A 55,804-nucleotide genomic window follows, 5' to 3' on the forward strand; every position below is an offset into this window, starting at 1 on the left:
GGCCTGCCGCCAGCGTTCAATCTGAGCCATGATCAAACTCTTCAGTTCGATTAAGTCTTTAAAGTGCCTTCGCACTTAAAGCATGCTCAGCTCGAAACAAATTCAACTAGGTTGACTTGTTCAAAGCCGATATCTTTTAGACACCTACTTCGAACAGGTCCCACACGTTTGCTTGCCTGATTGTTAAAGAGCGTTTGGAAGCGCTTGGCTTCCCGACCGGGGCGTTTGCCGCTTGGCTGTGCCCGCCGTCGTTGTGGGTGCGCATTCTAGGGATTTGCGGAGAACCGTCAACACTTTTTTTCCAATGGATTCATCAAACGGTCAGAACTTGATCATAGCGCCCAAAAAAGCGGCTTTCCGGGCGCAAACCGCTCATTTTCCAGGCAAAAACCGTCCTCGCAACCGGTAGCCGATGAGGATGGCGGCCACCGTCAAAAACGCCAGGGTCTCCCCGAAGCCGGATTTCTGCACCCAGAACTGATGGATCAGGGCCAACGGCAGCGCCACGAAGATCAAACGGTGCAGTTTCACCCAGCGCTTGCCAAGCCGCCGACGGGACTTGCGGGTGCTGGTCAGCGCCAAGGGCCACAGCAACAGCCAGGCGGCGGCACCGGCGATAATGTAGGGGCGCTTGCTCAACTCGGTGGCCAACCGGCCCGGGTCCCAGCCCAGGATCAGGGTCGCCCATGCAAGAAAGTGCAAGCTGGCGTAGATGAACATCCACAGCCCGAAGGTACGCCGCCAGATCACCAAGGCGGGGATATCGAACACCCGCGCCGCCGGGCGCATGGTCAGGCACACCAGCAACAGCACCAGCGCCCACCAACCCAGCGCATTGACCAGCGCCGCCACCGGGTCCGGGCCGCTGGCGCCGGTGAGTCCTTCGTAGAGCACCCAGGCCAGGGGCAACGCGCCCAGGGGCCAGGCGATCCAGGTCCAGGCCTTGGGATTGTGGGTCCTGCCCGCCGCCATCAGTAGTTCTTTCTCAGGTCCATGCCCTTGTACAGGCCCGCCACCTGGTCATAGCCGTTGAACAGTTCCGTGGGCCGCCAGTTGGGGTTGAACAGGGAGTTGGGCAGGCGCCGCTCCCGGGACTGGGACCAGCGCGGATGGTCCACTTCGGGGTTCACATTGGCGTAGAAACCGTACTCCCTGGGCGCCAGCAGGTTCCAGGTGGTTTCCGGGCGTTTCTCGGTGAACTCGATGCGCACGATCGACTTGATCGACTTAAAGCCGTACTTCCAGGGCACCACCAACCGCATCGGCGCGCCATTCTGATTGGGGAGAGTACGCCCATACAGGCCGATGGCCATCAGCGTCAGGGGATGCATGGCCTCATCCAGGCGCAGTCCTTCCCGGTAGGGGAAGTCTATGCCCGTGAACGGCGAGTCCACACCGGGCATCCGCTTGCGGTCGGCCAGGGTGGTAAAGGCCACGTAGCGAGCCTTGCTGGTGGGCTGGAGAGCCTTGAGCAGCGCCGCCATAGGAATACCCACCCAGGGAATCACCATGGACCAGGCCTCCACGCAGCGCAGCCGGTAGATGCGCTCCTCCACCGGCAACCCCTTAATCAGGTCCTCCAGATCAAAGGTGCCGGTACGCTCGGCGGCGCCGGCGACGGTGACCCGCCAGGGATCGACCTTCATGGCGCCGGCGTGGGCGACCGGGTCGTCCTTGCCGGTGCCGAACTCGTAGAAGTTGTTGTAGTGGGTGACGTCGTCGAAGGGGGTAAGCTTCTCGTCGGTGCGCGGCTCGCCGGCCTTGGCGCCGGCCACCTGCTGGCGTAACCAGGCCGGCCGCGAGCCGTCCTCGGCGGCCGGGTCCACGGTGCGCGCCCAGGACGGGGTGGCGGCGAACAAGCCGGCCAGCCCGCCCAGAATCATCAGCTCACGGCGCTTGAGATAGACGGACTCCGGGGTGATTTCGGAGCTTTTCGGCTCATTTCTGTGGCGTTTTCGAATCAGCACGGCTCGATCTCCTGTTCGGCTACTCCGTTAGAGAGGCGAACCGCGCCTTTGTTACACCGGTTTCTTGCGCAGCCGCCAGAGGTTCAACAACAGCCCGGTGACCACGTACACCACGGCCACGGTCAGCAGCACCAGCGGCGGGTCCAGAAACACGATGGCGAACGCCACGATCACGCCCAGCAACACCTTGAACGGCACCCGCCCGATGTGAAATTCCTTGAACGAGTGGTAACGCACCGAGGACACCATCAGCAGACCCGCGCCGGCCACCGTGAAGGCTACCAGCCAGGAGATGTCGTTTCCGTCAACGCCGCGACTGGCGCCCAGCCACACCAGGGTGGCCACCAGGCCGGCGCCGGTGGGGCTGGGCAGGCCGATGAAGAAACGCTTGTCGGTGGTTTCCGCCTGCACGTTGAAACGAGCCAGACGCAGAGCGGCGCAGGCCAGATAGATAAAGGCCGCCATCCAACCAAACTTGCCGAGCTCGGAGAGCCCCCAGGAGTACGCCACCAGCCCCGGCGCCACACCAAAGGCCACGCAGTCCGAAAGCGAGTCGTATTCCGCTCCGAACTTGCTCTGGGTGTTGGTCAGACGGGCCACGCCGCCGTCCATGCCATCCAGGATGCCGGCAACGATGATGCCCACGGCGGCGGCCTCGAACAGACCGTTCATGGCCGCCACGATGGCGTAGAACCCGGCGAACAGGGCGCCGGTGGTAAACAGGTTGGGCAGCAGATAGACCCCCTTGTGACGGGCGCCGGTGCGTTCCGCCTCTACTACCTCGAAGGTCTCCGTGCCGTGTTCCTTTTGCTCTTGCTGATCGGCCATGGTGCCTCGCCATTGTTGCGGTCCGGCCTAGTCTATCATCGCCACGGGGGATTTTCGGCCATAAAAAAACGCGCCCCGGAGGGCGCGTTTCCGTCGGTCGGAACCACCGGCCGAAGCCGGGGACGGCCTCAGTTCTTGGACTTGTCCACGATCTGGTTGGCCTGGATCCAGGGCATCATGCCACGCAGCTTCTCACCCACCTGCTCGATGGGGTGCTCGGCATTCTGACGACGACGAGCGGTCATGCTCGGGTAGTTGAGGCCGCCCTCGTTGATGAACATTTTCGCGTATTCGCCGGTCTGGATGCGCTTGAGCGCATTGCGCATGGCTTCGCGGGACTGCTCGTTGATGATCTCCTGGCCGGTGGTGTATTCACCATACTCGGCGTTGTTGGAGATTGAGTAGTTCATGTTGGCGATGCCGCCTTCGTACATCAGGTCGACGATCAGCTTCAGCTCATGGAGGCACTCGAAGTAAGCCATCTCCGGCGCGTAACCGGCTTCCACCAGGGTCTCGAAACCGGCTTTAACCAGCTCCACGGTACCGCCACACAGCACCGCCTGCTCACCGAACAGGTCGGTTTCGGTTTCATCCTTGAAGGTGGTTTCGATGATGCCGGTGCGGCCGCCGCCGATGCCACAGGCGTAGGACAGCGCCAGGTCCTTGGCCTGACCGGAGGCGTCCTGGAAGATGGCGATCAGGTCGGGGATGCCGCCACCACGGGTGAACTCGGTGCGCACGGTATGGCCCGGCGCCTTGGGCGCCACCATGATCACGTCCAGGTCCTTGCGCGGCACGATCTGGTTGTAGTGGATGCAGAAGCCGTGAGCAAAGGCCAGGGTGGCGCCCTGCTTCAGGTTGGGCTCGATTTCATTCTGGTAGATGGCGGCCTGGTTCTCGTCCGGGGCCAGTACCATCACCACGTCGGCGGCCTTGACCGCTTCCGGCACGCTTTTCACGGTGAGGCCGGCGCCTTCCGCCTTGGCCGCGGAGGAGGAACCTTCACGCAGTGCCACCACGACGTCGACACCGGATTCCTTCAGGTTGTTGGCGTGGGCGTGGCCCTGGGAACCGTAGCCGATGATGGCCACTTTCTTGCCCTGGATGAGGGAAAGGTCACAATCCTTATCGTAGTAGACTTGCATGGTGTTGCCCCGAATCTTGGTTAAGGTCAGCGAGAAAGGCCTACACCTTAGGCCATGCCTCGCGTTGCGTAAAATGATATATTCGCAACACAGTATGCCGACTGGCGAAACACTCCATGGACACCCGCTCCCTGCGTCTTTTTCTCGCTCTGGCGGAAACCCTGCATTTCGGGCGCGCCGGCGACCGCTGCCACATGAGCCCCTCGGCGGTGAGCCGCACCATCCGGCAACTGGAAAACGAACTGGGCGCCGCCCTCTTCCTGCGTGACAACCGCAGCGTCAGCCTCACCCGGGAGGGCCGCCGCTTCCAGCAATACGCCCGGGAGACCCTGGCCCAGTGGGACGGCCTGCGCCATTCCATGCAGGAGAGCAGCCGGGTGCTGCAGGGGGAACTGAGCCTGTATTGCTCGGTGACCGCCAGCTACAGCTTCCTCTACGACATCCTCAGCCGCTTCCGTAACGACTACCCGGGCATCGAGATCAAGCTGCACACCGGCGACCCGGCCCATGCCATGGACCGGGTGATGACCGGCCGCGAGGACATCGCCATCGGCGCCCGCCCGGACACCCTGCCCCGGGCCGTGGCCTTCCGGCCTATCCTGCGCTCCCCGTTGCTGTTCATTGCTCCCACCGACCAGCCGGAACTGGCCACCGCCCTGGCCGGCCCGGCCCGTGCCGAGGCCTGGCGGGAGGTGCCCATGATCCTCTCCGAGGAAGGGTTGTCCCGCCAGCGCCTGGATCAGTGGTTCCGGACCCTGGGCATCCCGCCACGCATTTATGCCCAGGTGAGCGGTAACGAGGCCATCGTCAGCATGGTGAGCCTGGGCTTCGGGGTCGGCGTGGCGCCGCGCATCGTGCTCGACAACAGCCCCCTGGCGGACCGCACCCGGCCCCTGGACGTGACCCCGGCCCTGGCGGATTACGAGGTGGGCCTGTTCACCCGCGAGAAGCGCCTCGCCGACCCGGTGATCCAGGCGTTCTGGTCGCAGTTGCGGTGACGCTCGCGGCCGCGCGGCAGGGGGCGACATCCGTCGCGATCAACGCCGGTGCCTTCTTCATCGCGACTGAAGCCGCTCCTACAAGGCGAGACATAAAAGAGGCATGAAAAAAGCCGCCCCGGGGGGCGGCTCTTCAGGGTGCCGGGCGAAAAAGGCTCAGAGGCTGAGCACTTTCTCGCCGCGTGAGATGCCGGAGACGCCGGAGCGCACCACTTCCAGCACCTGGGTTTCGCCGATGGCGTTGATGAAGGCTTCCAGCTTGTCCGTGGTGCCGGTGAGCTGGACCGTGTACACGGTGCTGGTCACGTCCACGATCTGGCCGCGGAAAATATCCACGGTGCGCTTCACCTCGGCGCGCTGGGCGCCGGTGGCCTTGACCTTCATGAGCATGATCTCGCGCTCAATATGGGCCCCTTCGGTCAGGTCCACCAGCTTGACCACCTCGATAAGCTTGTTGAGGTGTTTGGTGATCTGCTCGATCTTCTTGTCATCGCCGGTGGTGGTCATGGTCAGGCGCGACAGGGTCTCATCCTCGGTGGGGGCCACCGTGAGGGTTTCGATGTTGTAGCCGCGCTGGGAGAACAGACCCACTACCCGGGACAGGGCCCCCGGCTCGTTTTCCATGAGAATAGAAATAATACGTCGCATCATCAGGTCCGCTCCGTCTTGCTCAGCCACATATCACGCATGGAACCGTCGGCGATGTGCATCGGGTAGACGTGCTCGGTGGGGTCCACGTAGATATCCATGAATACCAGACGGTCCTTCAGCGCGAACGCTTCTTCCATGGCGCCGTCCAGGTCCTCGAATTTTTCCACCTTCATGCCCACGTGGCCGTAGGACTCGGCCAGCTTGACGAAGTCCGGCAGGGATTCCATGTAGGACTGGCTGTGGCGGCCGCCGTACTGCATGTCCTGCCATTGGCGCACCATGCCCAGGGCCTGGTTGTTGATGTTGATGATCTTGATCGGCAGCCCGTACTGCAGGCAGGTGGACAGCTCCTGGATGTTCATCTGGATCGAGCCTTCACCGGTGACACAGGCCACCACCGCTTCCGGGTGGGCGAACTGCACGCCCATGGCCGCCGGCAGACCGAAACCCATGGTGCCCAGACCGCCGGAGTTGATCCACTGGCGTGGCCGGTCGTACAGGTAATACTGGGCGGCGAACATCTGGTGCTGGCCGACGTCGGAGGACACATAGGCCTCGCCGTTGGTGGCCTTGTAGAGCGCCTGAACCACTTGCTGGGGCTTCATCGGGCCCTGCTCGTTGGTCTCGAAGCGCATGCCGTGCACCTTGCGCCAGCCCTCGATTTCCTGCCACCAGCGGTCCACGCTCTTATGGTCCGGCTCACCGCTCTCCTCAAGCATGGTGAGCATTTCCTCCAGCACCTGTTTAACCGGCCCGACGATGGGAATATGCGCCGCCACGTTCTTGGAGATGCTGGCCGGGTCGATGTCGATGTGGATGATCTTGGCGCCCGGGCAGAACTTCTTGGCGTCGTTGGTGACACGGTCGTCCAGGCGCGCGCCGGCGGCCAGGATCACGTCCGCGTTGTGCATCGACATGTTGGCTTCATAGGTGCCATGCATGCCGAGCATGCCCAGGAACTGCTTGTCGGTGCCCGGGAAGGCGCCCAGCCCCATCAGCGTGTTGGTGACCGGGAAGTTAAGCTTGCGGGCCACGGCGGTGAGCGCCTCGCTGGCGTCCCCCTGAACCACGCCGCCGCCAGAATAGATCACTGGCCGCTTGGCCTTGAGCAGCTCGTCCACGGCCTTGCGAATCTGGCCGGAGTGGCCACGGGTGACCGGCGCGTAGGAGCGCATCTTCACCTTCTTGGGGTACTCATAGGGGAAGGTGTTGTGCGGGGCCGTGTGGTCCTTGGGAATATCCACCAGTACCGGGCCGGGACGGCCGGTGCTGGCGATGTAGAACGCCTTCTTGATCATCTCCGGGATCTGACGCGGATCACGGACCATGAAGCTGTGCTTCACGATCGGCCGGGACAGGCCGACCATGTCGGTTTCCTGGAAGGCGTCATCGCCAATCCAGTCGGAACGAACCTGGCCAGACAGCACCACCATGGGAATGGAGTCCATGAAGGCGGTGGCGATACCGGTGATGGCGTTGGTGGCGCCGGGGCCGGAAGTCACCAGCACCACGCCGGGCTTGCCGGTGGAGCGGGCGTAGCCGTCGGCGGCGTGGGTCGCGGCCTGCTCGTGGCGCACCAGAATATGATTGACCTTGTCCTGCTGGAACAGCGCGTCGTAGATGTGCAGTACAGCGCCTCCGGGGTACCCGAAGATGTACTCCACTCCCTCATCCTGCAGTGCGCGGACCACCATTTCCGCGCCGGATAACATTTCCACGTTGATTACCTCGAATCACAAAATAGCATTCACTCCGCCGACCAGCGGCGGAACGGGAGTGTGTTGCAAAACCTGCGGGAAGAGCGCCTTGCTTGGGCGCCCCGGGTCCGCGTGGAGGTGGCCGACGGCGGACACAGGTCAGGGAAGCTCGGAGGGGAGCGCACATCCACGCCCGGATCCTCCAGAGAATCCACCAGCGGGACATACGTGCAGTATTGGCTGCTTTAGGACGACGCGGTAACGCCGCCCCGGGTCCCGGCCACACAAGCACCGGTAAGTGCCTGCGGGTTCCGATCTCCGGAAAGGGCTTAATATTGTCAGAAATGCGGGCGTTTTCAAACCCCTCAAAGCCCCTTTGGTTGCACAATACAGGCCGCCGGGGGCATTCTGATCCGGCCACTGAAGGGGGAAAGCAGACCATGACAAGAGTTCGCCGAGCACTCCTCGCCGGCGCCGTGCTGGCCCTGGCCATGCCGGCCCTGGGTGCCAAGTTCTATAAATGGGTGGATGACGATGGCGTCACCCACTACGACACCAAGCCGCCGGCCGGCCAGACCGCCAGCGAGGAGGTGCGCACCCGCCACTCCGCCAGCTCCGATCAGGATCAGGCGGTCAAGCGCCTCGAGGAGCGCCGGGCCGCCGAGGCCCAGGCCGCGCAACGCCGGGAGGAAGAACGCCGGGTACGGGAGAATCCGGACCAGGTCAGCGAGGAGCGTTGCGCCAGGCATCGCCAGAACCTGGAGGTTCTGCTCAACAAGCCGATCGTGCGGGCCAAGAACCCGGAAACCGGCGAGATGGAAGTGATCGACCAGGCTCGCCGCGAACAAATGCTGGAGGAAGCCCGCGCCGCCATTGAGTTTTGCGAGGCGCGGTCGAAGCGATGAGCGATTATTTGCGCGAGCGCTTCGAGGACGTGGATCTGACACCCGGCCAGGGCCGTATCAGCGCCACGATTTCCATCGGCCTGGGTCTGCTCGCCGTACTGGCCGGTTTCTGCTTCCTCTATCCGGAGCTTTTCACCACCCCGGAATTCCGCGGTTTCTACAATGCGACGGTGCTGCGCGGCGTGCTGTTCGCCGGTATCGCCGTGGCGTTCGTGGCCGGCTTCATCAGCGTGTTCCGGCACGCGGACCGGCGCTACGGGCTGGCCGGGATGGTGCTGGCCTGCATGGCGGCGCTGCTCGGGTCCGGGCGGCTGGATGTGCCGCCGGTGGACGGGCGCAGCCTGTATGCCGGCTTCGATTATTTCATTCTCACCCTGCTGGTGCTGGGGCTGGTGTTCATCCCGCTGGAGCGCATCTACCCCAAGGATCGGGATCAGCGGGTGCTGCGCCGGGGATGGATCACCGACATGAAGTATTTCCTGTTCAGCCACGTGGGCGTGCAGCTGATCAGCTTCTTCACGGTGATTCCGATCCAGGTGTTCCTGCACGACCATGTGCATCGCGGGTTTCAGCAATGGGTAGCGGCGCAGCCGTTATGGCTGCAGTTCCTGGAGTTGCTGGTGGTGGTGGACCTGGCCAGTTACTGGATTCACCGGGCTTTCCATGAGGTGCCCTGGTTGTGGAAATTCCACGCCGTGCACCACTCCAGCGAACGGCTGGACTGGATGGCCTCATCGCGGCTGCATCTGGTGGAGATTGTCGCCAACCGGTTCGCCGGCTATCTGCCGATCTTCGTGCTCGGGTTCGCGCCGTCGGCGGTGTACGCCTATCTGGTGTTCATTTCCTTCCATGCCATCTTTATTCACGCCAATGTACGCTTCCGCTTCCCGGTGGTGCGCTGGCTGATCGCCACGCCGGAGTTTCACCACTGGCACCATTCCTCGGAGGACGAGGCGGTGGACAAGAATTACGCCGCCTTCCTGCCGATCTACGACAAGCTGTTCGGCACTCTGTTCATGCCCGATCGGCTGGCGGCCCGCTACGGCACCCGGGCCAGCACGCAAGTACCGGAAGGCGTGGTGCGGCAGTTTTCATTCCCGTTCCGCCGCGACAAAACGCCCCGCCCCTGATCGCCACTTGTTGTGTAGGAGCGACCGGGCGGCGTTCCTACGAACCGGTCAGGGTGCGATCAATAAAGAAGGGCCGGATAATCCGGCCCTTCTTTTGTCCCCGGGGTGATGACCTCAGCCCTTGGCGAAGGTCAGCTTGTCGTCGGCCACGTCCACCCGGATGGTGTCGCCCTGGCCGAATTCGCCCTTGAGCAACGCCTGGGCCAGCGGGTTTTCCAACTGTGACTGGATCGCCCGTTTCAGCGGCCGCGCGCCGTAAACCGGATCGAAGCCCGCTTCCACCAGCTTGTCCAGGGCTGCCTCGGAAAGCTCCAGACCCATTTCCCGCTCGGCCAGCCTTTTCCTCAAGTAGTCGAGCTGGATGGCGGCGATGCCCTTGAGCTGCCCCTGGCCAAGCGGATGGAACACCACCGTCTCGTCCACCCGGTTGATGAACTCCGGACGGAAATGGGTGCCGACCACCTCCATGACCGCGTCCTTCATGGCCTGGTAGTCATTGTCTCCGGCCAGGCGCTGGATCAGATCCGAGCCCAGGTTGGAGGTCATCACCACCACCGTGTTGCGGAAGTCCACGGTGCGGCCCTGGCCATCGGTGAGACGGCCGTCCTCCAGCACCTGCAGCAGCACGTTGAACACGTCCGGATGGGCTTTCTCCACCTCATCGAGCAGCAGCACGGAGTACGGTTTGCGGCGTACCGCCTCGGTCAGATAACCGCCCTCCTCGTAGCCGACGTAGCCCGGGGGCGCGCCGATCAACCGGGCCACGGAGTGCTTCTCCATGAACTCGGACATGTCGATGCGCACCATGGCCTCCTCGGTGTCGAACAGGAAGCCGGCCAGCGCCTTGCACAGCTCGGTCTTGCCCACGCCGGTGGGGCCCAGGAACAGGAAGCTGCCGTTGGGCCGATTGGGGTCGGCGAGGCCGGCGCGGGAGCGGCGCACGGCATTGGCCACCGCGGTCACCGCCTCGTCCTGGCCGATTACCCGCTGGTGCAGGGCCTCTTCCATGCGCAGCAGCTTGTCGCGCTCGCCTTCCAGCATCTTGGACACTGGAATACCGGTCCACTTGGAGACCACCTCGGCCACTTCCTCGTCGCTGACCTTGTTGCGCAGCAGCTTGGTTTCCACCGGGCCGGCCGCTTCCTCGCGCTCCTGAGCCTGCTTGACCTTCTGCTCCAGATCCGGGATCACCCCGTACTGCAACTCGGACATGCGGTTCAGATCGCCGGCGCGGCGCGCCTGCTCCATGTCCACCCGGGCCTGCTCCAGTTCCGCCTTGTACTGCTGGGCGCCCTGCAGGGCGGCCTTCTCGGCGTTCCAGATTTCCTCCAGATCAGCGTATTCCTTCTCCAGCTCGGCAATGTCTTCCTCGAGCTTGTCGAGCCGCTTCTTACTGGCTTCGTCGGATTCCTTGCGCAGCGCCTCGCGCTCCATCTTGAGCTGAATCAGACGCCGGTCCAGACGATCCATTTCCTCGGGCTTGGAGTCGATCTCCATGCGAATACGGCTGGCGGCCTCGTCGATCAGGTCGATGGCCTTGTCCGGCAATTGCCGGTCGGTGATGTAACGGTGGCTCAGCTTGGCGGCGGCGATAATGGCGCCGTCGGTGATGTCCACGCCATGATGCACCTCGTAGCGCTCCTTCAGGCCGCGCAGGATGGCGATGGTGTCCTCCACCGTGGGCTCGTCCACCAGCACTTTCTGGAAGCGCCGCTCCAGAGCCGCGTCCTTCTCGATATGCTGCCGGTATTCGTCCAGGGTGGTGGCGCCCACGCAGTGCAGCTCACCCCGGGCCAGGGCCGGCTTGAGCATATTGCCGGCGTCCATGGCGCCGTCCGCCTTGCCGGCGCCGACCATGGTATGCAGCTCATCGATAAACAGGATGATGCGGCCTTCCTGCTTGGACAGCTCATTGAGCACCGCCTTCAGTCGCTCCTCGAATTCACCCCGGTACTTGGCGCCGGCGATCAGAGCCGCCATGTCCAGCGACAGCACGCGCTTGTCCTTGAGGCCTTCCGGCACCTCGCCATTGACGATGCGCTGGGCCAGCCCCTCGACGATGGCGGTCTTGCCGACGCCCGGCTCGCCGATCAGCACCGGGTTGTTCTTGGTGCGCCGCTGCAGCACCTGGATGGTCCGGCGGATCTCGTCGTCACGACCGATCACCGGGTCCAGCTTGCCGCTTTCCGCTCGCTCGGTGAGGTCGGTGGTGTATTTTTTCAGCGCTTCCATCTTGTCCTCGGCATTGGGGTCGTTGACCGCCTCGCCGCCACGGACCTCCTGGATTTTTTCCGCCAGCACCTGTTTCCTGACGCCGGCGTTCTTCATCAATTTTCCGATCTCGCCGCCATCATCACAGGCCGCCAGCAGCACCGCCTCCGTGGAGATGTACTGATCTCCACGCTGCTGGGCCTCGCGGTCGGCCAGATTGAACAGCCTGGCCAGGTTCTGCGACAGCTGCACGTCGCCGGTGAACTGGCCCACGGTGGGCAGCTTGTCCAGGGCCATCTTCAAGGCGGTGACCACATCCGCCGGGTTGGCGCCGGCCTTTTCCAGCAACGGCGCGGCCACCCCGCCCTGCTGCTGCATCAACGCCAAAAGCAGGTGCACCGGCTCGATGGCATTGTGGCTCTGGCCCACGGCCAGGGACTGGGCTTCGCCAATCGCTTCCTGAAGTCGGGAAGTCAGTTTGTCCATTCTCATGAAACGTCTCTCCTTTCGCGCGCCATGGCGGCCCCGTCAGCGGCGACCGGCGCATGGCCGTCTGTTCAAAAACTGAACTTAAAATGCGGTCTTACGTGAAGGTTTCAAGAGGCGGGACAGCGGATATTGATCGACGTCAAGAGCGATCAGGCCGGCGCCAGCCAGATCAGGCTGGCGAAGCGACCGGTCTGCCCTTCGGCGCGATAGGAATAGAAATGATCCGGGTCGGAGGCGGTGCAATGCTCCCCGCCCGACACGTCCTCCACGCCGGCGGCGTTGAGAGCCAGGGTGGCGGCATAGGCCAGGGAAAAGCGCCAGTGCCCGGGCTGGCTGTCGCGGCGGAACGCGCCCCAGTACTCGGCACCCAGGTCGATAAAGGCGCGGTGCACGTCCTCGCCCACCTGATAGGCCTGCTCGGAGATCGCCGGCCCCAGCCAGGCCGAAAGCGGCTCGCCGTCCGGCGCCAGGGTGGCCACGGCACGGCCCAGGATGCCGGCGTGCAAACCGCGCCATCCGGCGTGCACCGCCGCCACGGCGCCGCCATCGGCACGCGCCAGCAGCACCGGCAGGCAGTCGGCGGTGAGTACCACGCAGGGCCAGCCGGCTTCACTGGTCCAGACGCCGTCGGCGCGCACATCCGTCTCGCCGGCACGAATCACCCGATCACCGTGGACCTGCTGTAACCAGGCCGGAGGATGGTCGGTGCCCAGCAACTTGTGCACATGGCGGCGGGCTTGCTCCACCCGATCCGCCTCGTCACCACAGTTCATGCCCAGGTTGAAGCCGTGCCAGGGCGGCGGCGAATGGCGGCCAAGACGCGTGGTCACCACGGCGCGAACGCGGGGGTGAGGATGCCATTCCGGGCGCAGCCACTGATTGATGTCAGGCAGCGTCATGGTGCCTCCCGGTCCGCCTCCAGGGCCTGGATCAATGCCTGGTAGTCCGCCGGCAACGGGGACTCGAATTCCATGTATTCGCCGCTCGCCGGGTGCACCAGCCCCAGTTTGCGGGCATGCAGGGCCTGGCGTGGGAAGCGCCGCAGGGCCTCGCGCAGCTCCTCACTGGCGCCGGCGGGCAGCTTGAGACGGCCACCGTAAAGCGGGTCGCCCACCAGCGGGTAGCGGCGGTACGCCAGATGCACGCGGATCTGGTGGGTGCGGCCGGTTTCCAGGCGCACCTGCACCCGGGTGTGCGCCCGGTAGCGGTCCAGCACCCGGTAGTGGGTCACCGCGTTCTTGCCGCCGTGCTCCAGCACCGCCTGGCGTTTCCGGTCCACCGGATGGCGCCCCATGGGCGCGTCCACGGTGCCGCCGCCGGTCATCACTCCCACGGCCACCGCCTCGTATTCCCGGTACAGGCTCTTGTCCTGGAGCTGGGCCACCAGGCCGGTGTGCGCTTCCACGGAACGGGCCACTACCATCAGACCGGTGGTATCCCGGTCCAGGCGGTGGACGATGCCCGCCCTGGGCAGGCTGGAAAGGCGCTCATCCAGGTGCAGGAGTCCGTTGAGCAGGGTGCCGTCTGCATGACCCGCGGCCGGGTGCACCACCAGCCCGGCGGGCTTGTCGATGACGATCAGGTCCTCGTCCTGGTAGACCACCGGCAGTTCGATGGCCTGGGGCTGGTCGTCGATCTCCGGTTCCAGCTCCACCGCCAGGGTCAGGGCCTCGCCGCCAAGCAGCTTGTCCTTGGGCCGCGCGACGCGTCCGTCGACGGTAAGCGCGCCTTCCTTGATCCAGTTTTGCAGCCGCGATCGGGAGAAGCCGTCGAACAGTTCGGCGGCGGCCTGATCCAGCCTTGACCCGGCGTACTGATCGCCCACCTCCTCGGTGCGCTGAATTTTCTCGCCGCCAAGATGTCCCATAGTCCGACCTGTGATTACAATAGGCGCTCCATTGTACCCCGTCGTACCGAGGAAAAAATGCCGAGACTGATTTGGCCCCTGCTGGCCGCCCTGCTGCTGAGCGCCTGCGCCAGCAAGCCGGAGGAAAGCCCGGAACGCACCGAGGCGGCCCAATACCGCGAGGCCCAGGACGCCATGGACTCCAACAACTACCTGACGGCCATCGACCGGCTCAAGGAACTGGAGGCCCGCTTCCCCTATGGCCGCTACGCGGAGCAGGCCCAGCTGGACCTGATTTACGCCCACTTCCGCTCCCAGGAATACCCGGAAACCGTGGTCGCCGCCCAGCGCTTCATGCGCAGCTATCCGGCCCATCCGCGCCTGGATTACGCGCTGTACATGCGCGGGCTGGCCAATTTCTACATGGAACGGGGCTTCTTCGATTCCTTCATGAGCACCGACAAGTCCTCCCGGGACCTGGGCTCCGCCCGGGACGCCTTCGAGGATTTCGAGCGGCTGGTGACGCGCTTCCCGGACAGCGAATACGCCCCGGATGCCCGTTCACGCATGGTGTTCATCCGCAATGAGATGGCCCGCCACGAGCTTCACGCCGCCCGTTACTATGCCCGACGCGGCGCCTACATCGCCGCCATCAACCGGGCCCAGTACGTGGTGCAGCACTATCAGCGCACGCCGATGGTGCCGGAAGCCCTGGCGATCATGGTGGAAGGCTATGAGCGGCTGGACCGGCCGGAGTTGGCCGACAAAAGCCGCCGCGCCCTGGCCGAGAGCTGGCCGGACAGTGAGTACCTGGACGATGACGGCCAGGTCAATCTGGCCTGGTGGCCCAGCGAGCACAAGGGTCTGCTGAGCCTGCTGACCTTCGATCTGCTCTGAACCCTTTCGCGGCTAAAGCCGCCCCTACGGCGCGCGGCTGAAGCCGCTCCTACGTCGAATCCACCGGCCGTAGGAGCGACCGGGTGGCGTTCCGCTTCAGTCGCGATGCCTCAATCCCCGGGCCGCCAGCCGTTGGTGATCGGGTAACGCCGGTCCTTGCCGAACGCCCGACGACTGACCCGGGGCCCCACCGCCGCCTGCCGGCGCTTGTACTCGTTGCGGTCGGTGAGCTTCACCACCCGGTACACGGTGTCCCGGTCGAAGCCGTCGCGGATCACCGCCTCGGCGCTCATGTCCTGCTCCACGTAGCGCTCCAGAATGGCATCCAGCTCGTCGTAACCGGGCAGTGAGTCGGCGTCCACCTGGTCCGGCGCCAGTTCCGCCGACGGCGGCCGGGTGATCACCCGTTCGGGGATAATCTCGGTGCCCGCCTGCTGATTGCGCCAGCGGGCAATACGGTAGACCGAGGTCTTGAACACATCCTTGAGCACTGAAAAGCCGCCGGCCATGTCGCCGTAAAGGGTGGCGTAACCCACCGCCATCTCGCTCTTGTTGCCGGTGGTGAGCACCACCGAGCCATTCTTGTTCGACAACGCCATCAACAGCACACCCCGGCAGCGGGCCTGCAGGTTCTCTTCGGCGGTGTCGGTGGGCAGGCCGGCGAAGGCATCATCAAGGATTTCCATGAAGCCGTTGAACGCCGACTCGATGGGAAGCACCCGGTAGTGAACCCGCAGGGTACGCGCCTGCCGCTCGGCGTCCTCGATGCTCATTTGGGCGGTGTAGCGGAAGGGCATCATCACCGCTTCCACCCGCTCCGGTCCCAGGGCATCCACCGCCACCGCCAGGGTGAGCGCCGAATCGATGCCACCGGACAGCCCCAGCAGGGCGCCTTTGAAGCCGTTCTTGTTGACGTAATCCCGGGTCGCCAGCACCAGGGCGCGGTACAGGCTCTCGTCGCCTTCCGGCGCCGGCAGCATCTCACCGTGAACGCGCGGCACGCCGCCGTCCTGATCCAGGTCCAGGGGCACCAGCCCCTCCTCGAAGCTGGCCCCCTGCACGCGCCGCTCGCCGTTGGCGTCCACGGCGAACGAGGCACCGTCGAACACCAGTTCGTCCTGGCCGCCCACCAGATTGCAGTAGAATACCGGCAGACCGGTTTCCCGGGCGCGGGCGGCGACCTGCTCGTAGCGTTCGTCGAGCTTGCCGAGCCGGAACGGCGAGGCATTCAGATTAATCAGGCAGGTGGCGCCGGCTTCGGCGGCGGACGCCGCCGGGCCCTGGAACCAGATGTCCTCGCAGATGGTCAGGCCCAGCTTCTCACCGCCCAGTTCAAAGACACAGGGCTGATCCCCTGCCTGGAAATAGCGCTTCTCGTCGAACACCCGGTAATTGGGCAGGCAGCGTTTGAAGTACTCATGGCGGGGCCGGCTCTCACCGGGGAACAGAACCCCGGCGGCATTGCGGCGAATACCGTTGCGCACCGCCGGATAACCGAGCACCACCGGCACCGGAATCTCCGCGCCAATGGCGGCCAGTGCCTCATCGATACGGGTGTTGAGGCTCGGACGCAGCAGCAGATCCTCCGGCGGATAGCCGGTGAGCATCAGTTCCGGGAACATCACCAGTTCAGCGCCCAGCAGGTTGCGGGCTTCGCGGGTGGCCGCCACCACCGCGCCGGCGTTGCCTTCGATGTCCCCCACCAGCGGGTTACGCTGGGCCATTACGAGTCGCATAGTACCGCCTTTTCTCCGTGGAGCGGTGATTGTACTCTGTAGCCGCCTGACCTTGCACAGGCGTCTGGGAGAACCTTATGGGGTTGATTCGGCTGCTTATTCTGGCGGCACTGGTGTACCTGGTGTGGCGTTTCGCCAAACGCCTGCTGGCCGCCACCAACGGCGGTGACGACCAACGTCCGGCGCGCTCCGCGGAGCCGCGCGGCGAAACCATGATCCGCTGCCAGCAGTGCGGTCTCCATGTGCCCGAGCGGGAAGCATTCAAGCACCGGGGCCTGGGTTTTTGTTCCCAGGAGCACCAGCGCCAGTATCTGGAACACCATGAGCCCTAGCTGGACGCCGGCGCGCATTTATAATCTTTACCGCATCGTCATCGCCACGGTGCTACTGGCCTCGTTCTATCTGAGCGACCGCACGGTGATCGGTCAGTATCTGCCGGTCCTGTTCGAAGCCACCGTGATCGGCTACCTGATACTCACCCTGCTGTCCTCGCTGATGGACTACGCGCGGCCCGCGCGCAAGCCCGCCTGGGCCCAGCCGGTGGCCCTGGTGATCGATGTGCTGGTGCTGGGATTGGTGGTGCATGCCAACGGCGGCCTGGAAGGCGGCCTGGCGGTGCTGCTGCTGGTCAACGTGGCCGGCGGCAACATCCTGCTGCGCGGCCGGCTGGGCTTCCTGATCGCGGCCCTGGCCACGCTGACGGTGATGTTCGAGCAATTCTACTTCGCCATCCAGACCAGCGACGGAGCCCCGTTCCAACTGACCGAAGCCGGCCTGCTGGGCATCGCCTTCTTCATGGTATCGCTGATCATCCAGCAGATCGCCGAGCGCCTGGAGCGCAGCGAAGGCATCGCGGCCCGCCAACGGGTGGCGATCCAGCGCCTGGAGGCGCTCAACCAGCAGATCGTGGCGCGCATGCGGACCGGGGTAATGGTGTTTGATGAAGTCCAACGGGTGCTGCAGTCCAACCCGTCGGCGGATGCCTTCTTCGGTATCGTCATGGCCGGCCAGCACCTTCCCGAATCGCTGAGGGAACGCTACCACCACTGGCAGGCGGCGCCCCACATAGCGCCGGCGCCGTTCCGTCCCTCCCGCCAATCGCCGGAAGTGAGCGCCCGCTTCGCGGCCATGGACACCGGCCACGAGAACCTCACCCTGGTGTTCCTGGAAGACACCGCCCACATCGCCCAGGAGGCCCAGCAACTCAACCTGGCCTCCCTGGGGCGGCTCTCGGCCACCCTGGCCCACGAAATCCGCAACCCGCTGAGCGCCATTAGCCACGCCACCGAGTTGCTTGGCGAGGCGGACGCATCCCCCGAGGACGCGCGCCTTCTGAGCATCATTCGCAAGCACGTGCAACGGGTGAACGGCATCATCAGCGATGTGCTTGATCTGTCCCGCCGTCCGCGTGGCCAGGCGGCCCGTTTTTCCCTGGCCGAGGCCCTCGGCGACATCGTTGCCGGCTGGCATCAACGCGGCCCGGGCTTTGAGCGTCTGATGCTGGCCCCAGGCGACACCGAGGTGGCGGTGCGCTTCGACCGCAACCAGTTCGTCCAGGTCCTGGACAACCTGATCGGCAATGCCTTTCAACACGGCGGCGACGCGCTTTCCGTGACCCTGGCCTACGGCGTGCATCCTCGTACCGGCCTGCCCTGGGTCACGATCACCGACGACGGCCCCGGCGTGCCCGAAGAGGCCCGCGCCCATTTGTTCGAGCCGTTCTATACCACCAGCGATCAGGGCAACGGCCTGGGACTGTATGTGTGCCGCCAGTTGTGCCAGGCCAATCAGGCCACCCTCGACCATGAGGACGCCCAACCGGGCGCCCGCTTTGTGATAACCTGTGCGCACCCGGATCGGCAGTTTCAATAACCATGAAAGAGAATACGCCTCGCGTTTTGGTAGTGGATGACGAAGCCGACCTGCGGGAACTGCTCGTCATTACCCTTGGACGCATGAAGCTCGATGCCACCGCGGCGGCGTCGCTGGAGGAAGGCCGGCGACTGCTGGACGGCGGGACTTTTGATTTGTGCCTCACCGACATGAACCTCGGTGACGGCACCGGTCTTGATCTGATTCGTCATGCCGCCGCCCGCGCCCCGGACATGCCAGTGGCGGTGATCACCGCCTACGGCAACATGGAAGTGGCCACCGAGGCCATGAAGCTGGGCGCCTACGACTTCATCGCCAAGCCGGTGGCCCTGGACCGCCTGCGCCAACTGATCGAGGACGGCCTGGGCATCAGCCGGGCCGAGCCGGCCGCCGAGGGCGGTGGCGAGGAGGACGGCCTGATCGGTCGGGGCCCGGCCATGCAGCGCCTCAAGCAACAGATTCGCAAGCTGGCGCGCAGCCAGGCGCCGATCTACATCAGCGGCGAATCCGGCAGCGGCAAGGAACGGGTGGCGCGGCTGATCCATGCCCTGGGCCCGCGCCGTGAGAAACCCATCGTGGCCGTGAACTGCGGCGCGATCCCTTCGGAATTGATGGAAAGCGAGTTCTTCGGCCACCGCAAGGGCAGCTTCACCGGCGCCGTGGAGGACCGCAAGGGTCTGTTCCGGGAAGCTGACGGCGGCACCCTGTTCCTCGACGAGGTCGCCGACCTGCCCCTGCACATGCAGGTGAAACTGCTGCGCGCGATCCAGGAAAAGACCATCCGTCCGGTGGGTGAATCCCGCGAATTCGACGTCAACCTGCGCATCCTCTGCGCCACCCATCGCAATCTCGGCGAAGAGATGACCGCCGGCCGCTTCCGCCAGGACCTCTACTACCGGCTCAACGTGATCGAGGCCCATGTGCCGCCGCTGCGGGAACGGCCCGAGGATATTCCCGCCCTGGTGGAGCACATTCTGCTGCGTCTCGGCCAGGCCTGGGAAACCGCCCCTCCCGAGGTGGGCGACGGCGCCATGGCGGCGCTGCGCCAATACACCTTCCCCGGCAACGTTCGCGAGCTGGAAAACATTCTTGAGCGCGCCATGACCCTGTGCGACGGGCCGCGCATCGAGCCGGACCACCTGCACCTGCCAAGCGCCGAACCGGCCCCACAGATCGCCGGAGACCCCGGCGGGCGGCACCCCCAGCTACCGCTGGAGGACTATCTGCAGGAAATCGAGAAACAGGAAATTCTGCGCGCGCTGGACGCCACTCACTGGAACCGCACCGCCGCCGCCAAGAAGCTGGGCATGACGTTCCGTTCCCTGCGCTACCGCCTCAAGAAGCTGGAGCTGGATCAGGAAGAGGACGGCCCCAGCGAGTAATCCGCCGGGTCCAGGAACGGCGTTTCGCCGTTCATCAACTGCACCAGGAATTCCGCACTGGCCGGCGCCGACACCAACCCATTGCGGTGATGGCCCACGGCGGCGAACACGCCGTGGGTGCCGGGTACTTCCCCCAGATAGGGCCAGTCCCGGCCGCAACCGGGCCGCACCCCCGCCCAATGGTGCTCGGGGGGCAGATCCGCCAACGCCGGCAGGATCGAGGCCGCCATGGCCTCCAGGCGGCGTCGCCCCTCCTCCGTGGGTTCGGTGGACGCGTCGCCTTCCTTCAGGGTTGAACCGGCCAGCACGGCGCCATCGGCACGGGGAATCAGATAGCCGTTTTCCGTCAGCACGATGGACGGCACCTGCCCTGGCGCCAGCCGATACAACAGCATCTCGCCCTTGGCCGGGAAGAGCGGCACCGACACCCCCAAGGGGGCCAGCAGCGACGGACTCCAGGCCCCGGCGCTGATCAGCACCGACGGCGCGGCCAGGCGCTCACCGCCGGCCAGCACCACGGTGGCGCCCCGCCCCTCTGGTTCCACGGCCACCGCCCGATCCTCCACGCGCCGGACGCCCTGGTCCGCCAGCCGCGCCCGCAGCGCCTTGAGAAGACGCGGGTTACGGATGTTGCCCACCTCCGGAAACCAGACGCCGTCGCGATCCTCCGCGGCTGGCCACGCAGCGGCCAGGGCACGCGGCTCGCAGCGCTGGCGCCAGTCCCGAGCCCAATCCAGAGCGCTCTCGCGCTCCGCCCCGGTGGCTTCCACCCAGAGGCCGCTGTCGCACAGATCGTCGTGCCGCAATCCGGCGTAGCCGGCCAGCCTGGACACCAGCTCCCGGTAGCGGGCCGGACCATCGGCGGTGAGACGGTTCATTGCATCGGGATAGCGCCACGCGAACAGCGGCGCGAGGATGCCGCCGCCGGCCCAGGACGCCGGGGGATGGGACGCCGGTGCATCCACCAACGTCACCCGCCGGCCACGATCAGTGTGCGACAACGCCGACAACAATCCGACGATTCCACCACCGATGATGAGTACATCAGCCATAGCATTCCGAGGGTTCTGGATGACAGGAAGGCCAGCAAAGGTAACACAGAGCAACGCCCCTCGGGGACGTAAACTGAAACCGGATATGGATAACCACCGGGATCTTGCCCCGGATCAAAGCGATGGCGCCGACCGGCGCCCCAGGAGGATGACATGGACGTCACGGGTACGCCGCCGAGAGGTTTTACCCTGGTGGAAAGCCTCACCGCCCTGGCGGTGGCGGTGATTCTGCTCAGCGCCGGGCATTACGTCAGCCGTGATCTGCTGCCCCGGCAGCGGGTGGTGGCCGCCAGCAACCAGGTGCTGGGCCTGATTCAACGCGCCCGCGCCCGAGCCTTCACCCATGGGCCAACACTATTGTGTGATGGTAACAGCCAATGTGATCGTTTCGACGTCACCGACCACCTTGTGGTTGCCGGCGACGCCGACGGCGATGGCCGCATCCGCCCGGCGGATGTGGTGGAACAACTCAAACTGCCCGCCGGCACCACCCTGGAATGGCGGCGCTTTCGCGGCCAGGCGCTACGCTATGGCCGGCTCGGCAACCTGTACTACCAGAACGGACACTTCCTGATCTGCAATCAGGGGCAGGCGCGGCGCATCGTCATGACGGTCATGGGCACTGCCCGCATCGAACCGGACGCAGGCAGCCGCTGCCCCTGATCAATCACCCCAGGAAGCGGAAGAGCCCAGGGTACAAGTGCCGCCCTTGACGAAGCAGGTACGGCCTTCGCTGTCCAGGCGCAACTGACCATCACCGCTCTGCGGCCCCTTGGGGTTGGCGGTGATCTCGTAGCGCTGATTGTTATTGGTCACGGAGATACTCACCGTGTAGTAATCGTTGCTGTTCAACTCCGGCGACAGATTACCCAGGTTGCTGTCCGCGTCCTTGTAGGAAAAGCGTCGCGCCCGGTAATTCTCCAGGGACGCCGCCAGATCCATCAGTTTGCCCTGATACTCGGAGCGGCGGGTTTCGCGCACCTGCTCGGTGTAGGCCGGGTAGGCGATGGCGGCGAGAATCGCCACCACCACCACCACGATCATCAGTTCGATCAGCGTAAAACCGCCCTGCCGTTTTTTCGTCAGGCTCATTGCTCACCCTCCTGGCCCGGCGGGAAGTACTGGTTGGCGTCGTTCTTTTCCATCGGATACCAGCGTTGCTTGCGGAACATGTCGTAGGCAATCTCCTCGCCCCCCAGCACTTCCAGCCCCACATTAAAGACCACCTTGGGATCTCCGCCGCCATCGTCGTCATCGTCGCCGCCGTCTCCGCCGTCTCCGCCATTACCACCGTCGCCACCGCCGTCGATGGAGAGGGGCGTCACGCTGGGGGGAATCGAACCGCCTTCCAACTCCTCACCCTCCCAGGTACTGCCGTCGCCATCACCTCCGGAGGTGGTACCGTCATTGTTGAACGAACGCGCCTCGCCGGTCAGCATGTCGGCTCGGTAAGCGTAGGCGTTGCCGTATCGGACCACACAGGGGTCCGAGTCCTGGTCGGTGTCGGAAGGCTTGTAGGTGGTGAACAACACGCTGCCCTGGAAGATGGTCGGCGAGGACATCACTTTCTCGCCCTCGCGATTGAAATCCACGCGCCAGCCATCGCCGGAGCCATCCAGGCTCGGAGCGTTGACGCCATTGACCACCGGAAGATCACTCGGCGTGATGACATCAGGTTGGGAGACACTTTTGAAGTTACGATCCGCCACCACGAAGAGCCCCTCCTCGGTGTCGGTATCCAAGGGGTGTGCGCGGTAACCGGAGCCCAGCACCACATACAGGGTTTCACTGAGCCCGGTTCGCTGATAACCCACCGCCGGCGCCTCGTAGAAGCGTCGATGGTCGGGGGTGCTGGTCCCCCCGAGCGCGGCCAGCCGCACCACGCCCTCAACCAGATCCGAATTGCCGGTCGCCGTATTGTCCAGGTTCACCCGGAAAATCTGGCCGCCAAGATCACCGAAATATAAATAGTCAGCCAGACCATCGAAGTTCAAATCCACCACCGCGACACCGCCGGGCACCCCCCATTTCATCTCGCTGACCTGGGTGCTGGCGCCATCACTGCCAACCGACCAGAGTCGTTCGCCGGTGAGTGCATCCACCATGTAGACCATGTTGCCCAGGTCATCCTTGATCGGGCGGCTACCGGCGGTGTCGTGACCGTCGGGGTCATAACCACCACCGAACACCAGCACCGGCTTGACCGTGTCCCCCACCCGGACGCGCGTCAGAGTTGGCGTGGACCAGGTCTGCCCGAGCCGGTTGAAACCGCTGTCCGGGTCGGCGGTGCTGGTCTCGTCCGCCCAGCCCCCGCGGATACGCCATTCAAGATGCGGGTTATTGATATCGGAAACATCCAGCGCGTAATAATTGCTGCCGCCACGGCGCATGCCGCCGTAGATATGAACCTCATCGGCATCGCCGTTTTCCTTGGCGGTACGGTAGGCGACCCAGCTTCCATCCAGACCATACAGGCTGCGGATGTTGTCTTCCTTCAGGGGCGGAGAGCGGACCAGATCATAAGCCCGTTTGAGCATTTGATCCGGCATGAACGCGAATTTTTCCTCGCCGGTCTTGGTGTCGATGGCATGCAACATGCCACCGTTGGTGGACACGAAGATGTAATTGACCTGATCATCGGCGTCGCTGCCATCCTGATCCACTTCATAGTTCACCAGCAACGGCACGCTGTGCATCGGGTCCGCCCAAAGCTCCAGCAGAGCCGCGTAGACTTCTTCCTTGGTATCAAAGGCCGGAACCGCATCGTCGGGAATACCGAAATCCGCGGCCTCCATATCCTCCAGCGCGGCCGTGTCCAGCGTATAGGAGCCGTTTCCGTTGGCATTGCCCACGATCAGCTTACGACCGGAAAGCTCCGCCCGGGCACCGCCTTTACGCACATCCGGGCCATCCGGCTCGCCGTCGGTCCAAAAGCTCTTGGCGCTCTCACGTACATAACCGGTTTCCGTATCCAGGGCACTGTTGCCATTGGCATCCACCACGCCACCGCCTTCAAGGCGATAACGTTTCAGGTTACCCGGCCAGACCGAGGTGCTTTCCGGTTTGAACATGGCGTAGTAGAGCTGGTCAAGGTGCTCCAGCCGGTTGTTCTGGTTGACCGATACCCCCGGCGAGGTGATGGTCTGGGAATCCTCGGCGATCAAATTCAGGATGTCGTTGAATTCGGCGGCCAGTTCACTGGCGCTGGCAGCCAGGCGGACATCTTCGGTACCGCCGTTTATCGCCACGTTTCTCATGTTGGTGACCTGCGAGGAACCCGAGCTCACGCCAAAAGCCACCTGCCAGGTGCGCACTGAACGCCCCTTGGAGTTCTTGCTTTCATTCAAAAGCCAGGAGGCGAGATCCCGCTGACAATCATAGGAGCCACTGCAATATTCGCCAGTCAGGTTCCTCACACTGTTCGTATCACTGTCCTGGGTCGGATCACCATCGGTCATTACAATGATGTGATTGGACTCGCACTGGTTCTCCATGTTCATGGGTGACTGGTAGTAATTCTCTGAAGTACACCCATGGTAACTACAGGTAATATTCACGGACAGCCGTGGGTCATTATCGGTCGCCTCGCCGCGTTTGGCATAACCCGTGGGGCTCAACCCCATCATGTATCTCGCCATCTCGGAATAGGCTTCCATGGTCGGCGTGTTCGAGGTACCGGAAAGACTGTTCACCAGGCTCTTCACTTCTTCACGAGCCGGGTCATCCATCTCGCTCACCGGGTAGAAGACATAACCACCGTAGCCATTGCTGTCATAGCCACCGTTGAATTTACCCAGCCCGATACGCACCCCATCGCCGAGGCCATCGACCACCTGAGTGAAGGCGGTTTTCAACTGGCTCATCTTGGTCGGGCTGCCACGCTCCATACTGCCGGAGGTATCCAACAGGAACAGTACGTTGGCGGTTTTCTCGTTCTCGTTGTTGTTCGCATCCACCTGAGCGAAATAGATTTCGGTGTCGTCCGCGTACACCGTGGACGGCGACAGCAGGATGGCGCCCAGCAAAGACAGAAAAAATAAGGTTCTGTTCATGGTTCGCTCCCGATCACTCCTGACCGATGTTGTTGAAATCGGTCGATGACACCATGCCGCGCTTGAGCGCCTGCTGCAGGTGATGGTTTTCGATTTCGAATTGTTCCACTTCCGAATCCCCCATGATCTCGAAGGTGTAATCGACGATCAGGGTACCGCCACCGCTCATGCTGACCTGCCCGCCGGAGACCGGCTGCATGCCTTTCTGGCGAATCCTCGATTGCGCCTGCACCAGCCCTCGTGAATCCATGTAGTCACTGGTGCCGCAGCGCGTCTGCAGCACTACCCCACCGCCAAGACAACGGTATTCCACCTGGCCGAGCAGAAAGGGCTGAAGAGCATTGCTGTTAAGGCCGGAGAGGTATGCATAGGCATCGGCCACTGCGGACTCGGCGCCCTCGAAGGCCATCGCGTCCACCTGGGTACCGGTGGAAATCTTGGCGCTGAACATACTGGTCTTCATCGCCGTGATACCCATCAGGGAAACGATCACCAGGATCATCAGAGCGATCAGCAGGGCCGCGCCGCGCTCGCCGCGTGCCAGGGTGGGGGCGGTCTGTTTCATACTTCATCCCAACGGTAATTACGGATCGCCACGGTGGACTGGAACTGTCGTCGCAGGCTGCGCCCTTCGTTCACCGTCTCTTCGTGGTCCAGCAGATAAAATGTCTGCTCCTCCTGGGCACCTTCCATGGAGGGCAGCGGCTTTTCCAGCAGCAGGGCGACCTTCACGGCCACCACCTGATCGCCGGCCACGTTATCAGCGGTTACGTAGCGGGCGGCGAACGGAACCGCATCCACGAGCTGGTCGACGCCATAGAGCACCTGAAAGCCGCGCACGTCCTGCAGCAGGATGACGTCATCGGAGGACAGATTGCCCCGGCACTTCAGGTTGCCGTCATCGTCCACCCAGTACGTATTCACCACTTCGGTCATGGCGGCCGGCGTCAGGCCGGTACCGGTGCAATCGGTAAGGCCATGGTGGCTGATGGTGAGGCGGTCGTTACCCTCATTACCACCGTCGGAGGAAGGCGGCATGCCCAGAAAAGTGGCCAGGTGCACACCGGGAAAATCCGTGGCGGCCACCTGGTCATCCATATAGCCGGTCAGTTGCAGGTCCTGGGCAATAAAGCGCAGGGCGAGCTGGCCCTGCTCCTGGGACTCACTCATTGCCTGCTGCAGGGCAAAAGTGCGCTGGTTGGTGGAAAACAGCGACACCGCGGCGGCGGTGATCAGCAGGCCCAGCAGCATCGCCACCATCAATTCGACCAGGCTGAAACCGGCCATGTGGTTGGACGTTCTCATCGTGCCACCTCCATGACCACGCATTCGGAGTCCTCGTCGGCGGCGATCTGGCCATTGGTCAGGCAATCGTCGATGTCCTGGTCGCGCCAGGCCACCACCACGCAACTGGTGATGCCACCGCCGGTATCACAGGGCTCCACCTGGATGCGACCGGCGGGCAACAGGCTGCCCGCCTGCCATTCGAGTTGTTCGATGTCCCAGGCGGCCATCTGGTCCGAACTGCAGGCGCTGTCGTAACAATCGGTGGGCGGTGCGTCACCAAAGGACTGCTGGGCCCCGCCCCACTGGCTCTTGTCCAGGTAGGTGGCCTGGGCGGCGCCATTAACCAGAATACGTTCCAGGGCATCGCGGGCCAGGGCGGTGGCCTGGGATCGGGTCTGGGCGCTTTCCGAGCCTTTCAGGGCACTCAGTTGCAAGCCGGCGTAGCCAAGCACGCCGATGGCCAGAACCAACAGGGCGACCAGGATTTCCACCATGCCCACCCCGGTTTGCTGCTTCATTCGTCTACCCCTTCCCTTACCCACAGGTGATCACCGTATTGTCGACCACGCCAAAGCGTCCGACCTCGATCTTGCGACCGCTCTCGCCGCTACGGTCGTCACAGACCTTGAATTCCACGTTGCTGGCGATGATGCCCGACGGCAGAAAACGGATTTCGCTCACACTACTGGTGACGGTGGCCTTGCCGGCCGGGTGAAAACTCTGGTCGCCCTCGGTGCGGGCACTGTCGTAGAAGATTTCCCAGCCATCGTCCCAGGAGCCGCCCAGATGACGAAGCAGCACCGGTTTGCGAAGATTCACCGCCTGCGCGCGGGCGGTGTTGATGGCGGTGACCAGATCAGCGGTGGTGGCACGCAGAGCGTTGTTGGCGGTGACGTTTTGGAAGGACGGCACCGCCACCGTCAGCAACACCGCCGCCACGGTGATGCCAAGCATCAGTTCAATCAACGTGAAGCCTGCGCTGCGCGCGCTTGTGTCGAGCACCACGGAGTACTCCATTCGCATTGGGGTGACGACACTCTAGCAATTGTAAAACCGTGGACAACGGGACTTAGACAAGCGGTCACTTCACGGACATGAGCGGCATAAGCAAGGGTTTGTATGGTGAACCCCCTGTGAACGGCGTCATGCTTCGCGGTGAACGGGCGGGTAAGAAGGGCTCACGGCGCCCGGTCGGGCGCCGCCGAAAAGGTCAGACGCGCAAGGCGCGGGGCATGGAGAAACGGATGTTTTCCTCGCGGCCGGGAATCTCCTGTTCCGGGTCCCCGCCCAGTTCCCGCAGGCGGGCCACCACCTGATGAACCAGCTCTTCCGGGGCACTGGCCCCGGCGGTGACACCCACGGATTTCTTGCCGGTGAGCCAGGCCGGATCGATCACCGCCGGGTCGTCGAGCAGGTGGGACGGCGTACCGCAACGTTCGGCCAGCTCCTTGAGGCGGTTGGAGTTGGAACTGTTCACCGAGCCCACCACCAGAACCAGGTCGCATTCCAGGGCCAGTTGCCGCACCGCGTCCTGGCGGTTGGTGGTGGCGTAGCAAATATCCTCGCGCTTGGGGCCGAGAATGTTGGGGAAGCGGGCACGCAAGGCGTCGATGATGCGCGCGGTATCATCGACGCTGAGGGTGGTCTGGGTGACGAAGGCGAGCCGGTCCGGGTCGTTCACCTCCAGCCGCGCCACATCGTCCTCGTCTTCCACCAGGTACATGCGGCCACCCTTGGAGGTGTCGTACTGCCCCATGGTGCCTTCCACTTCCGGGTGGCCCTGATGGCCGATCAGGATCGCCTCGCGGCCTTCACGGGCGTAGCGGATCACTTCCATATGCACCTTGGTGACCAGCGGGCAGGTGGCATCGAACACACGCAGGGCGCGTCGCTCGGCTTCTTCCTGCACCGCCTTGGAGACACCGTGGGCGCTGAAAATGACGATGGCGTCATCCGGCACTTCATGGAGCTCCTCGACGAACACGGCGCCGCGCTGACGCAGGCCGTCCACCACGTAGCGGTTGTGCACCACCTCATGGCGCACGTGCACCGGAGGCCCGAACACGTCCAGGGCGCGGTTGACGATTTCGATGGCCCGGTCCACGCCGGCGCAGAAACCGCGGGGATTGGCGAGACGGATTTGCATAGGAAAACCTGCTTGGACTGTGAGGCGAGTATACGCGTCGCGGGCCGGCCCCGGCCAGGATCGCGGCGGAAGCCGCTCCTGCCGCGGATGTGGTGTAGGAGCGGCTTCCGCCGCGATGGTCAGTTCAGGCGGATGGTCTGCTCGGGCACGTCGTGCTGAACGTCGATGATCTCCACCACGAAGGTCAGGTCGCGGCCCGCCAGGGGATGGTTGAAGTCCACCGTTACCCAGTCATCATCCACGTCGGTGACCACCCCGGGCAGCTCGGCACCGGCGGCGTCGGCGAAATTCATCACCATGCCCGGTTCCACGTCCCGCACCTCGAAGGTGGCGCGGTTGAAGTGCTGGACGTTCTGCTCGTTGTGCTCGCCGAAGCCGGACTCGGCGTCGATGAACACGCTGCGCCTGTCGCCCGGCCGCAGGCCGAGAATGGCCTTCTCGAAGCCCGGCAGCAGGGAGCCGTCGCCCCAGGCGAAACTGGCCGGCTCGCCGTCGAAGGTGCTGTCCATCTCGGTGCCGTCCATGAGGCGTACGGCGAAGTGCAGCGTGACCCGGGTCTGCGGCCCGGCGAAGAGTTGGTCAGTCATGGGCGAGGCGCCCTCCCAGCAGCATGTCCAGAATGATCAATACCGCTCCGATTGTGATGGCGCTGTCGGCGATATTAAAGGCCGGAAAGTGGTAATCGCCCCAATAGAAATCGAGAAAATCCACCACATGACCCAGCACCACCCGATCATAGAGATTGCCCAGGGCACCACCGAGGATCAGCGCCAGAGCGGCGCCCTGCATGCGCTCGGTCTTGAGCTTGCGCAGCCAGCCGAGGATCAGCACCGCCGCGATCAGCGCCACGCCGGCGAAGAACCAGCGCTGCCAACCGCCGGCGCCGGCCAGGAAGCTGAAGGCGGCGCCGGTGTTGTAGGCCAGGGTCAGGTTGAACACCGGCAGAATCTCCAGACGCTCGAAGAGTTCGAAACGCGCCACGATCCAGTGCTTGGTGAGCTGATCCAGGGCGATCACCAGCACCGTGAGCCACAGCCAGTTGAGCTGGCCGGGCAGCCCCCGGCGAGCCGCCGCCTCAGGCATAATGCCGCTCCTCGCCGGGGCCTTCCACGTTGGTCACGCAACGGCCGCAGATCTCTGGGTGAGCCGGGTCCACGCCGACATCGGCGCGGTGGTGCCAGCAGCGGGCGCATTTGGGATTCGGCGAGGGCGCCACCTTCACCTTGAGGCCGGCCACGGCGCTGGCCTCCAGTTCCGCCGGGGCCTGGGCCAGCGGCTGCAGAGCGGCGGTGGAGGTAATGGTGACGAAACGCAGTTCGTCGCCGAGCCGCTCCAGCAGGGAGCGGACGTCGTCGTCCACGTACAGGGTAGCGTCGGCGGACAGGTTGGCGCGCAGCTCCTTGCGATTACGGGCCTCCTCGATGGCCTTGTTTACCGCCTGCTTGACCGCCTGGATCCGCTCCCAGAACGCCAGGTCCATATCGGCGTCCTCGGGCAGGCCGAACAGGCCTTCGTACCAGGTGGTGAGGAACACCGAGTCGGCTTTTTCACCGGGCAGGTGCTCGTGGATTTCCTCGGCGGTAAAGCTGAGGATCGGCGCCATCCAGCGCGCCAGAGCCTGGGCGATATGGTACAGCGCGGTCTGACAGGAACGCCGTGCCACGGAGTCCTCGCGGGTGGTGTACTGGCGGTCCTTGATGATATCCAGATAGAAGCCGCCCAACTCGTTGGCGCAGAAGTTGTGCAGGCGCTGATAGACTTGGTGGAACTGGTAGCTGTTATAAAGCTCGCGCAGTTCGTCCTGGACCTGGGCGGCGCGGGCCACCGCCCAGCGGTCCAGGGCCAGCATCTCCTCCGGCGCCAGGACGTTGGCGGCGGGGTCGAAGCCGTTCAGGTTGGAGAGCAGGAAGCGGGCGGTGTTGCGGATGCGCCGGTAGCTGTCCGCCACCTGCTTGAAGATGCTTTTGGAGACGGTCATCTCGCCCCGGTAGTCCGTGGAAGCGATCCACAGCCGCAGGATGTCGGCGCCCAGCTCGTTCCAGACCTCCTGGGGGGCGATCACGTTGCCCAGGGACTTGGACATTTTGCGGCCCTGCTCGTCCACGGTGAAACCGTGGGTGAGCACGCCCTTGTAGGGCGCCGCGCCGCGCATGGCGGTGCTGGTCAGCAGCGAGGACTGGAACCAGCCCCGGTGCTGGTCGGAACCTTCCAGGTACAGATCCGCCGGCACGGTCAGCTCCGGGCGCTGTTCGAGCACGGAAAAGTGGGTGGTGCCGGAATCGAACCACACATCCAGCACGTCGGTGACCTTGCTGTAGCGCTCGGCGTCGGCGCCCAGCAGCTCCGCCGGATCGAGCTGGAACCAGGCCTCGATGCCCTCCTTCTCGATCCGCTTGGCCACTTCCTCGATCAGGCGCGGGGTGTCCGGATGCGGCTCGGAGGTGTCCTTGTCCACGAACAGAGTGATCGGCACGCCCCAGGTGCGCTGCCGGGAGATGCACCAGTCCGGGCGGTCGCGCAGCATGCCTTCCATGCGCGCCTGGCCCCAGTCCGGCGTCCAGGTGACCTTCTTCACTTCCTCGCGAGCCCGCTCCAACAGGCCATGCCCCCCCATGGAGATGAACCACTGGGCGGTGGCGCGGAAGATGATCGGCGTCTTGTGGCGCCAGCAATGCGGGTAACTGTGGGTGATGCTCTTCTTGGCCACCAGGGTGCCGCCTTCCTGCAGCGCCTCGATCACCGGCCCGTTGGCCTTGGTGACATGCAGGCCACCCACCACCGGCAGGCCGTCGCGGAACACACCGTTGTCCTGCACCGGGCTGTCCACTTCCAGGCCGTAGCGCTTGCCCACCACGAAGTCGTCCTCACCGTGGCCGGGCGCGGTGTGCACGCAGCCGGTGCCGGCGTCGGTGGTGACATGCTCACCCAGCACCACCGGCACCTGGCGGTCCAGGAACGGGTGCTGGAGTTTCAGGAATTCCAGGGCACGGCCCGGGAAGGCGGCGGAGCGGCGAGCGCCGTCCAGCCCATAGCGCTCGGCGGCATCGTCGGCCAGGGCCTCGGCCACCACCAGCTCACGGGCGCGACCGTCCTGGTCGCCGCTGAGCAGCACGTAATCCTCATCGGGATGGACCGCCACCGCCTGGTTGGCGGGCAGGGTCCAGGGCGTGGTGGTCCAGATCACCAGCGCCGGGGCGCCGGCTTCCACGCCGGTGCGGGCGGTGAAGTCCGCCGGGTCCACGGCGGCGAACGCCACGTCGATGGCCGGGGACTTCTTGTCCTGGTATTCCACTTCCGCTTCCGCCAGGGCGGAGGCGCAGTCCAGGCACCAGTGCACCGGCTTGAACCCCTTGGTGAGCAGGCCCTTCTCAACGATCTGGCCGAGCGCGCGGACGATGTTCGCCTCGGTGTCGTAATTCATGGTCAGGTAGGGGTTGTCCCAGTCCCCGAACACGCCCAGGCGGATGAAGTCCTTCTTCTGCCCTTCCACCTGCTCGGCGGCGTAGGCCCGGCACTCCTCGCGGAAGGTACGCGCGTCCACCTTGTGGCCGGCCTTGCCTACCTTCTGCTCCACCTTGTGCTCGATGGGCAGGCCATGGCAGTCCCAGCCGGGCACATAGGGCGCATCGAAGCCCTCCAGCCCCCGCGCCTTGACGATCACGTCCTTGAGCACCTTGTTGATGGAATGCCCGATATGAATGGAGCCGTTGGCGTAGGGAGGGCCGTCATGGAGCACGAACTTGGGACGGCCGGCGGCGGTCTCGCGAATCCGGCGGTACAGATCCTGCCGGCGCCATTGCTCCAGCCGTTCCGGTTCGCGCTTGGACAGACCGGCTTTCATGGGAAAGTCGGTATGGGGAAGATTCAGCGTCGCCTTGTAGTCCGTCATAGTCCGTCGTCTTGTGCAAAGAAGGCTTTAACCTGCTCCAGGTCCCGCCACATGGCGGCCTTGAGTTGATCCAGGCTGTCAAAGTTCGTTTCCGGGCGCACGAATTGATGAAAGTGCACGGTCAGATGGGCGTCGTACAGATCGCCCTGAAAATCCAGCAAATGCACTTCCAGGCGGTTCTCGCGGCCATTCACCGCCGGCCGCGTGCCCAGGTTGGCGGCGCCGGGCCAGCCGCTCAGGCCGCCGCCGTCCACGCGCACCGCGAACACCCCCTGCAGGGGCGATACCGGTCGCTTGAGCGCCAGATTCACCGTGGGGATGCCCAGGGTGCGGCCAATCTTGTCACCGTGGCGTACCCGGCCACTGATGCCATAGGGGCGACCCAGCAGGCGCTCGGCGAGGATGAAATCGCCCTGCTCCAGGGCGCCACGCACCCGGGTACTGGACACCCTCTCGCCGTCCACCTGGCAAGTGGGAGTATCGGTTACTTCAAAGCCGAACGCCTGGCCGGCCCGGCACAGATAATCGAAATCCCCGTCCCGGCCACAGCCGAAACGAAAATCGTCACCCACCACCAGATAATCAATGCCCAGCCCGGCCACCAGCAGATCACGCACGAACGCTTCCGCGCCCAGGCTTCGGAAACGCTCATCGAAACGGGCGCACAGCACCTGATCCACGCCCTTGCGACGCAGGGCGATGAGCTTGTCACGCAGGCTCATCAGGCGCGCCGGCGCCTGCTCCCCGGCGAAAAACTCCTGGGGCTGAGGCTCGAACAGCATCACCGTGGCCAGCTTGTCACGGGCACGGGCCTCGGCGATCACCTTGTCCAGAATGCGCTGGTGGCCCAGGTGCACGCCATCGAAATTGCCGATGGTGGCCACGCACCCTCGGTGCATGGACCGCAGATTGTGAATGCCGCGAATCAGTCGCATCCCGCCCTCGTCGCCATCCCGGAGCCGCCGCGCCCGCGTATCCGGGGGAAAAGAGGGCCGATTATAGAAATCATCGGCGCAGGTGGCGAGGTCTGAGGCCAAGAATCAGCAGCACCAGGGCATAAATCGCCAATCCGGCCAGCACGATCACCGTCAGCCAGCCAATGCGCGCCATCAGCGGGCCTTCCATCCAGACACCGGCCTGGCGGGCAAGAAAATGGATCGCCACCACCATGGCGCCGCCGGCGCACAGCAACCGAACGCCGTGGGCGCCCCAGCCCGCCCCGGGCCGGTAGACGCCGCCCCGGCGCAGGCCGGCGAACAGCAGGCCGGCATTGAGCCAGGCGGACAGCGAGGTGGCCAGGGCCAGGCCGGCGTGCTGCAACGGCCACACCAGGGCCAGGTTGAAACCCATGTTGGCGATCATGGCAATGACGCCGATCTTCACCGGGGTCTTGGTGTCCTGGCGGGCGAAGTAACCGGGCGCCAGCACCTTGATCAGCATGAACGCCAGCAGGCCGGCACTGTAAGCGCGCAGGGACTCCGCCGAGCGCAACACATCGGTGGCGCTGAACTCGCCATGGCGGAACAGGGTCGCCAACAGCGGCTCCGCGATCACCGCCAGGGCCAGGGCCGCCGGCACGCCGATCAGAAGCACCAGCCGCAGGGCCCAGTCCAGGGTACGCGAGAACGCATCCGGGTCCGCTTCGGCGTGCTTGCCGGACAGACTGGGCAGAATCACCGTGCCGATGGCGATGGCGAACACTCCCAGGGGCAGCTCGGTGAGCCGGTCGGAGTAATACAGCCAGGTCACCGAGCCGGTTTGCAGCAGCGATGCCAGCACCGTGTCCAGCAGCAGGTTGATCTGGCTTACCGACACCCCGAACAGGGCCGGCGCCATGAGCCGCAGAATGCGGCGCACGCCCTCGTCCCGCCAGGCCATGCGCGGCACCGGCATCAGGTGCAGGCGGGCCAGGAACGGCAACTGAAACAGCAATTGCACCACACCGGCGATCAGCACCCCCCAGGCCAGCGCCACCGCCATGCGCCCCTCGGCGAAGCGCGGCGCCAGGAACAGCGCGCAGCCGATCAGGCTCAGGTTCAGCAGCACCGGAGTGAAGGCGGGCACCGCGAACCGGCTCCAGGTGTTGAGAATGGCGCCGGAGAAGGCGGTCAGGGCAATGAAGAACAGGTACGGGAAGGTGAGCCGCAGCATCTCCACCGCCAGCGCCCTTTTATGGGGATCGTCGCCGAAGCCCGGGGCGAACACCCAGATCAACAGCGGCGCGCCCAGCACGCCGATCAGGGTAACCAGCGCCAGGGTACCGCCCAGGGTCCCCGCCACACGGTCGATGAGCAGCCTGGTGGCCACCAGGCTGCCCTCTTCCCGGGAGCGAGTGCGGTATTCGCTGAGCACCGGCACGAAAGCCTGGTTGAAGGCACCCTCGGCGAACAACCGGCGCAGGAAATTGGGAATCCGGAACGCCACGAAGAAGGCGTCGGTGCCGGCGGAAGCGCCCAGCAGGCGGGCCAGCACCACGTCGCGCACCAGGCCCAGCACCCGGGAGAGCAGCGTCATGCCACTGACTACCAGGGTGGAAGCCAGCAAGCCGCCTTTCTTGTCGTCTCTCGCCTGGTCGCCCATCAGCCCTCCGGAAAACCGACCAAGGGTACCCAAAGCACTGCCCGCCCGCCAGCGGCATGGCCCGGCCCGGCGGCACGATCGCGGCCGAAGCCGCCCGCCACGGTCGTGAATTCCCACCATTGACATTCCGGGAAGGGATCGGCATGATTGCGCACCTTCAAACCGGCCCACGGGCACTCGTGCGTCCCGGTTTCACCGAATCAAGCAGATCGACGGCTCGTCGGTCGTCAGTTAAAAAGATAGGAGCAGGACCTTGGCTAACTCACCGCAAGCACGCAAGCGCGCGCGTCAGGCGGAAACGCGTCGTCAGCACAACGCGGCGATGCGCTCCATGGTGCGTACGTACCTCAAGAAGGTGAACGCGGCCATTGCCTCCGGCGACCAAGGCGCCGCTCAGGAAGCGTACCAAAAAGCGACCTCGGTGCTGGACAAGGCCACCCGCAAGGGCAAGTTTCACCCGAACAAGGCGGCACGCCACAAGAGCCGCTTGAACGCCAAGATCAAGGCCATGGCGGCCTGAATCTGATCAAACTGGCGTCAGACAAAAAAACCGGCCTCTGGCCGGTTTTTTTGTCTGACGCTGGACGCTCGAAGCCTGACACCTCCACCCCGCCGGCGTCAGGCTTCCATGACCACCATGTTGTCCCGGTGGATCAGTTCTTCCTCGTTCATGAAACCCAGCACCCCGGCGATTTCATGGCTCTTCTTGCCGCATAGCCGGCGGGCGTCGGCGGCGTCGTAGTTAACCAGGCCACAGGCCACCCGATTGCCCTGCTCGTCCTCGCAGGCCACCATCTCGCCCCGGGAAAACTGCCCGAACACATCCACCACGCCCACCGGCAGCAGGCTGGAGCCGGCCTCGCGCACGCGCCGCGCGGCGCCGGCATCCAGCACCAGCCGGCCGCGCATGCGCAAGTGCCCGGCCAGCCACTGCTTGCGGGCATTCATGGGTGACGTGTCCGGCATCAAAGTGGTGCCCGGCGCGCCACCATCGCGCAACTCGGCGAGCACCTCCGGGCGGCGCCCCGAGGCAATCGTGGTCATGGCGCCGGAGCGGGCCGCCAGGCCGGCGGCGCGCACCTTGGTGGCCATGCCACCGCGCCCCAGCCCGGAACCACCGCCACCGGCCATGGCGGCGATCGCAGGATCGGACGCCCGCGCCTCACGGATCAGGCTGGCCGCCGGATTCTGGCGCGGGTCGGCGTCGAACAGCCCCTCCTGGTCGGTGAGGATCACCAGCCGCTCGGCCTCCACCAGGTTGGCCACCAGGGCCGCCAGGGTGTCGTTGTCACCGAAGCGGATCTCGTCGGTAACCACGGTATCGTTCTCGTTGACCACCGGCACCACCGCGAAGCCCAGCAGTGTCAGCAGGGTGCTGCGCGCGTTCAGGTAACGCTTGCGGTCGGACAGATCGTCGTGGGTGAGCAGCACCTGGGCGGTATGCAGCCCGTGCTTGCGAAAACAGGACTCCCAGGCCTGCACCAGCCCCATCTGCCCCACTGCCGCCGCGGCCTGCTGCTCATGGACCGATTCCGGCCGACGCGACCAGCCCAGGCGCGTCATCCCCTCGGCCACGGCACCGGAGGACACCACGATGGGCTCGATGCCGGCGGCGCGCAGCGCCACCATGCGATCCACCCAGAGCTGCATCAGATCCCGATCCAGGCCGCGCCCGTCGTTGGTGAGCAGGGCGCTGCCGATCTTGATCACCCAGCGCTCAGCGCTCATAGACGATCTCCACGTCGTGGTCGTCGTCGTCATCATCATCGTTGTCCCGGGCGGCTCGGTTGACGCGCTTGATCTCCTGGATCTTTTCCCGCGCCTCGGCCTCCAGGCGATCGCGCAGGTCGCGCTGCTCGGCGGCGTATTCCGGATCTTCGCGCTCGCGCAGCCGTCGCTCCTCGATGGCGTTCATCAGCGCGTAGGTCAACTCCTCGCACCCCACCCCGGCGGCGGCGGACAGGCGGAACACCGGCCCCTGCCAGCCCAGCTCCTCGACGATGGCATTGACCCGCTCCTCGGCCTCCTGGTCGGGCAGCAGGTCGATCTTGTTGAACACCAGCCAACGCTCCTGCTCGGCCAGCGCCGGGGAGAAACGATCCAACTCGTCGGCGATGGCATCGATCTGATCCGCCGGCTCACCGTCCGGCGGCGCAATGTCCACCACGTGCAGCAACAGCCGGGTGCGCGCCAGGTGCTTGAGAAAGCGGATACCCAGACCGGCCCCCTCGGCCGCGCCCTCGATCAGGCCGGGAATGTCGGCCACCACGAAACTGCGATAGCGATCCACCTTCACCACGCCCAGGTTCGGCACCAGGGTGGTGAACGGGTAATCCGCCACCTTTGGCTTGGCGGCGGAAATGGCGCGGATCAGGGTGCTCTTGCCGGCATTGGGCATGCCCAGCAGCCCCACGTCCGCCAGCACCTTCAGTTCCAGGCGCAGCCGGCGCACCTCACCGGGGATTCCCTTGGTGGTCTTGCGCGGCGCCTGGTTGACGCTGCTCTTGAAGTGCACGTTGCCCAGCCCGCCGCGGCCACCCTTGGCCACCATCACCGTCTCGCCGTCGGCGGTCAGGTCCGCCAGCACCTCGTCGGTGTCCACATCCACCACGGTGGTGCCCACCGGCACCTTGAGGTAGATGTCGTCGGCGGATTTGCCGGTCATCTGCCGGCCCTTGCCGGGCTCACCGTTGCGCGCCTTGTAACTGCGCTCGTAGCGGTAATCGACCAGGGTGTTGAGGTTGCCGTCGGCGCGCACATAGACGTGCCCGCCGGCCCCGCCGTCACCGCCATCGGGACCGCCGAATTCGACGTACTTCTCGCGCCGGAAACTCAAACAGCCGTGGCCGCCGTTGCCGGCGCGAACATCAATGGTGGCTTCGTCGACGAATTGCATGGGACGACTCTTCAGAACAGGTGGATGGGTATTCTAGCGTAGCTTGCCGTTTGTGGCCCGCCGTCCGACAGCCACAAAAAAGCCCCGCGGGCCGAGCCTCGCGGGGCTTTCGTGTGATCCCGAAGGGATCAGGCCACGGGCTCGATCACCACGTACTTGCGACCCAGCGGGCCCTTGGTTTCGAACTTCACGCGACCGGCCTCGGTGGCGAAGATCGTGTGGTCCTTGCCCATGCCGGTGTTCACACCGGAATGGAAGCGGGTGCCACGCTGACGGATGATGATCTCGCCGGCCTTGACTTCCTGGCCGCCAAAGCGCTTCACGCCAAGGCGTTTACTTTCGGAATCGCGACCGTTACGAGTACTACCACCGGCTTTTTTATGTGCCATGTCTCAATCCTCTAATGCGTTACGGATCAGCCCTGGATCCCGGTGATTTTCACCGCCGTGTACCACTGGCGATGGCCTTGCTGCTTGCGGGAGTGCTTGCGGCGACGGAACTTGACGATTTTCACCTTCTTGTGGCGGCCTTGCTCGACCACCTCGGCGGAAACCTTGGCGCCGTCCAGCAGGGGCTGGCCCACCTTGACGTCGTCGCCGTCGGCAACCAGCAGCACCTGATCGAACTCCACGGTCTCACCGGTGGCCACTTCGATCTTCTCCACGCGCAGGGTATCACCCTCTTCAACGCGGTACTGCTTGCCACCCGTCTTGATGACTGCGTACATCTTGCTTGCTCCGGATAAATCCACTCGCGGGCGGGCGTCCACATTCGGGAGGCCACTTTCGGTGCCCGGGGGATGATGAAAACAGGGTCGCGAAGTGTACGCTAACCGGAGCCTCTTCTCAAGAGGCCCGCGGCCATCCCCGGAGCCGCCCCGCGCGGCGGCTTCACCGGCGATGGCTTTTCTTGACTGATCGGGCCCCGCTGCTAGCATTGCCCGCTGTTCACGCCCCCTTTTTTGGAAACGCGCTCCATGGATTTCAAGGCCATCAGTTCCGTCGTCGGCGACGACTTCGAGGCGGTGAACCGCTTCATCACCCACCACCTGGACACCGAGGTCCCGCTGATCCGGGAAGTGGGCGACTACATCGTCGGCTCCGGCGGCAAGCGGCTGCGGCCACTGGTGGGCCTGCTCAGCGCCCGGGCTTCCGGCTACACCGGCGACCAGCACGTGGACGTGGCGGCGGTGATCGAATTCCTGCACACCGCCACCCTGCTCCACGACGACGTCGTGGACGAATCCAGCCTGCGCCGGGGCCGCCCCACGGTGAATGCGGTGTGGGGCAACTCCGCCAGCGTGCTGGTGGGTGATTTCCTGATCTCCCGGGCCCTGCAACTGATGGTGGCGCTGGAGGACCAGCGCCTGCTGGAAATCCTCTCCCAGAGCACCAATACCATCTCCGAGGGTGAGGTTCTGCAGCTGCTCAACACCCGCGACCCGGACACCACCGAATCCAGCTACATGCGGGTGATTCACGACAAAACCGCCAAGATGTTCGAATCCGCCGCCGAAACCGGCGCCGTGCTGGGGGCACGCAACGGTCCGAACCGCTGCGCGGACTTCGCCACCTTCGGTTTGCACCTGGGCATCGCTTTCCAGCTCATCGACGATGTGCTGGACTACCAGGGCGACGTCAGCGAGTTGGGCAAGAACGTGGGCGACGACCTGGCCGAGGGCAAGCCCACCCTGCCCCTGATCTACGCCATCCAGCATGGCGCGCCCCAGCACGCCGAGCTGATCAAGGCCTCGATCCGCGGGGGCGGCCTGGATCACCTGAGCGAGATCGTCGACATCGTGCGCGAGTGCGGCGGCCTGAGCTACACCATCGAGCGGGCCGCCGAGCACACCGAACGGGCTCTGGACGCGCTGTCATCGGTGCCCGAGTCCCCCTATAAGGACGCGCTGCGCCGCCTGGCGGAGGAATCCTTGCAGCGCACCTACTAACTGGATGAATGGAGAATGGCATGAAACAGCTTCTCGTCCTGGCCGCCGCCGCCCTGCTGGCCACCGGCTGCGCGCTCAGCCCTCAGCAGATCGAGGTGGCACCCAAGCCCGAGGTGGAAGCGGCCAACCTGGGCCACAACCGCCCGGTGGAAGTCATCGCGGTGGACTCCCGTGGCCAGAAGGCGTTCGGCTCCCGTGGCGGCGTGTACAAGGACACCGCCCTGGTGCAACCCTCCAACGACGTGCGCGCGGCACTGGCGGACTCGGTGCGCAAGGGCCTGCAGAGCCTGGGGTTCAATGCCTTCAACCCGGGCCCGGACGCCACCACCCTGGAAGTGCGCCTGGAAAAGCTGGATTACATCCCCGAGGAAGGCTCGGTGGTGAACCGGGTCAACCTGGACCTGACCCTGCTGGCCGAAGCGCGCCGTGGTGACACCACCCACACCGGCACCTACAACAGCAGCGTCGAGCACAAGCTGCCGTTCACGCCCTCGGCGGCACGCAATCAGGAAATGGTCAACCAGATCCTCAGCCGCTCCATCGAGCGCCTGCTCAACGACCAGGAGATGATTCGCTTCCTGGCCGGCGACGATATGCCCTGAGACCGCTCATTCGTTCTCCGGGCGCGCCGTCACCTCCGGCGCGTCCGGGTCCGTCATCGCCACCGTGAACAGCAGCGGTCGGCAGCAGACGTGGCAATCCTCCACGTATTCCTGATCCCCCTGGGACGGATCCACCAGGGCATCGAACCATTCCCAGCAATGCGGGCACTGCACCGGCACCGGTATCAGTTCCATCGCCCTACTCCGGCAGCCGCAGGCGCCGCAGCCAGTCCGGCTCCGTCTCGACCGGTCGAGGCTCACCCTGCCCCCACACCGGCCCCGGCCAGCACGGGTCGCCCTCGAAGCGGGCGATGACGTGCACATGCAGCTGCGGCACCAGATTGCCCAGCGCGCCCAGATTGATCTTGTCCGCGCCGGTGACGCGCTCCAGCTCGGCGGCGAGGTGATTCACCGTGGTCAGCAAAAGAGCCTGCTCCGGCAGCGGCAGATGGTGCCACTCGCGCAGGCCATCGCGCTTGGGCACCACGATCAGCCAGGGAAAGCGGGCATCGCGCATCCAGCGCAACCAGCACAGATCGGTTTCGCCCAGCGCGCCGGTATCGGCCGCCAGACGGGGGTGGAGAGTGGTCATGGTCACAAATCCGCCTTAAAAGCCCGGGGCGACGGCTGGGCAAGACCGCCGCCGTCGCCTAAGATGATACGCAAAAATTAGCGCTCTCAAGAAAAGCCGGCGAGCATACACAAGTACGCAAGGGGAACGCCGGTCCATTTCCAAGGATGGCGTACGATACCTGTCTGGGGGAAGATCATGGAATGGGTAGCCATCATTACCGTCGTGGCGCTGTTGCAATGCGCCCTGTTCAGCTTCCTGGTCGGCCGCGCCCGGGTCAAATACCAGGTGCGCGCACCGGCCGTGCACGGCCATGAAATCTTCGAACGCTGCCAGCGCGGCCACGCCAATACCGTGGAGCAGTTGGTGCTGTTCCTGCCAGCGCTGTGGTTGTTCGGCTGGTATCTGGAACCGCGCGCGGCGGCGGTGCTCGGCGTGCTGTTCGTGATCGGCCGGCAACTTTACTTCAACGCCTACCTGCAGCAGCCACGCAATCGCGGTCGTGGTTTCCTGATCGGCTTCCTGGCCACCCTCACCCTCCTGCTCGGCGGCCTGGGCGGCGCCGTCTTTCAGCTCATCTCCGGCTAACGATCACCCGGGCTATCGATCATCCGGGCTATCGATCATCCGGGCTATCGATAGTCCGACGGGCTGCGCCCGGTCCAGCGACGGAAAGCACGGGCGAAATTGGAAGCATCGGAATACCCCAGCGCCAGGGCGATTTCATCCACCGAGCGGTGGCTCTGGGTCAGATATTCCACCGCCAGCCCTTTGCGCAGGTCATCCAGCAGGGTCTGGTAGCTGGTGCCCAGTTGCTGGAGCTTGCGCTTGAGCGTCCGTGACGACATATGCAGCTCCGACGCCACGTCGTCGACACCGGGGAAGCCTCCGGAGCCGGCCAGCATGATGCGCCGTACCTGGCCAAGCAGCGCCGGCGGCGCCTTGATCCGTTCCATCTCCTGCTCGCACTGGGCGGCGGCCATCTGGGCCAGGCGCGGGTCGGCGAAACGCAGGCGCCGCTGCAAACGCTCCACCGGAAAGCGCATCTGGCTGTAGGCGCAATCGAAGTACACCGGCACCGGAATCAACGGACGCAACCGGGAGAAATAGGCCGGCTCCGGGTAGGAGAAGCGCAGCTCACCGAGGATTTCCACGTCGGGAATCAGTTGCATGGCCATGAAATGGAAACTGGAGAACAGGCTCTCCACCACCAGCGGCGCCAGATCGCCCAAGGCCAGCATTTCGTTGACCTGGAGCACCGCCCAGTCACCGTCGCTGAAACTCTCCAGCTGAATGATGGTGCTGCGGGTGCGGAAGAACTTGACCGCCAGCTCGATGGCGTCCCCCAGTGTCTCGCTGCTCATCGCCGCGTAACCGAGAAAACCATGGGATGAGAGGGTCATGGACGCCCCCAGCTCCCAGCCCATCCAGGGCTCGCCGGTGAGTGCCAGGGCACGCCGGGCGAAACGGTCGAACACGGCGGCGGTGAGCCGCGCCTTGGGATCGCGCCAGCAACCCGGTTCGATCGGCAACCCTTCCAGGGCGCGCTCCTCCTCGATGCCACGCTTATCCAGAAACTCCAGCATCAGCGCCAGATATTCGGCGGAGATGGTGTAGTCCTCCGCGCTCATTTTTAGAATCGTCATACTTATTGTCCCATGGCCCAATATGACCAGCCCGGGCACAAGATACGCATACCCTTCCGGCCAAGGCAAGACCACAGCGACAACACGACGCCGGAGGAAAGTCATGACCGCCAACTGACAACCTGGGTCACATCCTGCCATGGCGCGCCGCCGGCGGCACCGGCGCCGTTTGGGTGGCGAAATCCCAACTTACTGATTTTTATATGAAAAGCCGGAGCCATGGAGTGGCACGATTCTGGCTTTGCCAGAATCGGGCAGAGGAATGGTCACCATGAGCAAAATCGTCAGAGTGGAAAAGCGGCACCCGGAAACGGCCCTGGAAAACCTGAACCGGCTCACCGGGCTGGATTTCCAGAGCTGGCCGGAATCTCTGCTGGAAACAGGTGAGGACGTGGTCGTCGACAACCTCGACACCGCGTCGCGGCCCGAGGGGGGAAGCCTGGCGTGCCGGCGCGTGGCCGATAACGGTCGCTAACCCGGCTGGCGGGCCCCGGGGGGAAGAAAAGGGGCCCGCCCCGCGGCTTGATGCCGAACAGTGTCAGTAGTTGGAGATCAGCTTGTCCTGGGGACGCAGTGCCGTGCCACGGCGCTGCATGTACAGTTCTTCCACCACGTAGAGCATGCCCGGATCGGAGAGGCGCAGGGAAATCTGAACCTGTTCCACGTTGTCGGTGAAACGCAACCGCACCAAGCCGGACAGCAGCGCGCTGCCGTCACCTTTCACCTGCGCGGCATCCACCAGCACCGCCTGGTCGTTCTTGGTGTCCAGGTAACGAACCAGCAACTGAACCTGGCCCGGCTCCCCGGAGACCCTGGTCCAGGCCGCCACATTGAACTCCGCATCCCACTGTCGCGCGCGGGCCGGTCGCCCGTCCGCCCAAATCCGGCTGGGCACCTTGGCGATGAACTTCTCGATCATGAATTCGTATCTCGGCCGATTGGTACTTTCCTATGGAGTGTACGGGGCCCCGGGCGGTTCCCGCCACGTTCGAATTGGCGCCGGCGTTGGGAGCTCCATCACAGGCTGCCCAATTTCCTACACCTTTCCATTGTTTAATTGTTCGACAATGCATACTCCATCCAAGCGACGGCGCCCGTATCGTTCACGGCGAAGAGGTTAGCGAAGACGCTTAGGAGGTACACATCATGGGTGAACTGAAAGACCTGCGTGAAGATCAGGAAAAGCTGCTGAGCCGCGTCAGGAGTTTCGGCGACAAGCTCTACCTGGCCGGCCTGGGCGCCTACAGCAAGGCCGGTGACAGCTCCGAGGAGCTGTACGAACAGTACGTCGAGGCCGGTAGCGAAGCCTATGGCGATGACGCCGAGGGCAAATCCAAACTCCTGCTGGCCGGTCGCGGCTTCACCGTGCGCGCCCGGGCGCTGCTTGAAGAAGCGCCGCGCAAACGCCAGGAGCTCTACGAACAATTCATCAGCACCGGCAAGGAAGCCCGTGGCGAGAAAGCCGAGACCAGCAATGAGTTCGTTCTGGCGGGGCTCGGCGCCTTGACCACCGCCCGCGAGCAGAGCCGCAAGCTGTTCGAAGAGCTGGTGAGCGCCGGCGAAAAACAGCGCGCCTGATTCTTATTCCCTTTTTCTGCCTACTCTCCTTTGGCGGGGCCCCTGTGGGCCCCCTTTTTTTGCGCCGCTGGCGGCGCTAGGCTTGCGGAATTCGAAACCAGCAGCGAGCAGACCATGGCCAAACGCCGTGACCGGGCCGCCACCGGCGGTCGTTTCTGGAAACTCACCGGCATGACCACCTCCATCGCCACCCGGGTGGCGGGCCAGCAGGTGCGCGGCTGGTTCCAGTCGGAGCAGGACCGGCGCGAAAGCCGCGAGGAACTGATGCGCCACATAGGCCGCGAGGTGGCCGCCACCCTGGGACAAATGAAGGGGGCGGTGATGAAGGTCGGCCAGATCGCCTCGCAAATGCAGGATGTGCTGCCCCGGGAAATCAGCGAGCAGTTGGCGGTGCTGCAGAACGCCTCGGCGCCGATGCCCTTCCATGTTATCCGGCGGCAGCTTGAGCGGGAGCTGGGCGGCCCGGTGGCGGATCATTTCCAGGACTTCCAGGAAACACCGTTCGCCGCCGCCTCCATCGGCCAGGTCCATCGCGCCACCACCCTGGAGGGCGAGCAGGTCGTGGTCAAGGTTCAGTATCCGGCGGTGAAGGCTTCCATCGATTCCGACATGAAGCACCTCAAGCGCATCCTCAAGCTCGGCAGTCTGTTGCGCGTCGACGAGCGGGCCCTGGACGCGGTGTTCCGGGAGATTCGCCAGCAGTTGGATGAGGAACTGGATTACCACCAGGAAGCGGAAAACCTGAACCTGTTCCGGGACTTTCATCGTGACGATCCGGATGTGGTGATCCCGCGGGTATTCCCGGCCCTGTCCGGGGCCACCGTGCTGACCCTCAGTCTGGAGGAAGGCACGCCGCTGGAGCAGGTGGACGACGCCCATGGCTTCGATCAGGCCCTGCGCAACCGGCTCGGCGAGCGGCTGTTCGATCTGCTTGCCCGTCAGATCTTCCAGCTGCATGCGGTGCATTGCGACCCCCACCCGGGCAACTTCGCGTTCCGCCAGGATGGCGCCATCGTGTTCTATGACTTCGGAGCGGTGAAGCGCCTTCCCGCCGAGGACGTGGCCTTGATGGCGGCACTCACCGGCGCCGCGCTGTCCGGTGACTGGGCGCGGCTGGATCAGGCGCTGGTGGACATCGGCGCCCGCCGCGCGGACACCTCCGTGCCGGACGGCTTTTACGAAGCCTGGGTGCCGGTGCTGATGCAGGGCATCGCCGACACGCCGTTCGACTTCGAAACCGCCCGGGTCCACCAGGACGTGATGAAACAGGCCAAAGCCTCTGCCTGGGAAGACATGCTGAAGTTTCAGCCCAGCTCGCGGACCCTGCTGGTGCAGCGGGTGGTGGGCGGACATTACTGGACCATGAAGAACCTGGGAGTGGCCAGCGCGCTGCGCCCGCGCCTGGAGCGGATTCTGGAGAGCCGTTGACGCAATCGTGGCGGGAGCGACTTCAGTCGCGATCACGGGGGCGCCCTCTTCATCGCGGCTGAAGCCGCTCCTACCGTGTTCCGCAGGCGGCGGGGCGTATTCGCCGCTTAGCCGTAATGGACGGACGAAAAAGGAAACGCCGGCGTTCAAGCCGGCGCTTTCGGTTCGCCTTCCCTGGCGGTTCGGGGCCTCCCTTTCCCCGGATAGGGGGACGGATCAGAACGCGGAGCGCAGGCCCACGCTGATGCCGGAGATTTCTTCATCGTCCTGATCGTAGTAGCGCATGTACTCCAGGTTCGCGCCAAAGGTATCGGTCAGGTTGAAGTCGATGCCGGCACCGTAGGATTCACCTTCGTAGTGCTCGTCATCGTCCACGGAGTAGTCGATACCGGCCACCGAACCCTCGGCTTTCACGGTACCTTTGAGTTTGGTGTAACCACCGATGATGTAGGGGTGCACGGCTTCGGCCAGAGGCGCGGAGAGTTTCACGTAACCGCCGTACATGTTGTCCAGTTCGAAGTCGACGATGCCCTTGGAATCCTCATCGAAGCCCATGCCACCGCGGGCCTCCAGGCCGATGTAGTCATTGAACTCGATGCCGGCACGCAGAACGGCGGCGTCGATTTTCAGCGTGTCGCTGTCGTACTCGTCGTTGTCGTACTGGAACTGGCTGTAGTTGGCGCCGATATACGGACCCGCCGCGAAGGCGCCGCCGGCCACCAGAGTACAGGAGAGGACCATTGCCTTGCCCAGAATCTTGACCTTCATTTGCGTCTCCTTTTGCGTGTGAAGTCATCAGTTTGAAACAGGGTACTTGGCCTCGTTCCAGAACCCCCGTTAAATACGGTAAAAGCAACGTGATAATAATCACATTCGGCGACAAGCCACCGGGAAGGGTGAATGAAGCGTTCGATGAGGGCGGCGGGGATAATGATCGGGCTGCTGCTGCTACTGGGCGGTGGCGCCCATGCAAACATTTTGACACTGGGCGATCAGCCCTCCTATGACGCGGCGCCGGCGTTGCGCTGGCTGGACGGCGGCGAACGGCGGCTGACACCGGAGCAAGCACTGCGGCGCCTGCGCGACGGCGATGGCCAGCGCCTGTCCGACAGCTACCCCACCCTTGGCTTCCGCCAGGGCGACCAATGGCTGCTGCTGACCCTGACCAACCACTCCGCGCTGGACCTGTGGTATCTGCGTGCCGCGCGCCCACACCTGGACCAGCTCGACCTGTATGTGTTCGATCAGAGCGGGCAGCGTCTGCACCATTGGCGCAGTGGCGACCGGGTGGCGTTCGAGCAACGCCCCCTGCCCCACTACCAACTGGTGTTTCCGCTGGTGATCCCTGAGGGCGCGCGCTGGTGGCTGCTGTTCCAGGCCCGTGGCGATAATGTGATCGATTTCCCCCTGACCCTTCGCACGCCGGATGATTTCAATCGTCTGGATGGCCGGCTCAATCTGTTCCACGGCTTTTATTTTGGCGCCGTGGCCATCCTGTGCCTGTTCAACCTGCTGATTTTTCTTTCCATCCGAGAACCCAGCTACCTTCATTATGTGCTCTACCTGGGGACCTTCGGGCTCAATCTGTTCGCCCGGGAAGGCCTGGCGTTTCAGTGGCTCTGGCCCGGCGCGCCGGACTGGAACCACCACAGCCTGACGGTGCTCAATCTGCTTACCCTGGCTTTTTCAATGGTGTTTTCCTGTTCCTTTCTGGAATTGCGCAAGCGGGCACCGGCGCTGAACCGGGCACTCACCGGCACCGCCGTGGCGCTGATGATTCTGGCTCCGATCTCCTTGCTGAATTTTGATTTCTTTATCCAGTTTTCTTCCGCCATCGTATTGCCATGGCCGTTCATCGCCACCGGTCTGGCGATCTGGCTGGTGGGGCGCGGCTACCGCCCGGCACTGTTCTATCTGATCGCTTTCGCCTCGGTGGCGGTCACCTCGGTGATCTACATTCTCAAGACCTTCAATCTCGTGCCCGGGCACTGGCTGATCGAGAACGCCTTCCAATTGGGCATTCTGATCGAGGCGGTACTGCTGTCCTTCGCCCTGGCCCACCGCATGACCACACTGAAAACCGAGAACGACCGCATCCAGCGTGAAGCCAACGAGGTGCTGGAACGGCGCGTGGAGGAGCGCACCCGGGAACTGAACGCGGCGCTCAGCGCCCGCGGCGAGTTCCTGGCGATGATGAGCCATGAAATCCGCACGCCACTGAACAGTATGATCGGCACCGTGGACATCCTGCGCGACACCCCACTCAATGACGAACAGCGGCGGCATCTGCATGTGATCGAGCAGTCCGGCGCCGCGCTCACCAACCTGATCGATGATGTGCTCGACTATTCCCGTCTGGACGCTGGCAAAATGCCCATCGATCAAACCCCCTTCGACCTGCCGGCCCTTATCCGTGATTGCACGACGCTGTTCGAGCACCGTGCCCGCCTGCAGGCCAGCGAGCTACGCCTGACGCTGTCACCGGAGCTGGGAGAGTACTGCATCGGCGATCCGGTTCGGCTACGGCAGATCCTGGTCAATCTGATCGGCAACGCGGTGCAATTCACCCATGACGGCGCCATCGACGTGAGCGCCCGCCGCGAGGAGGCCAACCGCGATTATGTACTCTTCGAGGTACGGGACACCGGCATCGGCATCGCCCCCGGCCAGCTGGAGCACCTGTTCGATTATTTCCAGCAAGGCCGACCCGGCGCCCGCCCGCCCCAGGGCGGCAGCGGCCTGGGCCTGGCGGTATGCCGCCAGCTGGTGGAGATCATGGGCGGCGAAATCGGCGCCCAGAGCACCTTGCACAGCGGCTCGCTGTTCTGGTTCCGTCTGCCACTGCCACCCGGCGAGCCCAGCCAGGAAGAGGCCACCCCCGCCACCGTGGTCGAGGGCCCCGGCGCGCGCCTGCTGATCGTCGACGACAACCACGTCAACCTGCTGGTGGCCGAGGGGCTGTGCCGCAAGCTCGGCCACGAATGCGAAACGGCGGAAAGTGGCACCGAGGCACTGGCGACCCTGCTGGCCCGACCGGACGGCTTCGATCTGGTGCTGATGGATTGCGAAATGCCCGACATGGACGGCTTCGAGACCACCCGGGCGATCCAGCGTCTGCAGCGGGAAGGGCGCCTGCCGGTGATTCCGGTGATCGCCCTGACCGCCCACGCGGTGCCGGAGAAAATCGCCGCCTGCCACGACTCCGGCATGGTCGGCCATATCGCGAAACCGGTGAATCTGGCGCGCCTGAACCAGGCGCTCAACGCGGCCCTGGACGGAATCGCCAACAGCCGCCGTTGAGCCCGGCCGCTAATCAAGCTGGCGCAACAGCGCGTCGGTAAACCGGCTCAGATCATTGAGCGAGGCGCAGCGCCGGGCATCACGGCAGTAAGGCAGGTAGCGCGCCATGATGGCATCACCGCTGTTCCAACGCGACGGTGGCTCGGGGTTGAGCCAGAACACCTGGCGGGCGCGGCGGGCAATGTCCGCCAGGTGGCGCTCACCGGCGGGCAGGTCGTTGTTGCGTGCGTCACCCAGGATAATCACCGTGGTCTGGCGGTCGATCTCGCCCCGGCAGCACGCCTCCAGCTCCTGGAACATGGTGCCGTAGTCGGTGCCGCTGCCGGACACCCGGTCGAGAATCCGCCCCACCGCCACGTCCGGCGAATAGCGGTCGAAATCCTCGGTGACCTCATCGAAGCGCGCCGCGAAGGCGAAGCTGCGCACCCGGGGCAGCACATCGGTCATGGCGTAGAGAAATTGCAGCAAAAAGCGGGCGGCGTCGCGCACCGAGCTGGACACATCGCAGACCACCAGTACCTTGGCCTTGAGGCGGCGCCGCTCACGCCAGTGCAGTTCCACCGGCACGGCGTTATAGCGCAGGCTCGAGGCCAGGGTGCGGCGCGCATCCAGGGCGCCCCGGCGGGCTTTTTTCTGGCGGCGCTGGTGGCTGCGCGCCAGGCGCCGGGCAAGACGTCGCACCAGTTCCTGGACCTGTTGGAACTCACGCAGATCCCGGAACGGCGCCGCCCGCAGAGTGTGCTCTCGGAGCGCGCGCCCGTGGGCACGCCCATGCAACTCGAACTGCCGCTGCACATGGGCCAGCGCTCGCTCGCGTACCCCGCCGCGCCAGTCACGAAGCTGCTCGGCGCGGTGGCGGTCGGCGTGGCGCGGGGAAGCATCCAGGCGCAGAATCTCGTCGTCCACCGCGCCCATCCCCATGCTCATCAGCAGACGCCGGGCGTAGAGCCCCTGCTGGGTGATCACCTGCATGGCGGTGAAATCGATGCCGGCGGCGGCCTGGGCCAGGGTTTGTTCCAGTTGCGTGCCGTCCTGGGAAAGCAGCGACGCGGCGGTCGGCTCCAGGCTCTCGCCGCTCTCCCCGTCCGGGGCTGGCGCCGGCGGCGGCTCGCTCCCGGCCTCGCCGTCGCTCTCCTCGAACTGGAAAAAAGTATCGAAGCAGTGGTCGAAATCCGGCCGCTCCGCCTCGCTCTTAACCAGGGTCAGGGCGAGGGTCTCACGGAACTGCTCGCGGGGGTGGTAACCGATCAGGGCGGCGGCGCGGAACGCTTCCTCCGCTTCCACCGGCGAAATACGGACGCCGGCGCCACGCAGGGCGCGCACGAATTCATGCAGGCGCCGGGCGGCCATGACTCAGGACGCGCCGCCGTGCCGGCGGAACCAGTGCGGCAACAGATCCCGGGCCAGCTCCGCGTCCTGTTCGTTCTTCAGCACCAGGGTCAGGGTCTGCTCCACCAGCTCCGGCTCCAGGCTGTCGGCGTGCAGCAGCACCAGGGCCCGGGCCCAATCCAGGCTTTCCGATACCGCCGGCAGCTTCTTCATGTCCTGCTCGCGCAGGTGCTGGATGAAGTCCACCAGCTGCTCACGCAGCCGGGCATCCAGTTCCGGCACGCGCTCGGCCAGAATACGTCGCTCCAGGGCCGCTTCCGGGTAAGGGATATAGAGGTGCAGGCAGCGCCGCTTGAGGGCGTCGGACAGCTCCCGCTGGTCGTTGCTGGTGAGAAACACCAGCGGCTGGTGGCGGGCGCGCACCGTGCCCATCTCCGGAATCGAGATCTGGAAATCCGAAAGCAGCTCCAGCAAGAACGCCTCGAACTCCTGATCCGCCTTGTCGATCTCGTCGATCAGCAGCACCACCGGCTCGTCGGCGCGCAGGGCGCGCAGCAGCGGCCGCGGCTCCAGGAAGGTCTCGCTGTAGAAGGCGTCCCCCAGGTCACCGAGCCGGTGCATGCTCTGCTCCAGGCTCTCGGTGTCCGCCAGCACCCCACTGAGCTTGTCGCGCAACAGTTGGGTATAAAGCAGCTGCTTGCCGTACTTCCATTCATACAGCGCGCGGCTCTCATCCAGACCTTCGTAGCACTGAAGCCGGATCAGCGGCGCTTCCAGGAAGCCGGCGGCGGCCTTCGCCAACTCGGTCTTGCCGACGCCCGGCGGGCCCTCCACCAGCACCGGCTTGTGCAGCTGCGCCGCCAGATACACCGCCAGAGCGGTACGCTGGTCGCAGATGTAGCCCTGGCGGGCGAAGCTTTGCGTGACGTCGTCGACGGAATCAATCCGCGTCTTCATGGGAACGCGCCCCCTAGTACCTGTTTGGTGGTGTTATTGTCGTGTCTCAGTGCAGGGTGGTGCCGTCGGCGAGCGTGGTGACCGTCTGGCCGGCCGGGGCTTCCTCGCCATCCTCGGTGACATCGAAGTGCAGCGAATGCACCTCGCCGTCGATCATATCCGGGATGCGGTCCAGGAAGTCGTCCAGGTAATCGGACTCGAAGTGCCGTTCCAGGGCGTCCAGGTCGGTCCACTGCTGCCACAGCATGATGACCCGGGGCGAATCCGCCTTCAGGTAAACCTCGTAGGACAGACAGCCTTCCTCGTCACGGGCCTGACGAGCCAGATGCTGGGCGAGCGCCACCGCGCTCTCGCGCAGATTATCGCGGACCGGAATCAAACCTTTGACAATGACCATACTGCTCTGGGGAACGGGGAATGAACCCGGCAGTATATCACGAAACGGCGTTCCAGTCCGCCCGCTCACAGGGCCGCCTTGAAGGTGACCGAGTCCCCCAGCGGGGCACGGCCCACCCGGGTGCGGTTGGCCGCCACGCTCTCGTCCTCGTAACCGAAGCTGATCCCCAGAAGGATGGCGGTGCTGTCCGGCTCGCCGAACACATCCCGCACGTCATCGGGGTAATAGCGCATGCTGCCCTGTGCGCAGCTGCCCAGGCCGTGGGCGGTCATGGCCAGCATCAGCGACTGGATGTACATGCCCACATCCAGGGCCACGGTGGGGCCGAAGCCACGCTCCATGCCGATGAACACCACATGGGGCGCGTCGAACAGCTCGAAATTGCGCAACTGGGCGCGCAGGCGGCCGGGCTTGTCGTCCCGGGCGATGCCCATGTTGTTGTACAGCTCCACCGCGCAATCCACCTGTCGCTGCCGGTAGACGCCCTCGAACTTGCCGGCGTTGGGTTCGAAATCCGGCGCCGTGGGCACCCCGGCGGAAACCTTCTCGACCATGCGGCGGCGCAATTCATCCCGGGTCTCGCCGGAGGCCACGAACACCTTCCAGGGCTGAATGTTGCAATTGGAGGGCGCCAGTTGGGCCAACTCGAAGACATCGCGCAGCACTTCGTCGGGGACCGGCTTGTCCAGGAAGCCGCGCACCGAACGACGCTGTCGCATCGCCTCGGCCAGGGAAACGGATTCAGGGCTCATGGGCATCCTTTGTTCTTTAATTAAAATGGAATGGAGTTCCATCCTATCCATTCGCCGACAAAGTACAACCACGGCGGCGCGCCGGCCCTGGTCCTTTCGACGACGAGAGCGCATCATCGACGGGGACACATAGCAACGTGGCCGCGTGCCGCCAGGGAAGTCGAAATAACAAGGGGAATTCCATGAACTACTTCGTCACCGGAGCCACCGGTTTCATCGGCCGTTTTCTGGTCGCCCGCCTGCTCAAGCGCGACAACGCACGGGTTTTCGCCCTGGTGCGGCCGGGTTCGGAGTACAAGCTGGACGCCATGCGCCGCCGGCTGTGCGTGGAGGAAAACCGGCTGGTGCCGATCAGTGGCGACCTGACCAAGAAGCTGCTCGGCGTGAGCAAGCGCGACCAGGACGACCTGGTGGGACAGATCGATCATTTCTTTCATCTGGCCGCCATCTATGACATCAGCGCCGATGAGAACAGCCAGCGCTACATCAACATCGAAGGCACCCGGCACACCCTGAAACTGGCCGAAAAACTGGATGCGAAGTGCTTCCATCATGTCTCCTCGGTAGCCGCCGGCGGTCTCTACGACGGCGTGTTCACCGAGGACATGTTCGAGGAGGCGGTGGGCCTGGACGACCCTTACCTGCTGACCAAGCATGAGGCGGAGGCCCTGGTGCGGCACGAAAGCCGGATCCCGTGGCGCATTTACCGACCGTCCCTGGTGGTTGGGCATTCCCAGACCGGCGAAATGGACAAGGTCGACGGCCCCTATTACTTCTTCAAGCTGATCCAGAAGCTGAAGGACTTTCTGCCCAACTGGATCCCCTTGGTTGGCCTGGAAAGCGGCCATTTCAACATCGTGCCGGTGGATTTCGTCGCCGACGCCCTGGACCACATCGCTCACCAGAAAGAAGGCAACGGCCACTGTTTCCACCTCACCGCCGACCGCAGCTACAACTTCGGCGAGGTGATGGACATCATCGCCAGCGCCGCCCAGGCACCGCGCATGCCGGTGCGGCTGGACGGCAAGGTGTTCGATGCCGTGCCCGGCTTCGTGCGCAAGGGGGTGAGCGCCCTGACCCCGCGCCTGCTGGTGAACCAGACCCTGGAGAACCTGGATATCCCGCCCTCGGTGATCAAGTTCCTCACCTTCCCCACCGAGTACGACAACCAGCGTGCCCGCGCCGCCCTGGAAGGCAGCGGCATCGAGGTCCCGGAACTGGAGAGCTACATCCAGCAGCTGTGGGATTTCTGGGAAAACCATCTGGACCCGGACCGCGACAGCCGCGAGGATGACTTGCAGCCGATGCCATCGCTGCCGGAGCGGGTGGAGGACAAGATCGTGCTGATCACCGGCGCCACGTCCGGTATCGGCAAGGCGTCCGCCCTGAAGCTGGCCCGCGCCGGTGCCACCGTGCTGGTGGTGGCGCGCACACCGGAGAAGCTGGAGGAGACCCTGCACGAGATCAAGCAGCTCGGTGGCACCGCCCACGCCTACCGCTGTGACGTATCCAAGCTGGAATCCGTGGACGAGCTGGTGGAGCAGGTGCTGGCCGACTATGGCCGGGTGGATATCCTGGTCAACAACGCCGGCCACTCCATCCGCCGCTCCGTGGTGCATTCATTCCATCGTTTCCACGACTTCCAGCGCACCATGCAGCTCAACTACTTCGGCGCCCTGCGCCTGATCATGAAGCTGATGCCGGGCATGGTCGAACGCGGTTTCGGCCATGTGATCAATATTTCCAGCATCGGCGTGCTCACCAACGCGCCCCGCTTCTCCGCCTATGTGGCGTCCAAGGCGGCGCTGGACTCCTTCACCCGTTGCGCCGCCAGCGAGCTGGCCCACCAGGGCATCCACTTCACCACCATCAACATGCCGCTGGTGCGCACCCCCATGATCGCGCCCACCAAGCTTTACAATCACGTCCCCACCATCAGCCCCAACCAGGCGGCGGACATGATCTGTGAAGCCATCGTGCGGCGCCCCAAACGGATCGCCACCAGCCTGGGCGTGCTCGGCCAGGTAATGCACTTCATTACCCCAAAGGTGACCGAGACGATCATGAACACCGGCTACAAAATCTTCTCCGATTCCGCCGCCGCCATGGGCAAGCGCGAGACCACGCCGAAGAAGATCAGCCGCGAACAGGCCGCCTTCTCACGGTTGTTCAAGGGGATTCACTGGTAAGCCGAGAGATCCGCCCCGCCGCGATGACCGTAAAGGGTTCATCGCGGGCCGGTGGCCCCCGAATGCCCAGACAAAAAAAAGCCCCGCCAAAGCGGGGCCGAGTGTCCGGTGTTTCCGGAAGCATACGCAGCGGGGCGTCGCCGCCCCATGAACATAATGCCCCGACGGGCGCCGCCGTCTCTTGATCCAGGTCAGGAGCCGGTGCGTTGAGCTCGCTCCGCCGCTAAAGCCCCTTTTCCGCCAGAAAATTGAGGATCTCCCGGTTCACCTCCACCGCCTGCTCCATCTGAATCCAGTGGCCACACTGATCCAGCATCACGGTACTCAGGTCAGGCACGTAATCCGGCATGCGGGCCAGGGCCTTCTGGCTGAACAGCACCACCGGATCCTGCATGCCGCCCAGGAACAAAGCGGGCGCGGTCAGCGTCCAGTTATCGTCGTCGCGGCTTTCCTCCCAGGACGCGTCCATGGCCCGATACCAGTTGAGCGCCCCGGTGAAGCCGGTTTTGCGGAACCGCGCCACGTAATAGGCCAGATCCTCGTCGCGCATCCAGCGCGGCGGTGTCCGGGGCGGTTTCATGGCCGCCAGTACCCGGGTATCGTCCGGGGCCACCCGGAAGTCCTCGATGCCGTCGGCGGAAAGGCTGTGGAACAGCCGGCGCAGGCTGTCCTCCACATCCGCCTCCAATTCCTGTTCCGGCACCTCGGCCTGCTGGAAATACAGCATGTAGAAAAAGTGATCGCCGAACATCTCACGCATGGCGTGGGTCGGCGGCCGTGGCGCCGGGCCGCCGTAGGGCACGGACAGGCCGACCAGGGCGGCGACCCGATCCGGGCGCTGGCGCGCCACCTGCCAGGCCAGGGCACAGCCCCAGTCATGACCGACCAGGATGGCACGATCCGCGCCCAGGGCATCCATCAGGGCGATGACGTCCTCCACCAGCAAGGATTGGCGATAGGCATCCACCTCGGTGGGGCCGCCGGTTTCGCCATAACCACGCAAATCCGGGGCCACCGCGTGGTAGCCGGACTGCGCCAGCGCCGGCAACTGATAGCGCCAGGAAGCCCAGCACTCCGGAAAGCCGTGCAGGCAAAGCACCAGGGGAGCCCCCGGTTCACCCGCTTCGGCGATAAAAAAGTCCATTCCATTGGCGTGCAGACGCCGTTCACGAATAAAAGCCATGCTCTCGTCGACCTTATGGTGGTTTCCCTGGGGCCAGTCTGGCAATGTGACACTGCCCACGCACCCTGACAAGAGAAGCCGCTACGGTAGCCACGGTGAACAAACCTTCCGCACCCCCCCCCCCCGCCAGTCCGGATGGCGACGGCGCTCCCGGCGAATCCGCGTCCAGTGGGTTCAAACGGCGCTTCGACGCCCTGATCCAGCCCTATATTCCGGAATATTTTCCGGTCGCCTGGAAAATGGGCCTGTCGATCTCGGCGCTGATCCT

Annotated in this window: 55 protein-coding genes (1 of these 55 cut by a window edge); 18 read left to right on the forward strand and 37 right to left on the reverse strand. The window is 64.5% G+C overall.

Features of this window, described 5'->3' with window-relative positions:
* Positions 1-372: 372 nt before the first annotated feature.
* From JF515_RS17155 to ilvC, 4 genes are all read right to left on the reverse strand, one after another.
* Positions 373-972 (reverse strand): sulfite oxidase heme-binding subunit YedZ, encoded by a 600-nt coding sequence (locus JF515_RS17155; protein WP_203105686.1) that lies wholly within the window; start codon positions 970-972, stop codon positions 373-375.
* Positions 972-1,967, reverse strand: coding sequence for a protein-methionine-sulfoxide reductase catalytic subunit MsrP (gene msrP, locus JF515_RS17160; RefSeq protein WP_203105687.1), 996 nt, complete (start codon positions 1,965-1,967; stop codon positions 972-974). Before msrP ends, JF515_RS17155 begins: the two co-directional genes overlap by 1 nt.
* 51 nt (positions 1,968-2,018) lie before the next feature.
* Positions 2,019-2,795, reverse strand: coding sequence for a CDP-diacylglycerol--serine O-phosphatidyltransferase (pssA, locus tag JF515_RS17165; RefSeq protein ID WP_203105688.1), 777 nt, complete (start codon positions 2,793-2,795; stop codon positions 2,019-2,021).
* A 128-nt stretch (positions 2,796-2,923) separates the two neighbouring features.
* Positions 2,924-3,940, reverse strand: coding sequence for a ketol-acid reductoisomerase (ilvC, locus tag JF515_RS17170; RefSeq protein WP_203105689.1), 1,017 nt, complete (start codon positions 3,938-3,940; stop codon positions 2,924-2,926).
* 116 nt (positions 3,941-4,056) lie between these two features.
* On the opposite strand from ilvC, the gene ilvY reads away from it, so the two are divergent.
* Positions 4,057-4,938, forward strand: a complete 882-nt coding sequence (gene ilvY / locus JF515_RS17175; protein ID WP_203105690.1) for an HTH-type transcriptional activator IlvY — start codon at positions 4,057-4,059, stop codon at positions 4,936-4,938.
* 156 nt (positions 4,939-5,094) lie between these two features.
* Here the strand turns inward: ilvY and ilvN are convergent, their stop codons facing one another.
* Complete coding sequence (ilvN, locus tag JF515_RS17180) at positions 5,095-5,586, reverse strand: acetolactate synthase small subunit (protein WP_161385911.1); 492 nt, start codon at positions 5,584-5,586, stop codon at positions 5,095-5,097.
* 2 nt (positions 5,587-5,588) lie between these two features.
* The gene (locus tag JF515_RS17185) at positions 5,589-7,307 is read right to left on the reverse strand and encodes an acetolactate synthase 3 large subunit (protein WP_203105691.1); all 1,719 of its coding nucleotides are present in this window, start codon (positions 7,305-7,307) and stop codon (positions 5,589-5,591) included.
* A 419-nt stretch (positions 7,308-7,726) separates the two neighbouring features.
* On the opposite strand from JF515_RS17185, the gene JF515_RS17190 reads away from it, so the two are divergent.
* Entirely contained in the window at positions 7,727-8,191 is a 465-nt protein-coding gene (locus JF515_RS17190; protein ID WP_203105692.1) for a DUF4124 domain-containing protein, read from the forward strand.
* Positions 8,188-9,321 carry a sterol desaturase family protein gene (locus JF515_RS17195; protein WP_203105693.1) on the forward strand — a complete coding sequence of 378 codons (1,134 nt, stop codon included), beginning with the start codon at positions 8,188-8,190 and terminating at the stop codon, positions 9,319-9,321. The genes JF515_RS17190 and JF515_RS17195 overlap by 4 nt, the downstream gene beginning before the upstream one ends.
* Before the next feature lie 114 nt (positions 9,322-9,435).
* Here the strand turns inward: JF515_RS17195 and clpB are convergent, their stop codons facing one another.
* The 3 genes from clpB to rluD all read right to left on the reverse strand — a co-directional run bounded on the left by clpB (position 9,436) and on the right by rluD (position 13,888).
* Positions 9,436-12,024, reverse strand: coding sequence for an ATP-dependent chaperone ClpB (clpB, locus tag JF515_RS17200; RefSeq protein WP_203105694.1), 2,589 nt, complete (start codon positions 12,022-12,024; stop codon positions 9,436-9,438).
* 146 nt (positions 12,025-12,170) lie between these two features.
* Complete coding sequence (gene pgeF, locus JF515_RS17205) at positions 12,171-12,920, reverse strand: peptidoglycan editing factor PgeF (protein WP_203105695.1); 750 nt, start codon at positions 12,918-12,920, stop codon at positions 12,171-12,173.
* Positions 12,917-13,888, reverse strand: a complete 972-nt coding sequence (gene rluD / locus JF515_RS17210; RefSeq protein ID WP_203105696.1) for a 23S rRNA pseudouridine(1911/1915/1917) synthase RluD — start codon at positions 13,886-13,888, stop codon at positions 12,917-12,919. The genes pgeF and rluD overlap by 4 nt, the downstream gene beginning before the upstream one ends.
* A 57-nt stretch (positions 13,889-13,945) precedes the next feature.
* Between rluD and JF515_RS17215 the strand changes: the two genes are divergently transcribed.
* Positions 13,946-14,764, forward strand: coding sequence for an outer membrane protein assembly factor BamD (locus tag JF515_RS17215; protein WP_203105697.1), 819 nt, complete (start codon positions 13,946-13,948; stop codon positions 14,762-14,764).
* Between the two features lie 110 nt (positions 14,765-14,874).
* Here JF515_RS17215 and JF515_RS17220 read toward each other — a convergent pair whose 3' ends face one another.
* Complete coding sequence (locus JF515_RS17220; protein WP_203105698.1) at positions 14,875-16,500, reverse strand: NAD+ synthase; 1,626 nt, start codon at positions 16,498-16,500, stop codon at positions 14,875-14,877.
* A 77-nt stretch (positions 16,501-16,577) separates the two neighbouring features.
* Here JF515_RS17220 and JF515_RS17225 point away from each other — a divergent pair, with 77 nt between their 5' ends.
* From JF515_RS17225 to JF515_RS17235, 3 genes are read left to right on the forward strand one after another with little or no spacing between them, the layout of a single operon-like run.
* On the forward strand, positions 16,578-16,832 hold the full coding sequence (locus JF515_RS17225) for a PP0621 family protein (RefSeq protein WP_203105699.1): 255 nt from the start codon (positions 16,578-16,580) through the stop codon (positions 16,830-16,832).
* Positions 16,822-18,372, forward strand: coding sequence for a sensor histidine kinase (locus tag JF515_RS17230; RefSeq protein WP_203105700.1), 1,551 nt, complete (start codon positions 16,822-16,824; stop codon positions 18,370-18,372). The genes JF515_RS17225 and JF515_RS17230 overlap by 11 nt, the downstream gene beginning before the upstream one ends.
* Positions 18,373-18,374: 2 nt before the next feature.
* On the forward strand, positions 18,375-19,754 hold the full coding sequence (locus JF515_RS17235) for a sigma-54-dependent transcriptional regulator (protein WP_203105701.1): 1,380 nt from the start codon (positions 18,375-18,377) through the stop codon (positions 19,752-19,754).
* Here the strand turns inward: JF515_RS17235 and JF515_RS17240 are convergent.
* Complete coding sequence (locus tag JF515_RS17240; RefSeq protein ID WP_203105702.1) at positions 19,727-20,806, reverse strand: NAD(P)/FAD-dependent oxidoreductase; 1,080 nt, start codon at positions 20,804-20,806, stop codon at positions 19,727-19,729. The two genes, JF515_RS17235 and JF515_RS17240, sit on opposite strands and share 28 nt — an antisense overlap.
* A gap of 153 nt (positions 20,807-20,959) precedes the next feature.
* On the opposite strand from JF515_RS17240, the gene JF515_RS17245 reads away from it, so the two are divergent.
* Complete coding sequence (locus JF515_RS17245; protein ID WP_203105703.1) at positions 20,960-21,469, forward strand: pilus assembly FimT family protein; 510 nt, start codon at positions 20,960-20,962, stop codon at positions 21,467-21,469.
* Here JF515_RS17245 and JF515_RS17250 read toward each other — a convergent pair whose 3' ends face one another.
* From JF515_RS17250 to murJ, 12 genes are all read right to left on the reverse strand, one after another.
* Positions 21,470-21,898 (reverse strand): type IV pilin protein, encoded by a 429-nt coding sequence (locus JF515_RS17250; protein ID WP_203105704.1) that lies wholly within the window; start codon positions 21,896-21,898, stop codon positions 21,470-21,472.
* On the reverse strand, positions 21,895-24,858 hold the full coding sequence (locus tag JF515_RS17255) for a pilus assembly protein (protein WP_203105705.1): 2,964 nt from the start codon (positions 24,856-24,858) through the stop codon (positions 21,895-21,897). Before JF515_RS17255 ends, JF515_RS17250 begins: the two co-directional genes overlap by 4 nt.
* Positions 24,859-24,871: 13 nt before the next feature.
* On the reverse strand, positions 24,872-25,423 hold the full coding sequence (locus JF515_RS17260; protein WP_203105706.1) for a pilus assembly PilX family protein: 552 nt from the start codon (positions 25,421-25,423) through the stop codon (positions 24,872-24,874).
* The gene (locus tag JF515_RS17265; protein WP_203105707.1) at positions 25,420-26,163 is read right to left on the reverse strand and encodes a PilW family protein; all 744 of its coding nucleotides are present in this window, start codon (positions 26,161-26,163) and stop codon (positions 25,420-25,422) included. The genes JF515_RS17260 and JF515_RS17265 overlap by 4 nt, the downstream gene beginning before the upstream one ends.
* Positions 26,160-26,663, reverse strand: a complete 504-nt coding sequence (gene pilV / locus JF515_RS17270; protein ID WP_203105708.1) for a type IV pilus modification protein PilV — start codon at positions 26,661-26,663, stop codon at positions 26,160-26,162. The genes JF515_RS17265 and pilV overlap by 4 nt, the downstream gene beginning before the upstream one ends.
* A gap of 16 nt (positions 26,664-26,679) precedes the next feature.
* Positions 26,680-27,147 (reverse strand): GspH/FimT family pseudopilin, encoded by a 468-nt coding sequence (locus tag JF515_RS17275; protein ID WP_338015243.1) that lies wholly within the window; start codon positions 27,145-27,147, stop codon positions 26,680-26,682.
* A 208-nt stretch (positions 27,148-27,355) separates the two neighbouring features.
* Positions 27,356-28,291, reverse strand: coding sequence for a 4-hydroxy-3-methylbut-2-enyl diphosphate reductase (gene ispH / locus JF515_RS17280; protein WP_203105709.1), 936 nt, complete (start codon positions 28,289-28,291; stop codon positions 27,356-27,358).
* Positions 28,292-28,410: 119 nt separating this feature from the next.
* Complete coding sequence (locus JF515_RS17285; RefSeq protein WP_203105710.1) at positions 28,411-28,878, reverse strand: FKBP-type peptidyl-prolyl cis-trans isomerase; 468 nt, start codon at positions 28,876-28,878, stop codon at positions 28,411-28,413.
* Positions 28,871-29,374, reverse strand: coding sequence for a signal peptidase II (gene lspA / locus JF515_RS17290; protein ID WP_203105711.1), 504 nt, complete (start codon positions 29,372-29,374; stop codon positions 28,871-28,873). Before lspA ends, JF515_RS17285 begins: the two co-directional genes overlap by 8 nt.
* Positions 29,367-32,180, reverse strand: coding sequence for an isoleucine--tRNA ligase (gene ileS / locus JF515_RS17295; protein WP_203105712.1), 2,814 nt, complete (start codon positions 32,178-32,180; stop codon positions 29,367-29,369). Before ileS ends, lspA begins: the two co-directional genes overlap by 8 nt.
* Positions 32,177-33,115 carry a bifunctional riboflavin kinase/FAD synthetase gene (gene ribF / locus JF515_RS17300; protein ID WP_203105713.1) on the reverse strand — a complete coding sequence of 313 codons (939 nt, stop codon included), beginning with the start codon at positions 33,113-33,115 and terminating at the stop codon, positions 32,177-32,179. Before ribF ends, ileS begins: the two co-directional genes overlap by 4 nt.
* Positions 33,116-33,185: 70 nt before the next feature.
* Positions 33,186-34,760: a murein biosynthesis integral membrane protein MurJ gene (gene murJ / locus JF515_RS17305; RefSeq protein WP_203105714.1), complete on the reverse strand. Its 1,575-nt coding sequence runs from the start codon at positions 34,758-34,760 to the stop codon at positions 33,186-33,188.
* A 253-nt stretch (positions 34,761-35,013) separates the two neighbouring features.
* Here murJ and rpsT point away from each other — a divergent pair, with 253 nt between their 5' ends.
* Positions 35,014-35,280 carry a 30S ribosomal protein S20 gene (gene rpsT / locus JF515_RS17310; RefSeq protein WP_203105715.1) on the forward strand — a complete coding sequence of 89 codons (267 nt, stop codon included), beginning with the start codon at positions 35,014-35,016 and terminating at the stop codon, positions 35,278-35,280.
* A gap of 98 nt (positions 35,281-35,378) precedes the next feature.
* Here the strand turns inward: rpsT and proB are convergent, their stop codons facing one another.
* The 4 genes from proB to rplU all read right to left on the reverse strand — a co-directional run bounded on the left by proB (position 35,379) and on the right by rplU (position 38,383).
* Complete coding sequence (gene proB / locus JF515_RS17315; RefSeq protein ID WP_238401152.1) at positions 35,379-36,488, reverse strand: glutamate 5-kinase; 1,110 nt, start codon at positions 36,486-36,488, stop codon at positions 35,379-35,381.
* Positions 36,478-37,656 carry an Obg family GTPase CgtA gene (gene cgtA / locus JF515_RS17320; RefSeq protein WP_203105716.1) on the reverse strand — a complete coding sequence of 393 codons (1,179 nt, stop codon included), beginning with the start codon at positions 37,654-37,656 and terminating at the stop codon, positions 36,478-36,480. Before cgtA ends, proB begins: the two co-directional genes overlap by 11 nt.
* A gap of 128 nt (positions 37,657-37,784) precedes the next feature.
* Positions 37,785-38,045, reverse strand: a complete 261-nt coding sequence (gene rpmA / locus JF515_RS17325; RefSeq protein ID WP_203105717.1) for a 50S ribosomal protein L27 — start codon at positions 38,043-38,045, stop codon at positions 37,785-37,787.
* Positions 38,046-38,071: 26 nt separating this feature from the next.
* A complete protein-coding gene (gene rplU / locus JF515_RS17330; protein ID WP_203105718.1) occupies positions 38,072-38,383 on the reverse strand; it encodes a 50S ribosomal protein L21 in 312 nt (103 codons plus the stop codon).
* Between the two features lie 249 nt (positions 38,384-38,632).
* On the opposite strand from rplU, the gene JF515_RS17335 reads away from it, so the two are divergent.
* Both JF515_RS17335 and JF515_RS17340 read left to right on the forward strand, forming a co-directional pair.
* Positions 38,633-39,604: a polyprenyl synthetase family protein gene (locus tag JF515_RS17335; RefSeq protein WP_203105719.1), complete on the forward strand. Its 972-nt coding sequence runs from the start codon at positions 38,633-38,635 to the stop codon at positions 39,602-39,604.
* A 20-nt stretch (positions 39,605-39,624) separates the two neighbouring features.
* On the forward strand, positions 39,625-40,206 hold the full coding sequence (locus JF515_RS17340; RefSeq protein ID WP_203105720.1) for a YajG family lipoprotein: 582 nt from the start codon (positions 39,625-39,627) through the stop codon (positions 40,204-40,206).
* A gap of 6 nt (positions 40,207-40,212) precedes the next feature.
* On the opposite strand, the gene JF515_RS17345 is transcribed toward JF515_RS17340, so the two are convergent.
* Positions 40,213-40,401 carry a CPXCG motif-containing cysteine-rich protein gene (locus tag JF515_RS17345; RefSeq protein ID WP_203105721.1) on the reverse strand — a complete coding sequence of 63 codons (189 nt, stop codon included), beginning with the start codon at positions 40,399-40,401 and terminating at the stop codon, positions 40,213-40,215.
* Positions 40,402-40,405: 4 nt separating this feature from the next.
* Positions 40,406-40,798: an HIT domain-containing protein gene (locus tag JF515_RS17350; RefSeq protein WP_203105722.1), complete on the reverse strand. Its 393-nt coding sequence runs from the start codon at positions 40,796-40,798 to the stop codon at positions 40,406-40,408.
* Between the two features lie 177 nt (positions 40,799-40,975).
* Here JF515_RS17350 and JF515_RS17355 point away from each other — a divergent pair, with 177 nt between their 5' ends.
* Positions 40,976-41,365: an MAPEG family protein gene (locus tag JF515_RS17355; protein WP_203105723.1), complete on the forward strand. Its 390-nt coding sequence runs from the start codon at positions 40,976-40,978 to the stop codon at positions 41,363-41,365.
* 44 nt (positions 41,366-41,409) lie between these two features.
* Here JF515_RS17355 and JF515_RS17360 read toward each other — a convergent pair whose 3' ends face one another.
* A complete protein-coding gene (locus JF515_RS17360) occupies positions 41,410-42,423 on the reverse strand; it encodes an AraC family transcriptional regulator (protein WP_203105724.1) in 1,014 nt (337 codons plus the stop codon).
* Positions 42,424-42,694: 271 nt separating this feature from the next.
* Between JF515_RS17360 and JF515_RS17365 the strand changes: the two genes are divergently transcribed.
* The gene (locus JF515_RS17365; RefSeq protein ID WP_203105753.1) at positions 42,695-42,898 is read left to right on the forward strand and encodes a hypothetical protein; all 204 of its coding nucleotides are present in this window, start codon (positions 42,695-42,697) and stop codon (positions 42,896-42,898) included.
* Positions 42,899-42,961: 63 nt separating this feature from the next.
* Here JF515_RS17365 and JF515_RS17370 read toward each other — a convergent pair whose 3' ends face one another.
* Complete coding sequence (locus JF515_RS17370) at positions 42,962-43,342, reverse strand: hypothetical protein (protein ID WP_203105725.1); 381 nt, start codon at positions 43,340-43,342, stop codon at positions 42,962-42,964.
* Between the two features lie 227 nt (positions 43,343-43,569).
* Between JF515_RS17370 and JF515_RS17375 the strand changes: the two genes are divergently transcribed.
* Entirely contained in the window at positions 43,570-44,001 is a 432-nt protein-coding gene (locus JF515_RS17375; RefSeq protein WP_203105726.1) for a phasin family protein, read from the forward strand.
* 114 nt (positions 44,002-44,115) lie between these two features.
* The gene (locus JF515_RS17380; protein WP_203105727.1) at positions 44,116-45,429 is read left to right on the forward strand and encodes an ABC1 kinase family protein; all 1,314 of its coding nucleotides are present in this window, start codon (positions 44,116-44,118) and stop codon (positions 45,427-45,429) included.
* A 216-nt stretch (positions 45,430-45,645) separates the two neighbouring features.
* On the opposite strand, the gene JF515_RS17385 is transcribed toward JF515_RS17380, so the two are convergent.
* Positions 45,646-46,197, reverse strand: a complete 552-nt coding sequence (locus tag JF515_RS17385; RefSeq protein ID WP_203105728.1) for a porin family protein — start codon at positions 46,195-46,197, stop codon at positions 45,646-45,648.
* 132 nt (positions 46,198-46,329) lie between these two features.
* On the opposite strand from JF515_RS17385, the gene JF515_RS17390 reads away from it, so the two are divergent.
* Positions 46,330-48,729: a hybrid sensor histidine kinase/response regulator gene (locus tag JF515_RS17390; RefSeq protein ID WP_238401153.1), complete on the forward strand. Its 2,400-nt coding sequence runs from the start codon at positions 46,330-46,332 to the stop codon at positions 48,727-48,729.
* Between the two features lie 9 nt (positions 48,730-48,738).
* Here JF515_RS17390 and JF515_RS17395 read toward each other — a convergent pair whose 3' ends face one another.
* The 4 genes from JF515_RS17395 to JF515_RS17410 form a co-directional block, all read right to left on the reverse strand.
* Positions 48,739-50,079: a VWA domain-containing protein gene (locus JF515_RS17395; protein ID WP_203105729.1), complete on the reverse strand. Its 1,341-nt coding sequence runs from the start codon at positions 50,077-50,079 to the stop codon at positions 48,739-48,741.
* A 3-nt stretch (positions 50,080-50,082) separates the two neighbouring features.
* A complete protein-coding gene (locus JF515_RS17400; RefSeq protein WP_203105730.1) occupies positions 50,083-51,015 on the reverse strand; it encodes an AAA family ATPase in 933 nt (310 codons plus the stop codon).
* A gap of 46 nt (positions 51,016-51,061) precedes the next feature.
* Entirely contained in the window at positions 51,062-51,412 is a 351-nt protein-coding gene (locus tag JF515_RS17405; RefSeq protein WP_161385866.1) for a putative quinol monooxygenase, read from the reverse strand.
* 65 nt (positions 51,413-51,477) lie between these two features.
* Complete coding sequence (locus JF515_RS17410; protein ID WP_203105731.1) at positions 51,478-52,164, reverse strand: nitroreductase; 687 nt, start codon at positions 52,162-52,164, stop codon at positions 51,478-51,480.
* Between the two features lie 182 nt (positions 52,165-52,346).
* On the opposite strand from JF515_RS17410, the gene JF515_RS17415 reads away from it, so the two are divergent.
* Positions 52,347-54,353 carry an SDR family oxidoreductase gene (locus JF515_RS17415; RefSeq protein ID WP_203105732.1) on the forward strand — a complete coding sequence of 669 codons (2,007 nt, stop codon included), beginning with the start codon at positions 52,347-52,349 and terminating at the stop codon, positions 54,351-54,353.
* 223 nt (positions 54,354-54,576) lie between these two features.
* On the opposite strand, the gene JF515_RS17420 is transcribed toward JF515_RS17415, so the two are convergent.
* Positions 54,577-55,536 (reverse strand): alpha/beta fold hydrolase, encoded by a 960-nt coding sequence (locus JF515_RS17420; protein ID WP_203105733.1) that lies wholly within the window; start codon positions 55,534-55,536, stop codon positions 54,577-54,579.
* A 239-nt stretch (positions 55,537-55,775) separates the two neighbouring features.
* On the opposite strand from JF515_RS17420, the gene JF515_RS17425 reads away from it, so the two are divergent.
* Positions 55,776-55,804, forward strand: partial view of an adenylate/guanylate cyclase domain-containing protein gene (locus tag JF515_RS17425; RefSeq protein WP_203105750.1) — the 5' portion only. It continues 1,366 nt past the right edge of the window; only the first 29 of its 1,395 coding nucleotides appear in the window; its start codon is at positions 55,776-55,778; the stop codon falls past the right edge of the window.

Origin of the sequence: Alloalcanivorax marinus (assembly GCF_016785095.1) — a bacterium.
GTDB lineage: Bacteria > Pseudomonadota > Gammaproteobacteria > Pseudomonadales > Alcanivoracaceae > Alloalcanivorax > Alloalcanivorax marinus_A.

Bases quoted from the DNA above. Each gene is read 5' to 3' on its own strand.
- JF515_RS17220 (WP_203105698.1), bottom strand. From the start codon at position 16,500: ATGCGACTCGTAATGGCCCAGCGTAACCCGCTGGTGGGGGACATCGAA.
- JF515_RS17355 (WP_203105723.1), top strand. From the start codon at position 40,976: ATGGAATGGGTAGCCATCATTACCGTCGTGGCGCTGTTGCAATGCGCC.
- JF515_RS17195 (WP_203105693.1), top strand. From the start codon at position 8,188: ATGAGCGATTATTTGCGCGAGCGCTTCGAGGACGTGGATCTGACACCC.
- murJ (WP_203105714.1), bottom strand. From the start codon at position 34,760: ATGGGCGACCAGGCGAGAGACGACAAGAAAGGCGGCTTGCTGGCTTCC.
- JF515_RS17370 (WP_203105725.1), bottom strand. From the start codon at position 43,342: ATGATCGAGAAGTTCATCGCCAAGGTGCCCAGCCGGATTTGGGCGGAC.
- rpmA (WP_203105717.1), bottom strand. From the start codon at position 38,045: ATGGCACATAAAAAAGCCGGTGGTAGTACTCGTAACGGTCGCGATTCC.
- JF515_RS17415 (WP_203105732.1), top strand. From the start codon at position 52,347: ATGAACTACTTCGTCACCGGAGCCACCGGTTTCATCGGCCGTTTTCTG.
- JF515_RS17155 (WP_203105686.1), bottom strand. From the start codon at position 972: ATGGCGGCGGGCAGGACCCACAATCCCAAGGCCTGGACCTGGATCGCC.
- ilvN (WP_161385911.1), bottom strand. From the start codon at position 5,586: ATGCGACGTATTATTTCTATTCTCATGGAAAACGAGCCGGGGGCCCTG.
- cgtA (WP_203105716.1), bottom strand. From the start codon at position 37,656: ATGCAATTCGTCGACGAAGCCACCATTGATGTTCGCGCCGGCAACGGC.
- ilvC (WP_203105689.1), bottom strand. From the start codon at position 3,940: ATGCAAGTCTACTACGATAAGGATTGTGACCTTTCCCTCATCCAGGGC.
- JF515_RS17365 (WP_203105753.1), top strand. From the start codon at position 42,695: ATGAGCAAAATCGTCAGAGTGGAAAAGCGGCACCCGGAAACGGCCCTG.
- JF515_RS17265 (WP_203105707.1), bottom strand. From the start codon at position 26,163: ATGAGAACGTCCAACCACATGGCCGGTTTCAGCCTGGTCGAATTGATG.
- ribF (WP_203105713.1), bottom strand. From the start codon at position 33,115: ATGCGACTGATTCGCGGCATTCACAATCTGCGGTCCATGCACCGAGGG.
- JF515_RS17420 (WP_203105733.1), bottom strand. From the start codon at position 55,536: ATGGCTTTTATTCGTGAACGGCGTCTGCACGCCAATGGAATGGACTTT.
- JF515_RS17405 (WP_161385866.1), bottom strand. From the start codon at position 51,412: ATGGTCATTGTCAAAGGTTTGATTCCGGTCCGCGATAATCTGCGCGAG.
- rluD (WP_203105696.1), bottom strand. From the start codon at position 13,888: ATGGGACATCTTGGCGGCGAGAAAATTCAGCGCACCGAGGAGGTGGGC.
- JF515_RS17285 (WP_203105710.1), bottom strand. From the start codon at position 28,878: ATGACTGACCAACTCTTCGCCGGGCCGCAGACCCGGGTCACGCTGCAC.
- ilvY (WP_203105690.1), top strand. From the start codon at position 4,057: ATGGACACCCGCTCCCTGCGTCTTTTTCTCGCTCTGGCGGAAACCCTG.
- JF515_RS17235 (WP_203105701.1), top strand. From the start codon at position 18,375: ATGAAAGAGAATACGCCTCGCGTTTTGGTAGTGGATGACGAAGCCGAC.
- JF515_RS17360 (WP_203105724.1), bottom strand. From the start codon at position 42,423: ATGACGATTCTAAAAATGAGCGCGGAGGACTACACCATCTCCGCCGAA.
- JF515_RS17260 (WP_203105706.1), bottom strand. From the start codon at position 25,423: ATGAAACAGACCGCCCCCACCCTGGCACGCGGCGAGCGCGGCGCGGCC.
- JF515_RS17190 (WP_203105692.1), top strand. From the start codon at position 7,727: ATGACAAGAGTTCGCCGAGCACTCCTCGCCGGCGCCGTGCTGGCCCTG.
- ispH (WP_203105709.1), bottom strand. From the start codon at position 28,291: ATGCAAATCCGTCTCGCCAATCCCCGCGGTTTCTGCGCCGGCGTGGAC.
- JF515_RS17335 (WP_203105719.1), top strand. From the start codon at position 38,633: ATGGATTTCAAGGCCATCAGTTCCGTCGTCGGCGACGACTTCGAGGCG.
- ileS (WP_203105712.1), bottom strand. From the start codon at position 32,180: ATGACGGACTACAAGGCGACGCTGAATCTTCCCCATACCGACTTTCCC.
- pgeF (WP_203105695.1), bottom strand. From the start codon at position 12,920: ATGACGCTGCCTGACATCAATCAGTGGCTGCGCCCGGAATGGCATCCT.
- JF515_RS17245 (WP_203105703.1), top strand. From the start codon at position 20,960: ATGGACGTCACGGGTACGCCGCCGAGAGGTTTTACCCTGGTGGAAAGC.
- JF515_RS17410 (WP_203105731.1), bottom strand. From the start codon at position 52,164: ATGAGCCCTGAATCCGTTTCCCTGGCCGAGGCGATGCGACAGCGTCGT.
- JF515_RS17380 (WP_203105727.1), top strand. From the start codon at position 44,116: ATGGCCAAACGCCGTGACCGGGCCGCCACCGGCGGTCGTTTCTGGAAA.
- JF515_RS17350 (WP_203105722.1), bottom strand. From the start codon at position 40,798: ATGACCACTCTCCACCCCCGTCTGGCGGCCGATACCGGCGCGCTGGGC.
- clpB (WP_203105694.1), bottom strand. From the start codon at position 12,024: ATGAGAATGGACAAACTGACTTCCCGACTTCAGGAAGCGATTGGCGAA.
- JF515_RS17375 (WP_203105726.1), top strand. From the start codon at position 43,570: ATGGGTGAACTGAAAGACCTGCGTGAAGATCAGGAAAAGCTGCTGAGC.
- JF515_RS17395 (WP_203105729.1), bottom strand. From the start codon at position 50,079: ATGGCCGCCCGGCGCCTGCATGAATTCGTGCGCGCCCTGCGTGGCGCC.
- JF515_RS17400 (WP_203105730.1), bottom strand. From the start codon at position 51,015: ATGAAGACGCGGATTGATTCCGTCGACGACGTCACGCAAAGCTTCGCC.
- JF515_RS17215 (WP_203105697.1), top strand. From the start codon at position 13,946: ATGCCGAGACTGATTTGGCCCCTGCTGGCCGCCCTGCTGCTGAGCGCC.
- JF515_RS17385 (WP_203105728.1), bottom strand. From the start codon at position 46,197: ATGAAGGTCAAGATTCTGGGCAAGGCAATGGTCCTCTCCTGTACTCTG.
- JF515_RS17250 (WP_203105704.1), bottom strand. From the start codon at position 21,898: ATGAGCCTGACGAAAAAACGGCAGGGCGGTTTTACGCTGATCGAACTG.
- JF515_RS17240 (WP_203105702.1), bottom strand. From the start codon at position 20,806: ATGGCTGATGTACTCATCATCGGTGGTGGAATCGTCGGATTGTTGTCG.
- rplU (WP_203105718.1), bottom strand. From the start codon at position 38,383: ATGTACGCAGTCATCAAGACGGGTGGCAAGCAGTACCGCGTTGAAGAG.
- JF515_RS17340 (WP_203105720.1), top strand. From the start codon at position 39,625: ATGAAACAGCTTCTCGTCCTGGCCGCCGCCGCCCTGCTGGCCACCGGC.
- JF515_RS17345 (WP_203105721.1), bottom strand. From the start codon at position 40,401: ATGGAACTGATACCGGTGCCGGTGCAGTGCCCGCATTGCTGGGAATGG.
- JF515_RS17230 (WP_203105700.1), top strand. From the start codon at position 16,822: ATGAGCCCTAGCTGGACGCCGGCGCGCATTTATAATCTTTACCGCATC.
- JF515_RS17225 (WP_203105699.1), top strand. From the start codon at position 16,578: ATGGGGTTGATTCGGCTGCTTATTCTGGCGGCACTGGTGTACCTGGTG.
- lspA (WP_203105711.1), bottom strand. From the start codon at position 29,374: ATGCCTGAGGCGGCGGCTCGCCGGGGGCTGCCCGGCCAGCTCAACTGG.
- pssA (WP_203105688.1), bottom strand. From the start codon at position 2,795: ATGGCCGATCAGCAAGAGCAAAAGGAACACGGCACGGAGACCTTCGAG.
- pilV (WP_203105708.1), bottom strand. From the start codon at position 26,663: ATGAAGCAGCAAACCGGGGTGGGCATGGTGGAAATCCTGGTCGCCCTG.
- proB (WP_238401152.1), bottom strand. From the start codon at position 36,488: ATGAGCGCTGAGCGCTGGGTGATCAAGATCGGCAGCGCCCTGCTCACC.
- JF515_RS17255 (WP_203105705.1), bottom strand. From the start codon at position 24,858: ATGAACAGAACCTTATTTTTTCTGTCTTTGCTGGGCGCCATCCTGCTG.
- JF515_RS17390 (WP_238401153.1), top strand. From the start codon at position 46,330: ATGAAGCGTTCGATGAGGGCGGCGGGGATAATGATCGGGCTGCTGCTG.